At 61.9% G+C, this 57,671-nt stretch carries 55 protein-coding genes and 1 pseudogene (1 of these 56 running past the window's edge); 23 read left to right on the plus strand and 33 right to left on the minus strand.

Annotated features, from left to right (window positions below; genetic code table 11):
* Positions 1-389 precede the first annotated feature (389 nt).
* From ald to NZ746_00575, 8 genes are all read right to left on the minus strand, one after another.
* A complete protein-coding gene (ald, locus tag NZ746_00540; GenBank protein ID MCS6815844.1) occupies positions 390-1,502 on the minus strand; it encodes an alanine dehydrogenase in 1,113 nt (370 codons plus the stop codon).
* 91 nt (positions 1,503-1,593) lie between these two features.
* Positions 1,594-3,174, minus strand: a complete 1,581-nt coding sequence (locus tag NZ746_00545; protein MCS6815845.1) for an aldehyde dehydrogenase family protein — start codon at positions 3,172-3,174, stop codon at positions 1,594-1,596.
* A 348-nt stretch (positions 3,175-3,522) separates the two neighbouring features.
* Positions 3,523-4,398, minus strand: coding sequence for a patatin-like phospholipase family protein (locus tag NZ746_00550; GenBank protein ID MCS6815846.1), 876 nt, complete (start codon positions 4,396-4,398; stop codon positions 3,523-3,525).
* Between the two features lie 24 nt (positions 4,399-4,422).
* Positions 4,423-5,127 carry a phosphoribosylformylglycinamidine synthase subunit PurQ gene (gene purQ / locus NZ746_00555; GenBank protein ID MCS6815847.1) on the minus strand — a complete coding sequence of 235 codons (705 nt, stop codon included), beginning with the start codon at positions 5,125-5,127 and terminating at the stop codon, positions 4,423-4,425.
* Positions 5,124-5,378 (minus strand): phosphoribosylformylglycinamidine synthase subunit PurS, encoded by a 255-nt coding sequence (gene purS, locus NZ746_00560; protein ID MCS6815848.1) that lies wholly within the window; start codon positions 5,376-5,378, stop codon positions 5,124-5,126. The genes purQ and purS overlap by 4 nt, the downstream gene beginning before the upstream one ends.
* Positions 5,375-6,709, minus strand: a complete 1,335-nt coding sequence (gene purB / locus NZ746_00565) for an adenylosuccinate lyase (protein MCS6815849.1) — start codon at positions 6,707-6,709, stop codon at positions 5,375-5,377. The genes purS and purB overlap by 4 nt, the downstream gene beginning before the upstream one ends.
* Entirely contained in the window at positions 6,706-7,500 is a 795-nt protein-coding gene (locus NZ746_00570) for an MBL fold metallo-hydrolase (GenBank protein ID MCS6815850.1), read from the minus strand. The genes purB and NZ746_00570 overlap by 4 nt, the downstream gene beginning before the upstream one ends.
* A gap of 22 nt (positions 7,501-7,522) precedes the next feature.
* Positions 7,523-8,788, minus strand: a complete 1,266-nt coding sequence (locus NZ746_00575) for an insulinase family protein (protein ID MCS6815851.1) — start codon at positions 8,786-8,788, stop codon at positions 7,523-7,525.
* A 166-nt stretch (positions 8,789-8,954) separates the two neighbouring features.
* Here NZ746_00575 and NZ746_00580 point away from each other — a divergent pair, with 166 nt between their 5' ends.
* The gene (locus NZ746_00580) at positions 8,955-10,139 is read left to right on the plus strand and encodes an acyl-CoA dehydrogenase (protein MCS6815852.1); all 1,185 of its coding nucleotides are present in this window, start codon (positions 8,955-8,957) and stop codon (positions 10,137-10,139) included.
* Here the strand turns inward: NZ746_00580 and rfaE1 are convergent, their stop codons facing one another.
* From rfaE1 to NZ746_00605, 5 genes are all read right to left on the minus strand, one after another.
* Positions 10,140-11,144, minus strand: a complete 1,005-nt coding sequence (gene rfaE1 / locus NZ746_00585; protein MCS6815853.1) for a D-glycero-beta-D-manno-heptose-7-phosphate kinase — start codon at positions 11,142-11,144, stop codon at positions 10,140-10,142.
* A 34-nt stretch (positions 11,145-11,178) separates the two neighbouring features.
* Entirely contained in the window at positions 11,179-12,294 is a 1,116-nt protein-coding gene (locus NZ746_00590) for a glycosyltransferase family 9 protein (protein MCS6815854.1), read from the minus strand.
* Positions 12,295-12,366: 72 nt separating this feature from the next.
* Entirely contained in the window at positions 12,367-12,573 is a 207-nt protein-coding gene (locus NZ746_00595; GenBank protein ID MCS6815855.1) for a Trm112 family protein, read from the minus strand.
* A gap of 71 nt (positions 12,574-12,644) precedes the next feature.
* A complete protein-coding gene (locus NZ746_00600; protein ID MCS6815856.1) occupies positions 12,645-13,652 on the minus strand; it encodes a hypothetical protein in 1,008 nt (335 codons plus the stop codon).
* On the minus strand, positions 13,649-14,137 hold the full coding sequence (locus NZ746_00605; GenBank protein ID MCS6815857.1) for a hypothetical protein: 489 nt from the start codon (positions 14,135-14,137) through the stop codon (positions 13,649-13,651). The genes NZ746_00600 and NZ746_00605 overlap by 4 nt, the downstream gene beginning before the upstream one ends.
* 159 nt (positions 14,138-14,296) lie before the next feature.
* Here NZ746_00605 and hslV point away from each other — a divergent pair, with 159 nt between their 5' ends.
* The 12 genes from hslV to NZ746_00665 all read left to right on the plus strand — a co-directional run bounded on the left by hslV (position 14,297) and on the right by NZ746_00665 (position 27,079).
* Positions 14,297-14,821 carry an ATP-dependent protease subunit HslV gene (gene hslV, locus NZ746_00610; protein ID MCS6815858.1) on the plus strand — a complete coding sequence of 175 codons (525 nt, stop codon included), beginning with the start codon at positions 14,297-14,299 and terminating at the stop codon, positions 14,819-14,821.
* 7 nt (positions 14,822-14,828) lie between these two features.
* The gene (hslU, locus tag NZ746_00615; GenBank protein ID MCS6815859.1) at positions 14,829-16,271 is read left to right on the plus strand and encodes an ATP-dependent protease ATPase subunit HslU; all 1,443 of its coding nucleotides are present in this window, start codon (positions 14,829-14,831) and stop codon (positions 16,269-16,271) included.
* Entirely contained in the window at positions 16,268-17,392 is a 1,125-nt protein-coding gene (locus tag NZ746_00620; GenBank protein ID MCS6815860.1) for a fibronectin type III domain-containing protein, read from the plus strand. The genes hslU and NZ746_00620 overlap by 4 nt, the downstream gene beginning before the upstream one ends.
* Before the next feature lies 1 nt (position 17,393).
* Positions 17,394-18,176, plus strand: coding sequence for a fumarylacetoacetate hydrolase family protein (locus NZ746_00625; GenBank protein ID MCS6815861.1), 783 nt, complete (start codon positions 17,394-17,396; stop codon positions 18,174-18,176).
* Positions 18,177-18,232: 56 nt separating this feature from the next.
* Positions 18,233-19,159: a dihydrodipicolinate synthase family protein gene (locus NZ746_00630; protein ID MCS6815862.1), complete on the plus strand. Its 927-nt coding sequence runs from the start codon at positions 18,233-18,235 to the stop codon at positions 19,157-19,159.
* Positions 19,160-19,214: 55 nt separating this feature from the next.
* Complete coding sequence (locus tag NZ746_00635) at positions 19,215-19,616, plus strand: 4Fe-4S dicluster domain-containing protein (GenBank protein ID MCS6815863.1); 402 nt, start codon at positions 19,215-19,217, stop codon at positions 19,614-19,616.
* Positions 19,617-19,619: 3 nt separating this feature from the next.
* Positions 19,620-20,381, plus strand: a complete 762-nt coding sequence (locus tag NZ746_00640) for a uracil-DNA glycosylase (protein ID MCS6815864.1) — start codon at positions 19,620-19,622, stop codon at positions 20,379-20,381.
* 87 nt (positions 20,382-20,468) lie between these two features.
* Positions 20,469-22,790: a glycosyltransferase gene (locus NZ746_00645; protein MCS6815865.1), complete on the plus strand. Its 2,322-nt coding sequence runs from the start codon at positions 20,469-20,471 to the stop codon at positions 22,788-22,790.
* A 4-nt stretch (positions 22,791-22,794) separates the two neighbouring features.
* Positions 22,795-23,757, plus strand: a complete 963-nt coding sequence (locus NZ746_00650; protein ID MCS6815866.1) for a glycosidase — start codon at positions 22,795-22,797, stop codon at positions 23,755-23,757.
* Between the two features lie 132 nt (positions 23,758-23,889).
* On the plus strand, positions 23,890-24,843 hold the full coding sequence (locus NZ746_00655) for a glycosidase (protein MCS6815867.1): 954 nt from the start codon (positions 23,890-23,892) through the stop codon (positions 24,841-24,843).
* Between the two features lie 2 nt (positions 24,844-24,845).
* Entirely contained in the window at positions 24,846-25,877 is a 1,032-nt protein-coding gene (locus NZ746_00660; protein ID MCS6815868.1) for a glycosyltransferase family 4 protein, read from the plus strand.
* Positions 25,874-27,079 carry a beta-galactosidase gene (locus NZ746_00665; GenBank protein ID MCS6815869.1) on the plus strand — a complete coding sequence of 402 codons (1,206 nt, stop codon included), beginning with the start codon at positions 25,874-25,876 and terminating at the stop codon, positions 27,077-27,079. The genes NZ746_00660 and NZ746_00665 overlap by 4 nt, the downstream gene beginning before the upstream one ends.
* A gap of 345 nt (positions 27,080-27,424) precedes the next feature.
* Here the strand turns inward: NZ746_00665 and NZ746_00670 are convergent, their stop codons facing one another.
* The 13 genes and pseudogenes from NZ746_00670 to NZ746_00730 form a co-directional block, all read right to left on the minus strand.
* Complete coding sequence (locus NZ746_00670; GenBank protein ID MCS6815870.1) at positions 27,425-28,609, minus strand: glycosyltransferase family 4 protein; 1,185 nt, start codon at positions 28,607-28,609, stop codon at positions 27,425-27,427.
* A gap of 24 nt (positions 28,610-28,633) precedes the next feature.
* A complete protein-coding gene (locus tag NZ746_00675) occupies positions 28,634-29,845 on the minus strand; it encodes an SPASM domain-containing protein (protein ID MCS6815871.1) in 1,212 nt (403 codons plus the stop codon).
* The gene (locus NZ746_00680) at positions 29,824-31,701 is read right to left on the minus strand and encodes a glycosyltransferase family 39 protein (protein ID MCS6815872.1); all 1,878 of its coding nucleotides are present in this window, start codon (positions 31,699-31,701) and stop codon (positions 29,824-29,826) included. The genes NZ746_00675 and NZ746_00680 overlap by 22 nt, the downstream gene beginning before the upstream one ends.
* Entirely contained in the window at positions 31,698-32,726 is a 1,029-nt protein-coding gene (locus tag NZ746_00685) for a radical SAM protein (GenBank protein MCS6815873.1), read from the minus strand. The genes NZ746_00680 and NZ746_00685 overlap by 4 nt, the downstream gene beginning before the upstream one ends.
* Positions 32,727-32,728: 2 nt before the next feature.
* On the minus strand, positions 32,729-33,295 hold the full coding sequence (gene thpR, locus NZ746_00690) for an RNA 2',3'-cyclic phosphodiesterase (protein MCS6815874.1): 567 nt from the start codon (positions 33,293-33,295) through the stop codon (positions 32,729-32,731).
* 14 nt (positions 33,296-33,309) lie between these two features.
* Entirely contained in the window at positions 33,310-34,629 is a 1,320-nt protein-coding gene (locus tag NZ746_00695; protein ID MCS6815875.1) for a replication-associated recombination protein A, read from the minus strand.
* 131 nt (positions 34,630-34,760) lie between these two features.
* Positions 34,761-35,102, minus strand: a pseudogene (gene rplS / locus NZ746_00700) (50S ribosomal protein L19).
* Positions 35,103-35,150: 48 nt separating this feature from the next.
* On the minus strand, positions 35,151-35,915 hold the full coding sequence (gene trmD, locus NZ746_00705; GenBank protein MCS6815876.1) for a tRNA (guanosine(37)-N1)-methyltransferase TrmD: 765 nt from the start codon (positions 35,913-35,915) through the stop codon (positions 35,151-35,153).
* Between the two features lie 31 nt (positions 35,916-35,946).
* Positions 35,947-36,519 (minus strand): ribosome maturation factor RimM, encoded by a 573-nt coding sequence (rimM, locus tag NZ746_00710; protein MCS6815877.1) that lies wholly within the window; start codon positions 36,517-36,519, stop codon positions 35,947-35,949.
* Between the two features lies 1 nt (position 36,520).
* On the minus strand, positions 36,521-36,757 hold the full coding sequence (locus NZ746_00715) for a KH domain-containing protein (protein MCS6815878.1): 237 nt from the start codon (positions 36,755-36,757) through the stop codon (positions 36,521-36,523).
* 104 nt (positions 36,758-36,861) lie between these two features.
* On the minus strand, positions 36,862-37,119 hold the full coding sequence (gene rpsP / locus NZ746_00720) for a 30S ribosomal protein S16 (GenBank protein MCS6815879.1): 258 nt from the start codon (positions 37,117-37,119) through the stop codon (positions 36,862-36,864).
* A gap of 92 nt (positions 37,120-37,211) precedes the next feature.
* Positions 37,212-38,585 (minus strand): signal recognition particle protein, encoded by a 1,374-nt coding sequence (gene ffh / locus NZ746_00725; GenBank protein ID MCS6815880.1) that lies wholly within the window; start codon positions 38,583-38,585, stop codon positions 37,212-37,214.
* 140 nt (positions 38,586-38,725) lie between these two features.
* Positions 38,726-39,106 carry a hypothetical protein gene (locus NZ746_00730; GenBank protein ID MCS6815881.1) on the minus strand — a complete coding sequence of 127 codons (381 nt, stop codon included), beginning with the start codon at positions 39,104-39,106 and terminating at the stop codon, positions 38,726-38,728.
* A gap of 176 nt (positions 39,107-39,282) precedes the next feature.
* Between NZ746_00730 and NZ746_00735 the strand changes: the two genes are divergently transcribed.
* Positions 39,283-39,966, plus strand: coding sequence for a phosphoribosyltransferase family protein (locus tag NZ746_00735; protein ID MCS6815882.1), 684 nt, complete (start codon positions 39,283-39,285; stop codon positions 39,964-39,966).
* Here NZ746_00735 and NZ746_00740 read toward each other — a convergent pair.
* From NZ746_00740 to NZ746_00770, 7 genes are all read right to left on the minus strand, one after another.
* Positions 39,876-41,093: a glycosyltransferase family 4 protein gene (locus tag NZ746_00740; protein MCS6815883.1), complete on the minus strand. Its 1,218-nt coding sequence runs from the start codon at positions 41,091-41,093 to the stop codon at positions 39,876-39,878. The genes NZ746_00735 and NZ746_00740 overlap by 91 nt on opposite strands.
* A complete protein-coding gene (locus NZ746_00745; protein MCS6815884.1) occupies positions 41,090-42,214 on the minus strand; it encodes a glycosyltransferase family 4 protein in 1,125 nt (374 codons plus the stop codon). The genes NZ746_00740 and NZ746_00745 overlap by 4 nt, the downstream gene beginning before the upstream one ends.
* Positions 42,214-43,296 carry a glycosyltransferase gene (locus NZ746_00750; protein MCS6815885.1) on the minus strand — a complete coding sequence of 361 codons (1,083 nt, stop codon included), beginning with the start codon at positions 43,294-43,296 and terminating at the stop codon, positions 42,214-42,216. The genes NZ746_00745 and NZ746_00750 overlap by 1 nt, the downstream gene beginning before the upstream one ends.
* Before the next feature lie 68 nt (positions 43,297-43,364).
* A complete protein-coding gene (locus NZ746_00755; protein ID MCS6815886.1) occupies positions 43,365-44,474 on the minus strand; it encodes a glycosyltransferase family 4 protein in 1,110 nt (369 codons plus the stop codon).
* Positions 44,471-45,880, minus strand: a complete 1,410-nt coding sequence (locus tag NZ746_00760) for an O-antigen ligase family protein (GenBank protein ID MCS6815887.1) — start codon at positions 45,878-45,880, stop codon at positions 44,471-44,473. Before NZ746_00760 ends, NZ746_00755 begins: the two co-directional genes overlap by 4 nt.
* A 174-nt stretch (positions 45,881-46,054) precedes the next feature.
* Positions 46,055-47,191: a glycosyltransferase family 4 protein gene (locus NZ746_00765; protein MCS6815888.1), complete on the minus strand. Its 1,137-nt coding sequence runs from the start codon at positions 47,189-47,191 to the stop codon at positions 46,055-46,057.
* A 6-nt stretch (positions 47,192-47,197) separates the two neighbouring features.
* On the minus strand, positions 47,198-47,884 hold the full coding sequence (locus NZ746_00770; GenBank protein ID MCS6815889.1) for a M50 family metallopeptidase: 687 nt from the start codon (positions 47,882-47,884) through the stop codon (positions 47,198-47,200).
* Between the two features lie 122 nt (positions 47,885-48,006).
* On the opposite strand from NZ746_00770, the gene NZ746_00775 reads away from it, so the two are divergent.
* The 9 genes from NZ746_00775 to NZ746_00815 form a co-directional block, all read left to right on the plus strand.
* Positions 48,007-48,423, plus strand: coding sequence for a DoxX family protein (locus NZ746_00775; protein MCS6815890.1), 417 nt, complete (start codon positions 48,007-48,009; stop codon positions 48,421-48,423).
* A gap of 15 nt (positions 48,424-48,438) precedes the next feature.
* Positions 48,439-49,203, plus strand: coding sequence for an enoyl-CoA hydratase-related protein (locus tag NZ746_00780; GenBank protein ID MCS6815891.1), 765 nt, complete (start codon positions 48,439-48,441; stop codon positions 49,201-49,203).
* A 49-nt stretch (positions 49,204-49,252) separates the two neighbouring features.
* Positions 49,253-51,031 carry a carbon starvation protein A gene (locus tag NZ746_00785; GenBank protein MCS6815892.1) on the plus strand — a complete coding sequence of 593 codons (1,779 nt, stop codon included), beginning with the start codon at positions 49,253-49,255 and terminating at the stop codon, positions 51,029-51,031.
* A 26-nt stretch (positions 51,032-51,057) separates the two neighbouring features.
* Entirely contained in the window at positions 51,058-52,182 is a 1,125-nt protein-coding gene (locus NZ746_00790) for an acetoin utilization protein AcuC (GenBank protein ID MCS6815893.1), read from the plus strand.
* A 5-nt stretch (positions 52,183-52,187) separates the two neighbouring features.
* Positions 52,188-54,722 carry a TonB-dependent receptor gene (locus NZ746_00795; protein MCS6815894.1) on the plus strand — a complete coding sequence of 845 codons (2,535 nt, stop codon included), beginning with the start codon at positions 52,188-52,190 and terminating at the stop codon, positions 54,720-54,722.
* Positions 54,723-54,800: 78 nt separating this feature from the next.
* Positions 54,801-55,946, plus strand: a complete 1,146-nt coding sequence (locus NZ746_00800; GenBank protein ID MCS6815895.1) for a J domain-containing protein — start codon at positions 54,801-54,803, stop codon at positions 55,944-55,946.
* A 68-nt stretch (positions 55,947-56,014) separates the two neighbouring features.
* Positions 56,015-56,971: a PhoH family protein gene (locus NZ746_00805; protein ID MCS6815896.1), complete on the plus strand. Its 957-nt coding sequence runs from the start codon at positions 56,015-56,017 to the stop codon at positions 56,969-56,971.
* Positions 56,972-57,006: 35 nt separating this feature from the next.
* Positions 57,007-57,426 (plus strand): rRNA maturation RNase YbeY, encoded by a 420-nt coding sequence (gene ybeY, locus NZ746_00810; protein MCS6815897.1) that lies wholly within the window; start codon positions 57,007-57,009, stop codon positions 57,424-57,426.
* Positions 57,427-57,444: 18 nt separating this feature from the next.
* On the plus strand, positions 57,445-57,671 hold the 5' portion of the coding sequence (locus NZ746_00815) for a hemolysin family protein (protein MCS6815898.1). Its footprint extends 1,066 nt past the window's final position; the window shows 227 of its 1,293 coding nt (coding positions 1-227); its start codon is at positions 57,445-57,447; its stop codon lies beyond the right edge, outside the window.

The following is a 57,671-nucleotide window of genomic DNA, read 5'->3' on the forward strand; positions in this document are numbered from 1 at the left end:
CCGTCCGACAGCTTTCAAAAGGCCCAGATCGCGCGCGGAGATTGAGCGTCTGTGCGCCCCATCTCGCGAGAAGAGATGGAGGACGTAACTGAAAGGCCGATGCACCACTCACGCCGTATTATTCAACGATTGCTCCCGTGCCGAGGGCTTCAGTCCGTATCGGTACGGTCTCACACCGACTCAGGCGATCGTCTTCCCGCCACGACTAACGCGACTACCAACGTAAGGGTCGTCTAGGTGAGAAATGCCGCCCATGATTCGACCTCCTCGTCCGAGGCCTCTCCAAACTTCCGGTAGCCTCAAGTATTCTGCCGGCTTGCCTATCGAGCCCTTTTTTGGCGGCGAGGCGAAAAGGCCTCTCCCGAAGAGAGGCCGGCGCTCCGCGCGCTTCACTCAATCTCTTCAACGGGCGTATACGCCAATCCCTGGGATTCGGCGACGGCGGGATGGGTAACGTATCCCCGATATGTATTGACGCCCATCCGCAGGCCCGGATCGGAACGAATAGCGGCCTGAAATCCCAGCGAGGCGAGCTTCAGGGCATAAGGGAGCGTCACGTTCGTCAGCGCAAATGTGGATGTGCGCGGGACGGCGCCCGGCATGTTCGCAACGCAATAATGCAGGACGTCATCCACGAAGAAGACGGGATCGCTGTGTGTCGTCGGGCGCGAAGTCTCGGCGCATCCCCCTTGATCCACGGAGACGTCCACGATGACGGCTCCTTTATGCATGCAGGAGAGCATCTCACGGGTGATGAGCTTGGGCGCCGCAGCTCCCGGGATCAAAACGCCGCAGATGACCAGATCCGCATTCTCGATGGCGTTCCAGATGTTGTAGGTGTTCGAAACGAGCGTGCGAATCTGACTTCCGAAGATGTCATCGAGGTATCGCAGCCGATCGAGATTTCGATCAATGACGGTCACCTGCGCGCCCATGCCGACGGCGATGCGCGTGGCATTAGTGCCAACGACGCCCGCACCGAGGATGACGACTTTCGCCGGCAGGACGCCGGGGACGCCACCGAGTAAGACGCCGCGTCCACCATGGATCTTCTGCAAATACGTTGCGCCGACCTGCACGGCCATGCGACCGGCCACTTCGCTCATGGGCGTGAGAAGCGGTAACCGTCCCTCACTATCGGTGATCGTCTCGTATGCAATAGCCGTGACCTTGCGACGGAGCAGCTCGCGCGTCAACTCGGGAGCCGGCGCCAGGTGCAGATAGGTGAAGAGGATCTGCCCCTCGCGCAAGCGGTCGTACTCGACCGGCAGGGGTTCCTTCACCTTGATGATGAGATCGGCGCGTGCCCAGACTTCGGCCGGATCTTCCAGAATTTGCGCCCCGGCATCCTTGTACTCTTGATCGGAGATGCCACTGCCTTCTCCAGCTCTCGCCTCGATGTAGACGGTATGCCCTTCTTCGCAGAGCGCCTTCACGCCTGCTGGAACGAGGCCGACGCGATATTCATCTGGCTTGATCTCCCTCGGAACGCCGATGATCATGAGCACCTCCTTCGGATATGCCCGCGAGAGGAAGCTCGCCCCGAGCGCGCGCGGATCGAGCTTCCTCTCCACGGGATCACGCGCGATCGCATCAAGACGGGATCACGCTCAATTCGGCCGTGTCAATTTGCGCCCGCTGCAATCGGCCACTGTAGTCAATATAGACGGCCTTCCACTCCGTGAACAATTCGAGCGCTTGCACGCCTGCTTCGCGATGCCCGTTGCCGGTCTCCTTCGTCCCCCCGAATGGGAGATGCGTCTCGGCGCCGATCGTCGGCGCATTCACGTAGAAAATCCCCGTGTACATCTCGCGCATAGCGATGAACGCCTTATTGATGTCCTGCGTGTAGATGGCCGAGGAGAGCCCATAGCGCACGTTGTTCCCGATCTGAATAGCCTCTTCCAAAGAGCTGCACGGGATCACGGAGACGACCGGTCCGAAGATCTCCTCTTGGCAGATGACCATGTCCGGATGGCAATCGGCGAAGATCGTGGGCTCGATGAAGTATCCGTGGGCGTATTCGCCGTGCGTCAACCGATTCCCGCCGCACATGAGCTTGGCGCGATCTTGATTCTTCCCGATCTCGATGTAGTGGAGGATGGACTGCACTTGGGCTTCGTTGATGATCGGCCCCATCTCCGTGCGCTCGTCGAGCCCATTGCCGACCCGAAGCGCGCGCGCCCGCTCGACGAATTGCGCGAGGAATTTCTTGTAGACCTTCTTGTGCACGACGATGCGGCTGGAGGCTGTGCATCGCTGTCCGCTCGTGCCGAACCCACCCCAGATGGCGCCGTCCACGGCCAGATCCAAATTGGCGTCATCCATGACGATGATGACGTTCTTCCCTCCCATCTCCAGGTTGCATTTCTTGAACGACGGGGCGCACGCCTCGGAGACCTTGCGACCGATCTCCGTTGAACCGGTGAAGGAGACCAAGCGCACATCGGGGTGAGTCATGAGCGGCGTGCCCACGTTCGATCCCGAACCGGTCACGAGATTGACGACGCCTGGTGGGACACCGGCTTCCTCGCAGGCTTTCACGAGATTGTAGACCGACAGGGGCGTATCCGTCGCCGGCTTCATCACCACGGTATTGCCGCAGAGGATCGCGGGCATGAGCTTCCACGCGGGGATCGCCATGGGGAAGTTCCAGGGAGTGATGATCGCGCACACCCCGACGGGCATACGAACGGACATCGCGAATTTGTTCGGGAGCTCGGAGGGCGTCGTCTGCCCATAGAGGCGACGCCCTTCGCCTGCCGTGAAGTAGCAGATGTCAATGGCCTCTTGCACGTCGCCGCGCGACTCTTTGAGGATCTTCCCCATCTCGCGCGTCATGTCGCGCGCGAAGGCCTCCTTGCGCCGGATCAGGATCTCTCCCAGGCGGAACATGATCTCCGCGCGCTTGGGAGCGGGAACCAAGCGCCACTTGTCATATGCTTCGCGCGCGGCGGCGACAGCGCGCGCGACGTCCTCGGCGTTGGACTTCGGGAAGAGGCCAATGAGATCGCGTGTATCGGCTGGGTTCCGATTCTCGAAATACTCCCCCGTGACCGAAGGGACCCATTCTCCGTTGATGTAGTTGAAGAAGCGCGGAGCTGCCGCCGTCCGAATCGCCGGCGCCCCCTTCGCCGTTTTCGTTCGAGCGATCACTGTTTTCGCTTTCGCCATAGCTCTCCCTCCTTTGGAATTGGGACTTCACTCGCGTGGATGACAATTCGTACACGCGAATGCTGCATCTCGCCATTTCTGCGGATGGGACGGGCGAAGCGGATACGACGCGGTTGGATTCTCCGGATCATGACAGGTCAGGCAATCGGAGCGAGTCCGCGCCGCGCGATGCGATTCATCATGCGGCAACGGAGAGGGCGAGACGCGAGGTCTTGTGGAGAGGAACACGAGGAAAAGGATGACGCTCAACACGAATCCGGCAAAGATGACATCCGCCCGCTTGATCCGCATCGTCCGCCCCGGTCAATATATTACAGCCGACGCGACAGAAGCAAGCGGACGCCCCCCTCATCGCCGCAGGGGGACGGCGCGATGACGGGCAATGAACAAGGCGCGGCGCAATCGGCTGAAGAACCCTTCCCGTCCCCGTCGAAGGAGCCTTTGACAATCGGGCAGGCGCTTTCGCGCCGCTTCCTCTCCCGCTCGAATCAGCTCATCGGCGTGTTCCAACTCATCCCAAGAGAAGGTCGCCACATCGGGCGAGATGAGCACATCGGCATGTTCGGCCATGTAGGATTGCGCGGTGAAAGAGAGGATGGCGAGCGCCTGCGTATAAATCTGGAAGGCGTTTCGCGGCGGCGCCTCCATGATGGGATAGGCGTTCACGTCCACGGCGATCACGCGTTCGGCCCCAAGCGTCATGGCCACGAGCGTGGGGAGGTTGGCGACGACGGCGCCATCCACGAGCATCCGGCCATCGTCATCGAAGACAGGAGTGAAATAGCCTGGGATGGCGCAACTGGCGCGGATGGCGAAGGCGAGATCGCCCGCGGTGAAGACGCGCATCTGTCCGGTCGCGATCTCCGTGGCGACGACGGCGAGCGGAATCCGCAGCTCCTCAAAACGTGTGACGGGGAAATGGGCGCGGATGAACGCCTCCATGCGACGCCCGTCGCGCAGGCCGAGCCGCGAGGGACGGAACCGCCCGAGGTCGCTCCACCGAATGTGGCGCGCCATTTCGATCATGCGCTCGATGGAGATGCCGCTCGCGTAAGCGCCTCCAATGAATGCGCCGACGCTCGTCCCAACGATCAGATCAATAGGGATCTCGGCCTCCGCGAGGACCTTCAAGACGCCGATATGCGCTAATCCCTTGGCCCCTCCCCCACCGAGGACGAGCCCGATCTTCGGGCGACTCTTGGATCGGCGTCGTGTCCCGCTCATGGAGCGCGAGGCGATGACGCGACCTCATTCGCGCGCCATCGCGGCCAAGACAAGGGCGAGCGATTGGAAGAGCGCGCGGCCATCGGAGCTGCCGAGGATCTCCTCCGAAGCGCGCTCCGGATGCGGCATCATTCCCAAGACGTTCCGCTCCCGATTGCAAATGCCCGCGATGTTGTCGAGCGATCCGTTGGGATTGGCGGCGTCGGTCACTTGTCCATGCGCATCGCAATAACGAAAGACGATACGATTCTCGCGCCGCAGCTCGGCGAGCGTCTCCGGATCGCAGTAATAGTTCCCTTCCCCGTGAGCGATCGGGAGCTGCAACACCTGGCCCCTCCGATAAAGGTGCGTGAAGGGGGTATCGGTCGCTTCGACGCGCACGTGCACGAACTGACAGAGGAATCGGCGACCGCGATTCCGCATGAGGGCGCCCGGCAGCAGGCCGCTCTCGCAAAGGATTTGGAAGCCATTGCAGATGCCGAGCACGAAGCCCCCGCGCGCGGCGAACTCCCGCACGGCGCCCATGATGGGGCTGAAGCGAGCCAGCGCTCCCGCCCGCAGATAGTCGCCGTAAGAGAACCCGCCAGGCAAAATCACGGCATTGTACTCGCCGAGCGACGTTTGCTCGTGCCAGATGAAATCGACCGGTTGACCAAGGACCTTGCTGATGACGTGATAGGCATCATGATCGCAATTGGATCCGGGAAAGACGACGACGCCGAATTTCATGCCGATCCCCCCTCGATCTCGACCCAATATTCTTCGAGCACGGGATTGGCGAGCACATCGCGCGCGAGCTGTTCCAAGAGAGCGCGCGCTTGTTCCTGCGAGATATGGTCCTCCAGCTCGATCTCGAAATATTTCCCCTGTCGAATCTCGCGGATGCTCTCGTATCCTAAGGTCCGAATGGCGTGGTGAATCGCTTGACCTTGAGGATCGAGGACGCTCTTCTTTAAGCGGACGTGGACGGTCGCTCTCATGATGGCTGTCCTCCCTCTCGCTCCGGTCGAGCGGCCGTTTCGCCGAAGACGCGGCGGAAAACGGCATCCACGTGTCGCAGCGCGCGATCCCAGCGAAAGAGGGCGTCCAGATCTTCGGAAGTCAATCGCGCGCGGATCTCGGGATCCGCACGCACCAGCTCTCGAAAATCGACGCCTTCGTCCCAGGCGCGCAAGGCGTGGCGCTGTACGATCTCGTAGGCCTGTTCCCGCGAGAGACCACGCTCGGTGAGGGCGAGCAGCAGCTCGCCGCTGAAGATCACGCCACGCGTCGCTTCCAAATTCGCCCGCATGCGCTCGGGGAAGACGACGAGCCGATCCAACAGCTCCGTCGTGCGATGGAGCAGATAGTCGGTGAGGATGCAACTCTCTGGAAGGATCAGGCGCTCCACCGACGAATGCGAGATGTCGCGCTCGTGCCAGAGGGCGATGTTCTCCAACGCCGCCTGCAGATTGGCGCGCACCACGCGCGCCAAGCCGCAGATTTGCTCAGCCACGATGGGATTCCGCTTATGGGGCATGGCCGATGATCCTTTTTGTCCTTCGGCGAAAAACTCCTCGGCCTCGCGCACTTCGGTGCGGTGCAGGTGTCGGATCTCCAGGGCGATCTTCTCCAGACTGGAGGCGATGAGCGCGAGCACGGCGAGGAATTCGGCATGGCGATCGCGCGGGATGATCTGCGAGGAGATCGGTTCGGGCTGCAAGCCCAGGCGGCGGCACACGGCTTCCTCCACCCCCGGATCCAGATGCGCGAAAGTGCCGACAGCTCCTGAGATCTTCCCCACGCGAATCCGCTCGCGCACTTGAAGCAAGCGCTCCCGATTCCGCATCGTATCGGCGTACCACAGGGCGAGTTTCAGGCCGAAGGTGATGGGCTCGGCGTGCACGCCGTGCGTGCGTCCGATCATGGGCGTGTCTTTGAACTCGAACGCGCGGCGCCGAAGGACTTCCGCCAACCGCTCCAGCCGCGAAAGGAGCATATCGGCCGAATCGCGAAGCAGCAGCGCCAATGCTGTATCCACGACGTCCGACGAGGTGAGACCATAGTGGATATAGCGGGCATCGGGACCGACAGTTTCGGCTACAGCCGAGAGGAAAGCGATCACATCATGTCGGGTCGTGCGCTCGATCTCCTGAATGCGCGCCAGATCCACGCGAGCGTTCGCGCGAATGCGCTCCAGGGCTGACCGGGGAATACGTCCGCGTTCGGCGAGCACCTCGCAAACGGCCAGCTCGACCTCGAGCCATTTGCGAAACTTATTCTCCTCGCTCCAAATGGCCCCCATTTCGGGCAGGGTGTAGCGCGGGATCATAGCTCGATCCACTCGCTCGGTCGGTCGTGCGCGGCAATACGGATGCGCCGCTCGGCCTCGCGGGCGAACTGAGACCCCCGCGCCGTGAGCGCCTCCACCGCCGCCAGACGCGCCAACTCCGGATGATTGTTCGTCCGACTCAAATGCACGAGCACAATGAACTCGGCGCGCCCATCGAAGTCCTCGCGCAAGAAGCGCGCCATCTCTTCATTGGAGAGATGGCCATGCCGGCTGAGGATGCGTTGCTTGACGCTCCACGGATACGGTCCGTTGCGCAACAATTCCAGATCATGATTGGCTTCGAGGATGAGGACATCCGCTCCCTTCACGCGCTCGCTGACCAACTGCGGGATATAGCCGAGATCGGTCACATATCCCACCTTCACCCCCCCCGCTTCGATCGTGAAGGCGAGCGTATCGGCAGCATCGTGCGGGACGGAGAAGGGACGGAACGTCATCGGCCCGATCTCGAACGGGCACTCAGCCTCGATGTAGGTCACAGCGGTGATGGGATCATCGGGATTCATGCGGTTCCACATCTCACAACTCGCCCGCGAGATGAAGATCGGGATGCCCAAAGTGCGCCCCAGCCGCGGGACGCTCCGAACGTGATCCGTGTGTTCGTGCGTGAGGACGATGGCGGAGATGCGAGAGAGATCTTCCCCGATCTCCCGAAGCCGCCGCGCCAACTCGCGAGCTGAGAATCCGGCATCCACAAGGACGCGCGTCGTGCCGAAGACGAAGAGCGTCGCGTTCCCCGAACTGGAACTTCCCAAGATGTTGATCCGCATCCCTCCCTCCGAATCGCCTCGCTCAACACGCCAGCCGCTCGCGATCCACGCGCACACTGTCCAATCGTCCCAAAAGGACGAGAGCCAACGCCTCGGTTTGAAAGATCTCCTGCGCGAGCCGTTGGACGTCGCTCGTGGAGACGGCTTCGATGCTCTTGAGGATCTGGTCGTAAGTCGTTTGATGGCCGAAGTAAATCTCCTGCTGCGCGATATGAGCCATGCGCGCGCTGGAGGATTCGAGACTGAGCATGGTCGCCGCTTTCGCCTGCTCCTTCGCCCGCTGCAACTCCTCAGCAGGCACCGGCTCGCGCTTCAAGCGACGAAGTTCCGCGACAATGAGATCGAGGACACGCAGCACGTTCTTCGGCGACGTCGCCGCATGAATGAGGAGCAGCCCCGTATCGGAGAAGAGCATAGTCCCGGCGCTCGTCGCATACGCCAGACCATGATCCTCGCGAATGGTCTGGAAGAGGCGGGAACTGGTCCCTCCGCCCAAAATGGAACTCAGCAAGAGGACAGCGTGCCGATCCCGCGACCGCAGGCCGGGACATTGCGCGCCCAACAGAATTTGCGTCTCCGAGAGCTGTTCCTTCTCGTGCAAGACGATCTGAGGAGAAGGCCAGGGGGTCGTGTCGCGAGGACGCATTCCGCTATCGGGGATATGATCGAAATAGCGCGCCGCCAATTCGACCAAATGCTCGTGTTCGACCTGCCCCGCCGCGGAGACGATGAGATTCGGCGGCGTGTAGAGCTGCTGGAAATACTGCAGGATCACTTCGCGCGTGAGCTGGAAGAGCGTTTCCTCAGTCCCCAGGATCGGCCGTCCCAAACGATGCTGGGGCCAGAAATTTCGCAGGAAAAGCTCAGTGGCCAGATCATCGGGCGTATCCTCGACGAGCCGCATCTCTTCCAAGATCACCTGTCGCTCCTTCTCGATCTCCTGCGCGTCAAAGCGGGGTGCGGTCACCAGATCGGCCAGCAGATCGAAGGCACGCGGCAGATGCTCGTCGAGGATCTTCGCCGAATAGGCGGCGCATTCGTGGCTGGTGAAGGCATCGAGTGTCCCTCCCAGCCAATCCGACTCTTCCGCGATCTGGCGCGTGCTCCTCCGCTCCGTCCCTTTGAAGACGAGATGTTCGATGAAGTGCGTGATCCCCGACTGTTCCATCGGTTCATGCCGGGATCCGGCGCGCACCCAAATACCGAGGCTCACTGAGCGAAGGTGATCCATGCGCTCGCTCACGACCGTGAGCCCGCTCGCGGTCACCGTCTTGCGAATCCGCCGCATACGACTCGCCTGCTATTCGAGAGGCTTGAATGCTAGCATGAGGCGGAGTCGAGTCGCAACGGGCTCAGCACGATGCCTTCTCTCGCTCGAGATGCTCGTTGCTCTTCGCTCCGAGAGTGTGAGATACTATGCCCTCTCACGCGATGCCAAGACAAAGGAGGAGAGGATGAATCGAGAGCATACCGTGTCAGGACGTCTTCCCGTCCCTCCCTTGACCCAACTCTCCGAGGAAGAGGAGCTGTTCCGACAGAGCGTCCGGCAGTTCGCCGAGGAACGCGTTCGTCCCCTAGTCAAGACGATGGACGAAGAGGGGAAGTTCGACTCGGGACTCCTTCGAGACTTCTTCAAACTCGGCCTCATGGGCATCAATGTCCCGGAGGAGTACGGCGGCGCCGGCAGCAGCTTTTTCATGGCCGTGCTCGCCGTCGAAGAACTCTCGCGCGTAGATGCCTCTGCCGGCGTCGTCGTGGATGTGCAGAACACGCTCGTCAACAATGCCATCACGCGATGGGGATCGCCGGAATTGAAGGCGAAGTACCTGCCGCGATTGGCGACGGACACCGTCGGCGCGTACGCGCTCTCGGAAGCCGGAGCGGGCAGCGATGCCTTCGCCTTGCAATGTCGCGCCATCGAGCGAGGGGACCACTACGTGTTGACGGGGCGCAAGCTCTGGACAACCAACGCTATGGAGGCCAACCTCTTCATCGTCTTCGCCACGGTCAATCCCGATCTCGGCTATCGCGGCATCACGGCGTTTCTGGTCGAGCGCGACTTCCCCGGATTCGCCGTGGGGAAGAAGGAGGACAAGCTCGGCATTCGAGCCTCCTCGACGTGCGAACTCATCCTGGATGAGGTCCCAGTGCCCAAGGAGAACATCCTCGGCGAGGTGGGTAAGGGATACAAGGTGGCCATTGAGACGCTGAACGAAGGACGCATCGGCATCGGCGCGCAGATGATCGGCTTAGCTCAAGGCGCGCTGCAATGCGGGATTCAATATGCCAAGGAGCGAAAGCAATTCGGTCGCCCGATCGCGGAATTCCAAGCCATTCAATTCCTGATCGCGGAGCTGGCGACGGAGCTGGAGGCCGCGCGCTTGCTCGTCTACAACGCGGCCCGCTTGAAAGATGCCGGCCTGCCCTTTGTGAAAGAAGCGGCGATGGCCAAGTATTACGCGTCGGTGGTGGCCGAGAAGGTCACGTCCAACGTCATTGAAATTTACGGGGGCTACGGCTTCACCAAGGACTATCCGGCCGAGAAGTACTTCCGCGACTCGAAGATCGGCAAGATCTACGAAGGGACGTCGAACATGCAGTTGCAGACGATCGCGAAGATCTTGCTTGGAGAGCGATGATCAAAAGCCTTCGTCTCGACGCAGGAGCCAATCGGCGCGAATCGCCGCCAGCAGCTCCTGACGCGTGACGACGGCCGTCCCGAGTTTCGCGATGACGACGCTGGCGGCGTAGTTGGCCAGTTGCGCGGCTTCGACAGGATCAGCGCCGGCGACGACCGAGAGACTGAGCGCGGCCATGACCGTATCGCCGGCTCCAGTGACATCATAGACTTCGCGCGCGACTGTTGGAATGTGCTGCACGAATCCCTCGCGGGAGAAGAGGCTCATCCCGTGCTCGCCACGGGTGAGGAGGACGTACTCGCTATCCACCAAGCGTTGCAGCTCGCGTCCGGCCTCCAGGAGCGAGACTTCATCGGTGATCTCCCGCCGGGTCACGGCCTCGGCTTCCCGTTGATTGGGCTTGATCCACGTCACCGGCCGATAGTAGGGGAAGTTCCGAACCTTCGGATCGAGGAAGACGGGAAGCTGTCGCTCGCGCAACTCCGGCAGAAGCGCCTCCAACAGCGAAGGCGTGATCGTCCCCTTCTCATAATCGGAGATGATGACGCCTTCGACCGACTCTAACCGATCGCGCACGATGGCGAGAAGACGGCGCGTGAGGGCTTCCGAGAGCGGCGTTCGACTCTCGCGATCGGCGCGCACGACCTGCTGATGCTGGGCGAGGATGCGCGTCTTGACGGTCGTCGGGCGCGTCACGTCGGTCAGGAGATCCGCCTCGAGCGATCCATCCGCGAGCAACGCCCGCACGCGTTCGGCCGCTGCATCTGCGCCCGTCACGGCGACAAGAAGCGGTCGGGCGCCGAGCGCGACGAGATTGCTCGCCACGTTGCCCGCTCCTCCCAAGCGAAACGATTCGTGCTCAATCTCCACGACGGGAACCGGCGCTTCCGGGGAGATGCGCCGCGCCTTTCCCCAGAGGTATTCGTCGAGCATGAGATCGCCGAGCACAAGCAGGCGTCGGGCGGCGAATCGGTGCACGAGAGCTTCCGCCCGCTCAGGCGTCACACGCTCTGAAAGCCTTTCGTCTGACATCGCGAACCTATGGCGACCGATCCCATTCGGCGACCGAGGCGCGCACACTGGGTTCCCCCGCGATCGAAGCGAGCACGCGTTCGATGGCTTCGATCACCTGTTCGACGCGGACATGCCGGATGCGTTCCTCCGGCGGGAGAGGGACGCCGAGATGATCGCGCGTTGCATGCACGATGGCGGAAGGTGCCGCCCCCCAGGGCCGCCAGACCGTCGGGTCCGACGCGCCGAAGATCACGACGGTCGGGCAACCGACAGCGGCCGCGATGTGCGCTGGCCCGCTATCGTTGCCCACAAAGAGCGCGGCTTGACGAAGCAGCGCGATCACTTCCTTCAACGTCAGGTCGGTGACGGGATGAGCAGCCATGCCGGCGAATCCTTTGACGGCATCGGTGATATGCCCCTCATGCCGTGCAGCGATGATGATGGAGGGCAACTCGTGCTTAGACGCCAAGTATTGCACGACCCGAGCGAACTTGGCGGCGGACCATCGCTTGGCCTCATGCGTGGCTGCCGGATGGATCACGGCGAAGGGACCGCGCAAGCCCATCTGCCGCAATCGCCGATGCACGCTCATAACGGCTTGCTCATTCGCCCGCAACGAGGACGGCGGAGCGGAGGAGATAGGAACGCCGCACCATTTCAAGAGCCCCAACTGCTGCTCGGCCGAATGGATCGCTGACTTCTGCCAGATTTGCGATGGATCGGGCGCCCGCCGAGTGTGCAACCAACTGTAGCGATAACCGCGATAGCCGATCCGCTCCGGCGCCCGACTCAGGAACGCCAGCAGGGTCGCCGTCGTCCCCCCGTGCAGATTGAAGACGACATCGAAGGCGCGTTCGCGCAACCGCTGCGCCAGTTGCCATCGGCGTACCCCATCGCTCCACCATCGCCCTTCCCGTTCCAAGACGATCACGTCGTCCACCTGCGGGTGATCCTCCAACAGTGGGGCCGCGAGGACTTCACTGAGGACGCTGATTTGTAGCTCGGGTCTCCACGCCTTGAGCGCGGCCAGGCATGGGGTCATCAGCACCGTGTCCCCGATCGAACGCAGCCGGATCAGCAGGACGCGCCGAATTCGATCCCACGGCAGTTCCGCATGAGTCGCGCGATTTGATCGTGCCATGATCCCCCCTCGATGCTCGTTCTCGCCTGAGCTGTCACCGCGATCGCTCTCATCGAAGACCGGCCCTCGCGTTCACTCCTGCCACAGCGCTCGCTCTTCCGCGCGCGCCTCCTCGATGAGCATCACGGGGATGCCTTCTCGAATGGGATAGACGCGAAGGCAGATGGGGCATTGAAGGCCTTGCCCATCCGCCGTCAGACGAACCTTCGCCTGCTCATTCATCTCTCGCACGCAGGCAGGACACGCCAAGATCTCCAAAAGCTCCGGCTTGATGCTCATCGCTCGTTCCTCTTCCGAAGACCTCTCGGAGCTACTCTATCACGCCCCCCTCGGCTTGTCAAAAAAAGGGCTCAGGAGCGGAAGAGCGCCGCCGTCCGGCTCCGGCCGAGCATCTCGCTGGCGATCTCGAAGACGCGCTCGGTGGAGCACGCCGCCAAGGCCTCCCGTTCCACGAAGCGATGTTCCTCCCCCAGCGGTCGCCGCGTGCGCGCGCATCCGAGCATGAGCGTTGGGACACCAAGTGCCGCCGCGAGATGTCCCGGCCCCCCATCTCCGGAAACCACGAGCGTACAGCGCGCCAGCGCCGATGCCAATTCGCGCAACGATCGCGCGCGCCACGAGAGTATCCCTCGGGGAGCGCGCGCTCGTCCCCACGCGCTCCGACCCACATCAATTGGGCGAATGCGAAAATGCTGCACCAACCGATGGGTCAGATCGAGGAATCTCTCCAACGGCCACATAGCCGCGCCCGGATCGGCCTCCGGCGCAATGCCGACCAAAAGCTCTCCCGTTTCGACGCCACGAGCGCGCAACCAGCGTTCGAAGCGCTCATCCGTAGCGGGATCGGTTCGCAGTGCGGGCACGCGAGCCGTGGGCGTGATGTCGAGCGCACGCAAAGCGTCCAGGTACCGATCCGCGCGATGCCGCTGTGGATCATCCGGCCGGCGCCAGACGTTGAAGAAAGCTCCCGCGAGCCCTTCCGGCGACAGCGCGGCCAATCGGACGGGCACGCGAGCCGCCAACGCGAGCAGGATCGTCTCCCTCGATGGACGAAAATCAACGGCCAATTCGTACCGCCGCCTTCGGAATTCCCGGACCGCGTGGAGGACCTCCCACATATTCCATGGCAGAAGCCACTCGGCCGGTCGCTCGCTCCTGATCAACCAGATGTCCGAGACCGCGCCACTCAATGCGAGCAACTCGCCTCCCCACGATGTCGCAAATGCCGTGATCCGCGCCTCGGGGAAGCGCTCGCGCAGCGCCGCACAGGCCGGGAGAGCGAAGACGACATCGCTCATCCTCCCCCAGTGCAGTAGGAGGATGCGCGAGAACGTGCGCGCTCGCGAGACCGGTCTCATCGTCGTCGTGTCGTCAACTCGAAAGATGGATAGGGCGCGCCCGCTCCCAGTGCTTTCAACTCCTCGCGCATCCACCGTCGCAAACAGGAGCGCACGCGCGCCCGAAAGTACGAGCCGCGCTCGCTCGCGTGATGGTCCACTAGCAGCAGCAATCGCTGCCACGATTGCTCCAAGCAATCGGCCACGCGCGAGATCCGCGTGATGTCGTAGGGAATGGCGATAGCCTCTGCACCGATGCGAGCGAAGATCGCTAAGTAGCGGGCAATGGCCAAATCCGGAACCAACACGCGGCGTCCATCCAACTTCACTTCGATGCCGAGCAGCGTATGAATGATCTCCACGTGTCGCGCTCCGGCGGGACAATTCAAGGCATAACGACGCGTGCGATCCGCGAGGACCTGTTGATGATAGATCGTGGGGATCCAGGCTTCGCCAAGAGCTGCCTTCACGCGCGCTGCGACGCTGTGAACTGTCTCTGTCGCCATGACGAACGACCTTCGTAATCGTAGGCCGCGCCGAGCGATGACGTCAATCGAGGGCGATCGTTCCTCACGCGCCTTGCACTCCGGTTGCTCAGCCCGCACTTTCTTGACAATTCCAGACACGGCTCTTATAGTGCTTATCGAATGGCAAACGACGCGCGGATGAAAGGTACAACCGTCCTCTGCGTTCGCCGCCATGATCGCGTTGTCATGGCCTGCGATGGGCAGGTCACATTCCAGGACACGATCCTCAAGCATCACGCGCGCAAGGTCCGTCGGCTCTACAACGATCGTATCCTCGCGGGATTCGCGGGCTCGACGGGAGATGCTTTCGCGCTCTTCCAACGCTTCGAGAGCAAGCTCGAGGAATTTCGCGGGAACTTGGGTCGAGCGGCGGTGGAATTGGCGCGAGATTGGCGCACGGATCGATACCTCCGCCATCTGGAGGCATTGCTGATCGTCGCCGATCGGGAACGCTCGCTCATCCTCTCCGGCAGCGGGGAGGTCATCGAGCCCGATGATGATGTGGCGGCGATCGGCTCGGGCGGACCGTACGCGCTGGCGGCGGCTCGCGCCCTGCTGCGGCATACGACGCTCTCGGCGCGGGAGATCGCCGAGGAAGCGTTGCGCATCGCGAGCCAAATCTGCATCTACACGAACGAGAATTTCACCATCGAGGAGTTGTGAGCGAGGTATGGTGATTTATCTCTCCAGCGAGGTCGAGACGCTCCCCAAACTCGATGAGCTGACGCCGCGTCAGATCGTCGAGGAGCTGGACAAATACGTCGTCGGCCAAATGGCCGCCAAACGGGCTGTCGCCATCGCCCTGCGCAATCGGATTCGCCGGCAGAAGCTGCCGCCCGATCTCGCCCAAGACGTCATTCCCAAGAACATCCTCATGATCGGGCCGACGGGCGTCGGCAAGACGGAGATCGCACGTCGCTTGGCCCGCCTCTCGAATTCGCCCTTCCTGAAGGTCGAGGCCTCGAAGTTCACCGAGGTTGGATACGTCGGACGAGATGTCGAGTCCATGATCCGCGATCTCGTGGACGTGGCTGTGGACATGGTGCGCGCCGAGAAGATGCAGGAGGTCGCCGATAAGGCGGAGCAAAATGCGGAGGAGCGACTGTTGGACCTCCTGCTCCCCTCGGGACGCAAGCGGAAGACGCGACGACAGGCGCTCGGTGATTTCCTGGAGGAGGAAGAGAACGAGCCCGCGCTCCTGGAAGAGGGGACGGACTTCGAGCAATTGCAGCGCACGCGCGAGAAGTTGCGCCAACTCCTGCGCGACGGCAAGCTCAATCATCGCATCGTCGAGATCGAGGTTCGCGAGCGCTTCTTCCCCGGGCGCTTCGAGATCATCACGAGCCAGGGCGTCGAGGAGATGGACATCGCCATCCAGGAGTTGATCCCCGGCCTGTTCGGCCCTGGTCGCACGAAGAAGCGGAAGATGCGCGTGGACGAAGCCATGGAGTACCTCATCCAAGAGGAGGAGCAGAAGCTCATTGACATGGAGCAAGTCGCGCGCATCGCCTTGGAGCGCGTCGAGCAATCGGGCATCATCTTCCTGGACGAGATTGATAAGATCGCCGGCCGAGAATCCGGACACGGCCCGGATGTCTCGCGCGAGGGCGTGCAGCGTGATCTTCTCCCCATCATTGAAGGAACCACCGTCAGTACCCGCTACGGCACGGTGCGCACCGATCACATCCTCTTCATCGCCGCTGGCGCTTTCCATGTCACCAAGCCCTCTGACCTCATTCCCGAGTTGCAGGGCCGATTCCCAATCCGCGTCGAGTTGGATCCGCTGACGGTGGAGGATTTCAAGCGCATTCTCACTGAGCCGAAGAACTCCCTCATCAAGCAGTACACGGCGCTTCTGGCGACTGAGGGGATCACGCTCGAATTCACGCCGGATGCTATTGATGCCATCGCCCAATTCGCCTACGCCGTGAACGAACAGACGGAGAACATCGGCGCGCGGCGCCTGCACACGATTATGGAGAAAGTGCTCGAAGACATCTCCTTCGAGGCGCCGGATTTGAAGGAGAAGCATCAGCGGATTGACGCCGAGTACGTGCGCCGCAAACTCACGGGCATCGTGCAGAATCAAGACCTCAGCCGCTACATCCTGTGACGATAGACCGGTGCATCGTCGGGCGACGCCGATTGGCTTCGTTGTTTCGCTCTCCCCTTCTCCTCCTCATGGGAGTGCTCGTCTCCGCCTGTGGAAAAGTCGGCGCGCCGCTTCCTCCGCTTCGCTCGCTTCCGGCTCGCCTCGAAGGCATGCGCGCCGAGCAGCAGGGCGATGTGATCCGGCTCATTCTGCCGCGCCCGAATCCGGAGGCGTTATCTGCTCGTGGGTTCGTCGTAGACCGCCTCGAGATCTATCGCGCTCTCGAGCCCCGAGGAGCCGTCGAAATCCCTTCGGAAGAATCGTTCTTCGAACGCGCGCGCCTCTTCGCCCTCCTCGATCGCCGGGAACTGGCGCGCTCGCCTGCCGAAGAGGTGCTCATCCTCGAGGACGGGCCGATCGAGGCGTTCGACCGCCGACGGCTCTATGCCGCGCGGTTGGTAGATACACGGGGACGATTCGGTCCGCTCTCGGACATCGTCGAGATCGAGCCCCAAGGCGATGTGCCCGTTCCCCCACACGCACTGAGTGCGACCGACGAAGCGCAAGGCCTCATTCGCATCACCTGGGCTCCCCCGACGCGCAACGTGGATGGTTCCACTCCGCCGAACGTCCTCGGATACAATGTCTACCGTCGCCGCGCGACCGATCCTCATTTCGGCTCGCCGCTCAACGGCACGACGCTCGTCACAGAGACGACGCTGCGGGATCGAGATTTCCAGTATGAGACGGAGTACATCTACATGGTGAGGGCCGTCGCTCCAGCTCGCGATGGGACGCTCATCGAGAGCCGCGATTCGACGCCGATTCGGTTCACGCCGCGCGACGTGTTCCCTCCGGCGCCTCCTGAGGGAGTGATCGCAGCTTCCGCGCAAGGGATCATCAGCTTGTTCTGGACGGCGAATCCCGAGCCGGATGTGGTGGGGTACTACGTCTATCGCGCGCCGTCGGCCGAAGCTCCGGAGTCGGCGTGGGTGCGACTGAACGCGCGTCCGCATCCGCTCACGACCTATCGCGACCAAACGGTCCGACCGGGCGAACGCTATGCGTACCGGATCACCGCGGTGGATCGTGCGGGGAACGAAAGCCGGCCCTCGACGATCGTCGTTCAGGAGGTGCTCTGAAATGCAGATCTGCCGATTCCTCGACCGTTCGTCGCCGAATCCGCATGAGGCGCGCTATGGCCTTGTGGAAGGAGAGCGCGTCGTCCCGATCAAAGAAGATCATCCCTTCGGGCCGATCACGCCCGATGCCTCGGCGGCGCTTCCCCTGGAACGCGTCCGCTTGCTCGCACCTTGCACGCCGAGCAAGATCGTAGCCCTTGGGCGAAATTATCGCGATCATGCCGCCGAGCTGGGACATGATGTGCCCACTGAGCCGCTCATCTTCTTCAAACCGCCGAGCGCAGTGATCGGCCCAGAGGAGACGATCCGCCTTCCGGCGATGTCCGCGCGGGTGGATTACGAAGGCGAATTGGTCGTCGTCATGGGCCGACGCGCGTATCGCCTCCGCGAGGACGAAGACCCCCTCGCGTATGTCCTCGGCTATACGTGCGGTAACGATGTGACTGCTCGCGATCTGCAGCGGCGCGATGGACAATTCGCGCGCGCGAAAGGCTTCGATACCTTCGCTCCCATCGGACCGGTGATCGCCACGACGCTGGATCCGGCAAATCTCCGGATCGAGACGCGCGTCAATGGCCAGGTGCGCCAGCGCGCCCGAACGAGCGATCTCGTCTTCCCCGTGCCCATGCTCATCCGCTTCATCTCGCAAGTGATGACCCTGCTGCCGGGCGATCTCATCTTCACCGGGACGCCCGCGGGTGTCGGCCCGCTCGCCGACGGAGATATCGTCGAGGTGGAGATCGAGGGCATCGGAACCTTGCGTAATTCGGTGCGCGCCGAGTAAAACGATCGGCTCACCGCATGCTGAAGCGTGGAGAGCAGCGCACAAGGAGGTGAACGATGAAACGACCGATCTCTGGGCTTCTGCCCCCAATCCCTACGCCGTTCGATGAAAGGGAGCAGGTCGCCTATGATCGTTTTCGCTCCAACATCGAGCGCTGGAACCGATGCGGCTACTCCGGATACGTCGTCATCGGTTCCAACGGCGAGTTCGTGCATCTCACCGAGAGCGAGCGATGGAAGGTGATCGAGACGGCGCGCGAGGCGATTCCCGGAGACATGCTCCTCATCGCCGGAGCGAGCTACAACGCCACGCGGGAGGCGGTGGAGTTCGCGCGGCGCGCAGCCAGCCTGCGCGCCGATGCGTTGTTGGTCGGGACCCCGCATTACTATCGCGACCAGATCACCTCGGTTGTCCTTTTGGATCACTACCGAAGGATTGCTGACGCCTCGCCCATCCCGATCCTCCTCTACAACGTTCCACAGTTCACCGGCGTCGCCATCGCTCCGGAGATAGTGGCCCGCCTAGCCGAGCATCCGAACATCATCGGGATCAAAGACAGCGGAGGGAATCTGGCAGTCCTCGCGGAGATCTTGCGTTTGGTGCCCTCGGACTTCAACGTCCTCACGGGATCGGCGGCGTTGCTGCATGCGGCGATGGCGCTCGGCGCAAAGGGTGGGATTCTGGCCGTCGGCTGCATCGCGGCGAAGATGTGCTTGGAGATCATGCGCCTTGCGCGTGAGGGTGACGCCGCACGAGCGGCCGACTTACAACTTCGACTGCTGCCCGTTGCGCGCGCCGTCACCACGCAGTTCGGGATCAGCGGGTTGAAAGCGGCGCTGGATCTGCTCGGATTCTATGGCGGCCCGCCGCGTGCCCCACTTCCGGTACCGGATGAGAAAATGCGCGCCGAGATCCGCGCCATCCTGCGCGCCTCGGGGCTCTTCCCGGAGCTTGAAGACGCAGGCGCTCATGCCGTACCATAACCCCTTCGGCGCATCAGGCGAGGCGGACGCCGACTTGGCATCGGAGGAGGTCAGCATGAGTACGGTCCTCATCGAGAAGCGCGCCCCGATCTCTCACGGGCGAACCGATCTGCGCAAACGCAAGCCGAAACTCCTGGCTGTCATCAACGAGAATTGCACCGGATGCGCGGGCACGCCCGTGTGCGTCGAATATTGCCCGGTCGAGGCCTGTATGTTCTGGGTGCCCGATGAAGAACATCCGCCCTTCGGGCGCATCGAGGTGGATAAAACACTGTGCATCGGCTGCGCCAAATGCACGAGCAAAGGTCCCGATGGCACCTTCCTGGATGGTTGCCCCTGGGACGCCATTGATATGGTCCCGACCGAAGAGTGGGAGCGTCGTCGCGGGGTGAAATTGCCGGACACTCCGGATCGTCCGCCGACGGAGTGGGGCGTCGTCCCGAGCGAATACGTCTAGGCGATGACCGATCTCGCTCTCTCGGCGTCGAAACTGGCCGAGCTGCACGCGGAGATCATCGCGTGCCGGCGTTGTCCCCGCTTGGTGTGGTGGCGCGAAGAAGTCGCGCGCCGCAAACCCAAACGCTACCGGGAATGGGAGTATTGGGCCCGACCCGTACCCGGCTTCGGCGATCCCGCTGCTCGACTCCTCATCGTCGGACTCGCCCCGGCTGCTCATGGCGCGAACCGCACCGGGCGCATGTTCACGGGCGATCGGAGTGGAGATTGGCTCTACCGCGCTCTTCACCGCTTCGGCTTCGCCGATCGCCCGGAGTCCCGATGGCGGGATGATGGCCTCCAACTGCGCGACTGTTACATCACGGCCGCGCTCCGATGCGCCCCTCCACAGAATACACCCAGGCCGGAGGAATTGCAGAATTGCCGCCCCTTCCTCGAACGCGAATGGGTGCTGCTCAGAAACATACGCGTGATCATCGCCCTAGGACAGATCGCCTATGCGACCCTCCTCAAGGTCTTCCGCACCACCCATGCTCCGGAAGCGAAAGCGCCTCGCTCGTTCCCACGCTTTCGACACGGATTGGAGCTGGTCTTGACCCCAACGATGACGCTTTTGGCCTCATTTCACCCGAGCCAGCAAAATACCTTCACGGGGAAACTCACCGAGCCGATGTTCGAGGCGATCTTCCGTCGAGCCCGCGAGCTGGTGGAGGCGCGAGGAATCCACTTTCCTCCCGGCTGGCACGAAGAGGGGTACACGCCTTGACCCATTCCCGCGCTCTCCTTAAAATGTTTTCGTAGCATCTCGCTCGATGGGAGGAACACTCTTACGGCTTCTACTCGTGGCACCAAAATGCGCAGAAGGGGGCGGAGACGTCTGAAGATTTGCTTCATCAGCACGTATCCGCCGCGTGAGTGCGGGATCGCGACGTTCACCTATGATCTCTGCCACGCGATCATCGAGAACCACGCGAACGTTCACGCATCGGTCATCGCCATGACCGATACGCCGGAGGGTTACGATTATCCCCCTGAAGTGGTCTTCGAGATTCGGCACAATCGCCTGAGCGATTATCGGCTGGCCGCCGAATACACGAACCTCTCCGGCGCCGACGTCCTCTGCCTGCAACACGAATTCGGGATCTTCGGCGGACAACAGGGCCGATACATCCTCGACTTCCTGGAGTCGCTTCGAAAGCCGATCGTGACGACATTGCACACGATCCTTTTCAATCCTCCACCGGGATATCGAGAGGTTCTCACCGAGATCGCTTGCGCTTCGGATCATCTCGTCGTGATGAACAGCAAAGCCATTCCTGTCCTTCGGGATGTTTACGGCGTCAGCGAGGAGAAAGTCAGCCTCATTCATCATGGCGTTCCGAACGTCCCCTTCGTGGATCCCAACTACTACAAGGATAAGTTCGGCGTCGAAGGGCGACTGGTCCTGCTCACCTTCGGCCTCTTGAACCGGAACAAGGGGATCGAGATGGTGTTGGAGGCCTTGCCGGAGGTCATCGCTCGACATCCCGAAGTCGTCTACATCGTACTTGGAGCTACGCATCCGGTCGTGAGGCGGAAAGAGGGCGAAGAGTATCGCCTCTGGCTCCAGCGACGCGTGCAACAGCTCGGGCTGGAGGAACACGTCCTCTTCTTCAATCGGTACGTGGAACTGAGCGAGCTCTGCGAGTTCATCGGGGCGTGCGACATCTACATCACGCCATACCAATCCAAAGAGCAGATCGTCAGCGGAACGCTCGCATATGCCGTCGGCATGGGGAAGGCCGTTATCTCGACACCGTACTACTATGCTGAGGAATTGCTCGCTGAGAATCGCGGGCGACTCGTGGAGTTCGGCGACGTCGCGGGTTTGCGCGAAGCCCTTCTGGAATTGATCGAGAACGAAGCCCTGCGGCACCAGATGCGCAAGCGCGCGTATGAGTTCGGCCGGCAGATGATCTGGTCCGAGGTCGGCGCTCAGTATCTGACGCTCTTTGAGCGCATCTCCGCATATGCGCCATCCAAAGCCGTCACGCTCTCTTTGCATAAAGCCTTCAGCGCTGGTTACGAGCTGCCGGAGATCAAGCTCGATCACCTGATCCGTTTGACCGATGACACGGGACTGATCCAACACGCCACCTATGGCATTCCAGATCGGCGCTACGGGTATTCGACCGACGATGTCGGCCGCGCGTTAGTCGTGACGTTGCGGCACTATCATCAGTTCGGAGATGAGGCAGCGCTCTCTTTGGCTGTGCGTTACCTGAGCTTCCTTCACTACGCGCAACTCCCGAACGGGCACTTTCACAACTTCATGGATTATTCGCGCCGTTTCAGCGATAACGTGGGAACGGAGGATACGCTCGGGCGCGCTCTTTGGGGGCTGGGCGTCGCTATCGCCTACAGCCCGAATGAAGGGATGCGTGCGCTGGCCCGCGAGATGTTCGAACGAGCCTTCCCACAGATCACCCTGAGGCATCCGCGGGCGATTGCTTACACGATCTGCGGTCTCTATAACTTCCTCCGGCGCTATGACGGAGCGGCACAAGTGCGTCGCCGAGTAGCGGAACTGGCGACGCAACTTCTGGAGTTGTACGCCCAAAATCGGGCGGAGGACTGGCTGTGGTTCCACGAGGCGTTGACCTATGGGAACGCGAAGATCCCCCATGCCCTGCTTTTGGCCTATCGGGCGACGGGAGAAGAGGAGTTCAAGAAGGTCGGTCTCGAATCCCTTGATTTCCTGATCGCGCAAACCTATCGCAACGACTACTTCGACTTCATCGGAAACCAGGGATGGTATCGGCGCGGCGGCGAACGGGCGATCTTCAGCCAACAGCCCATTGAGGCCGGATATACGGCCGAAGCCTGCCTGACGGCCTTTGAGCTCACGCAAGAGCAGCGGTACCTACAATTGGCGCGGGCAGCGGCCGAATGGCTACTGGGGCGAAATCGGCTCGGGGCACGCCTCTATGACTTGAGCACGGGCGCCTGCGCCGATGGGTTGGAACCACAAGGTCCGAGTCTGAATCAGGGGGCGGAGTCGACGATCTGCTGCATGCTGGCCTTCTTGACCGTCGCGCAGCAAGAAGCCCAGCAGACCGAACGTCGGGGAACGCTCAGTAGAGCGCAGCTCTCGGCGGCCGTGAGCGCGGAGGAGCGAACACCAACCTTCGAGTGAAAGCATGGAATGGCGGGCCCCATCGTTGCTCTTTCGCCGGTATGAAGGGAACCCGATCCTCACCCCGGCGGATTGGCCCTATCCGGTCAATGCCGTCTTCAATCCGGGAGCCATCGAGCACGAAGGGGAGACGCTGCTGCTCGTGCGCGTTGAAGATCTCCGCGGCTTCTCCCACTTGACCCTTGCTCGAAGCCGAGATGGACGGACTAACTGGCGGATTGAGCCCCGACCGACACTCGAACCCGATCCGCGCTACAAGGAGGAATGCTGGGGGATCGAGGACCCACGCATCATCTGGCTCGCCGATCAGGAACAATACGCCATCACCTACGTCTCGTTCTCGCGCGGCGGGCCGCTCATCTCTCTCGCGCTGACCCGGGACTTCCGCCAATTCGAGCGCATCGGGCCGCTCCTGCCGCCGGAGGACAAAGACGCTTCGCTCTTCCCCCGCCGAATTCGCGACCGATATGTCTTGTTGCACCGGCCGATCATTCGGGGAGAAGCGCACATTTGGATCTCCACCTCACCTGATCTGCGCTATTGGGGCGAGCATCAAATCGTGATCCCTGCTCGCCCCGGATGGTGGGACTCGCACCGGGTAGGGCTTGGCCCTCCGCCGATCGAGACGTCGGAGGGCTGGCTCATCATTTACCACGGCGTGCGGGTGACAGCCTCCGGCAGCCTCTACCGTGTCGGTCTCGCGCTGCTGGATCTGGACTATCCGTGGCGCCTCGTTCGTCGCACCGAGAATTGGGTCTTCGCGCCGCAAGAGAGCTACGAACGGCATGGCGACGTCCCGGGCGTCGTCTTTCCGACGGGAGCCATCGTCGAACGCGAGACAGGCCAATTGCGCCTTTACTACGGCGCAGCGGACACAACGGTGTGCCTGGCTTTGGCGCCCCTCGACGAAGTCCTGGACTACTTGAAGCGCTGCCCTGCAGAAGCTTCTTCGGAAGCTCCATGCTGAGGATGCTCTCTCTGAGTGACCATCGCGAACTCCTCCGACAGCATCTAAATCGGTCGCGTAAGGAGCGATCACGCGATCGTTCGAGCTCACAGAGCGAGCGACCATTCAATCCACGTGCTGGAGGGATGGCGCATGAAGAAGAACAAGTTTCGAGAGCTCTTGCGACGCTACGAAGGCAATCCGATTCTGACGACGGCCGACTGGCCTTATCCGGCCAACAGTGTCTTCAACGCCGGAGCGACGCTTCTACCGAACGGCGAGACGCTCCTTTTGGTCCGCGTCGAAGATCGGCGGGGCATCTCGCACCTGACCGTTGCCCGCAGCCAAGACGGGATCACGAACTGGCAGATTGATCCGCAGCCCACGTTTCCCCCTGATCCGGAGCGATATCCCGAAGAGATATGGGGGATTGAGGATCCCCGCATCACTTGGATCGAGGAGTTGGAGCGGTACGCGATCACTTACACCGCCTTCTCGACGAGCGGACCGCTCGTCTCCCTGGCCTTGACGCGGGACTTCCGGGTCTTTGAGCGCCGAGGGGTGATCATGCCTCCAGAAGACAAAGACGCTGCGCTCTTCCCCCGGCGGTTCCGCGGCCGATGGGCGCTCATCCATCGCCCCATCTCCACCTATCCGACCAGTCGGGCGAATATTTGGATTTCCTTCTCGCCGGACCTCAAGCATTGGGGGGACCACACGGTCTTGCTCGAAGCCCGACAAGGAGCCTGGTGGGATGCGAACAAGATCGGTCTCTCCCCTCCCCCGATCGAGACGCCCGAGGGCTGGCTCATCATTTATCACGGCGTGCGTATGACCCCGGCCGGATGTCTCTATCGGCTCGGCCTCGCCCTGCTCGACCTCGAGGATCCCCGCCGTGTCATCCGTCGGAGCGACGAATGGATCTTCGGTCCCGATGCCCCGTATGAGCGCGTGGGCGATGTGGCCGATGTCGTCTTCCCCTGCGGGGCGATCCTCGATCCCAAGACGGGGGAGTTACGCCTCTACTACGGTGCCGCGGACACCTCGATTGCCTTGGCTATTGGCCAGGTGCGAGAGATGCTCGCCTGGCTTCTCCGAGGAGGATGAGGATGCGTATCGCGATGTTGGCTCCAATCTCTTGGCGCGTTCCCCCGCGGCACTACGGCCCGTGGGAACGCGTCGTCTCGCTTCTGACCGAAGGTTTAGTCCAACGCGGCGTGGATGTCACGCTGTTTGCGACGGCTGATTCGATCACGCGAGCGCGCCTTGTGGCCGTCTGTCCCCGCCCCTATTCGGAGGATCCGACGCTCGATCCCAAGGTCTGGGAGTGCCTGCACATCTCGGCCGTCTTCGAGCGCGCCGATGAATTCGATCTCATCCACAACCACTTCGATTTCCTCCCACTGACTTATAGCGGACTGGTGCGCACCCCTGTTCTGACGACGATCCACGGCTTCTCCTCCGAACGCATATTGCCCGTGTACGAGAAATACAACGGGCGCACATACTACGTGGCCATCAGCGAGGCGGACCGTCGTCCCCAACTCACCTATGTCGCGACGATCCATCATGGCATCCCGCTTGAAGAGTTCACCCTGCGACGCGAGCCTGGCGAATATCTGCTCTTTTTTGGCCGCATCCATCATGAGAAAGGCACGGCCGAAGCCATCGAGGTCGCTCGACGAGTCGGCCTGCCGCTCATCATCGCCGGGATCATTCAAGATCACTCCTATTTCGAGCGCGCGGTCGCTCCTCACCTGAACGATCGAATCCGCTATATTGGTTCGGTCGGACCCGACCGTCGAGATGAGGTTCTCGGTCGCGCGCTGGCCTTACTCCATCTCATCAACTTCGAGGAACCTTTCGGCCTGAGCATGATCGAAGCCATGGCCTGTGGGACACCGGTCATCGCTCGGGGACGCGGCGCCGTTCCGGAGATTGTCCGGCACGGCGAGACCGGGTTCATCGTAGATACGCTCGAAGAGGCTATCGAAGCCGTTCGGCGCGCGCCCGAACTCAACCGCGAGCGCATTCGGCAGCACGTCGCCGAGCACTTCAGTCAGGATCGCATGGTGGAGGAATACCTGCGCGTCTACGAAACGATCCTCGGGCAATCCGGTTCGCACGGAGCGAGGCGATGAACGATGAGATCTTCCGACTCGGCATCAACTATTGGCCCGCGCATCGGGCCATGTTCTGGTGGCGGGAGTTCGAGGTCGAAGAGGTCGAACGCGATTTCGAGCGCCTTCGAGAAGCGGGCTTCGATCTGGTGCGCGTATTCCTGCTCTGGGAAGAGTTTCAGCCGGAACCGGATCGGATCGCCTCGGAAACGATCGAACGGTTGCGCGCGGTTGCGGATCTGGCCGCGCGCGCTCGACTACAACTGCTGCCCACGTTCTTCACCGGCCACATGAGTGGCGCCAATTGGCTGCCCGCGTGGGCATGCGAACCGAGCGAGGCACCGACGCGCTTTCGCACCATCGTGAGCGGTCGCGTCCTCCACGCGCGCCCGAGGAATTGGTATGCGGATCCCGAGCTGATCGAGGCTCAAGCTCGTCTCGTCCGCGAAGTGGTGCGCGCGCTTGGCACGCATCCAGCCCTCTGGGGATGGGACTTGGGGAATGAGCCCTCCAATTGCGTGATCCCCCCTTCGCACGAACACGGGCTCGCTTGGCTCGAACGCATGGTCGCGGAAATTCGCGCCGCCGGTTCGATGCATCCGATTACTCTTGGCCTTCACATGGAGGATCTCGAAGAGGACCGACGTCTGGGTCCCGCCGAAGTCGCGCGCGCTTGCGATTTGCTCGCGATGCATGGTTATCCGGTCTATGCCGAATGGGCGGAGGGGCCAACGGACGCTCAGCTTCTCCCCTTCCTCGGCTTGCTGACACGTTGGTTGGGCGGTGGCCGAGACCTCTTATTCGAGGAATTCGGCGCGCCCACGCGTCCCCTTCAGACGGAGATTCCGTCGCGCATCCCTTTTCTCAGCGAGGATGACGCGGCCCGATTCACGCAAGAGGCTCTGGCTCTGCTGCATCATTTCGGATTCGCGGGCGCACTGCTGTGGTGTTACAGCGATTACGCGCCCGCGCTGTGGGACCATCCGCCGTTTGACGAGGCTCCTCATGAACGTTTCTTCGGCCTCTGGCGCGCCGATGGGACTCCGAAGCCCGTCGTTGACGTGGTCCGAACATGGAGCGGCCTCCCTCGCCATGCTCCTCATCGGGACTTCACATGGATAGATATCGCTCCAGAAGAATTTTTCAAGAGCCCTCGCCTCCACCTCCCTCGCCTGTACGACCGCTTTCGCCGGGAAGGTACGTCGGCTACTCTCCCAACATGAGCTGAAGAGAGGACTGGATGCCGCGCCTTCCAAGAGCGCGCGTCGCCGGTTCCTCCTCAACATCGCCACATCAGGTCTTGCGCCCGAATCGGCGGTCCTCTCCGGAGCTCATCGCCTGGAAACGCGAGTCGGCGAAATCGCGGTATGGAGGTGGCTCGCAAAGGGTGAAACCGGCGCGGGATCGCCTCAACGGATTTGATCTCGGCGCGTCATGCGCGGAGCCACTCCGAGCGAATGCCCGAACCAAATCGGCACTGAGCGCTTGGGGACTATGCGCGCTGGGCGACATCGTGATTTGAGAGATTCGAGGTGATCTCGTCCTCGCCCGAATACGCATGCGCGCGCTCAGAGAACCCGAGCGAGGACCTCCAAAAATCGCTCTCGAAATGCCGCGCGGCCGAACGTCCGCGCGCGTTCGGCTGCGCGAACGCTGATGCGAGCGGCGTCTGGATCAGCAATGACCATAGCCGTTCGTTCGACCAATTCCGAGAGCGTCTCCCAGAAGAACCCATTGCCCCCCGGCTCGATGATCTCCCGCGGTCCACCGCGTCCGACGGCGAAGGGAATGCAACCATATCCCATGGCTTCCACGAGCGCGATCCCGAAGTGCTCGACGCGCTCAGGCTCTCGATCTTCGTCCACGTCGAATCCCGTCGCGTGCCAGAAGACTTTGCTGAGGCGATAGAGTCGGCGCACCTCAGCGCGTTCGGCATTCACGTGAAAGACTACGGGCACGCCGCGAGCATGTTGCTCCAACTCGGTCACGACGGCTTCGCCCGAAGCATCAGCCCCTCCCACAAGATGCAACTCCCAACCCGGATGGCGCGCGACGAACATTCGGAAAGCTTCGATCAAGGTTCGCTGATTTTTCTCATGCCCTCCCCGAAAGAAGCGAGCGACGCTCAGGATGATGTCCCTCTTCTCGTCCCACGAAACAGGCGTGGTCGGCAGCTCTACCGGAGGCGGCAGCACGAACATCGGGACCGCGGGGCGCCAATTCTCTTCGACGATGCGCGCCGTGAAGTGCGAGTTGCAGAGGATGAGGTCATATCGGCGGAGTGCGCGAGGGAAGTATAGCGCGCGAGCGATCTCCCGCCTGATGTCAGCGAGACGGCGCGCGCGAAGCGCGTGGAAGAGATCCCGAGCCGTCCACCGACGATGAGGCACCTGGATCTGTAGGATATTGCGCCGCGCTGCGAGTGGCGGTGGGAGATCGGATTCCAGGGCGATCGCCACATCATAAGTCCGCGTCACGCGCTCCAACGCGCGATATGTCCGAGCGAGCGCGCGCCGATTCCATAGCCATTCGCGCACCCCTCGGGGAGAGGACACGGCCTCGCTCGGCATTTCGATGAGGCCGATACCGTTCAGACACAACCCGAGTCGCTCCCGGAGCAATCGCAGATCGAAAGGACGTACGGCGATGAGATCTACGTGATGCTGCTCAGCGAGAATCTCAGCGATCACCCCAAGATAGACCTCACCTCCACCCATGACGTGCCAGCCGGGATTATAGAGCGCCACTCGCATCCGTATCGCTTCTGCGAAAGCTCTTCAGCCCGGAAGTCGTTTGCGACTCGCCCGGAACGCCATCAGGTTCTCCCATACGGGACGAAGGCTCCGTCCCAGACTCGGCATCGCCTCGCACGCCGTCCAACACGCGCACTCGCGCGCCGCGATCGAACGGCGCACTCGCTCGGCCTCCGGACTCAACCAGATCTCTTCGAAGCTCCGCTCCCGCACATTTCCGAGTCTCTTGTTCAAGACCACGCAGGGATACACGTCGCCGTACGGATTGAGGTAGAACGAGTGAGTCCCCGAATAGCACGTGAAGAGGCGACGCGGACGCGCCTCGTACACCGTCATGCGTCGCAGATAATAGGCTTGCACATCGAGCGCGCGCCGAGGCCACGAGAGATGCGCGAGATGTTCCATTGCCACGCGCTCGAGGACGCGCGCGATCGCGCGCAGATCCTCCAGGGGCCATGTCGTCTCCACGTCTGTGCGCGCGTAGTAGGTCTCGCTATTTTGAGCGAATTGCGCGTTGAACCCGAGGCCGCGCGCGCGGGCCAGCTCGTACACCCGCTCCAGATCGCGCCAATTCTCGCGCGTGATCGTGAAGCTCACCCCCACGCGAATCCCTCCGAGCGCGAGCGCTTCTTCGATCACGCGCCACGCCTTTTCATAGACTCGAATTCCCCGCTGCCGATCGTGCGTCTCCCCAACCCCATCGAGTGAGACCGAGAGATAGAGCCGTCCGGGCTCGGGTCGGTATTCGGTCAGGATTCGACGCAACGCTCTGGCGTTCAGCTCGGGATTGATCGCTCCCGTTGGAATCGTGATCGTCGCGCGCGGGAATTCGGTGAGGAAGAACCCACAGATCTCCACGAAATCGCGTCGCAGAAAGACCTCTCCCCCCGTCAGAGCGATCGCGCGCAAGCCGCGCAAAAGTGGAGATCGAAAGACACCGCGGATCTCCGCGAGCGTCAGCTCTCCGCGCGCTCGCATGGGATCCTGCCGATAGAGCGTCCAAATGTCGCACATCTGACAACGCGAGTTGCAGAGGAACGTGACGGCGAAATTCGCGTATCGAATCTCGTCAACGCGCGGCGGCAGGATGCGCTCGCGCAATCGCGCGCTCACGCGCTCTAGTTTTGCCCTGAGCCCACGATCTTCCGCGCGCTCGTTCATCGCCGATCCTCGCTCCCCAACGCCCGCACGGGCATTGTACCACAGGTTCCCCTTTAACGATCTCGCACCCGCCACACGCGCACTCGTTCCCATCGCCATCGCAGGAAGTCCCAATAGGGGACTTCCAGGACTACCTCGGCAGGTTCGTCGGGCGGCCACCCCCAATACCGAAACTCGCGACGCGCGGCGTACGCCCAATAACTCGGCTGCCCTGTTCGTTCGATCTCGCGCTTTCCCCGTTGATAGAGCGTCCAGGCGTTGAACGTGTAGTTCAAATTGATCTCCTCGATCGGGACTCCGCGCGCGAGCAATTCGTTCCCCGCTCTCCATAACGCTCCATAGCCGGCGATCATCGTCTTCGCCGTCGCGATGGCCACCCCACCGAGTCCAATGAGGAGAAGAACGGCGAGAGATGGTCGAAGTCTCGGCGCTAACCTCCTCGCACCCAACAGGAGCCCGATGGGGAAGAAGACCAATAGATAGCGATCGAATCGGCACGAGATGGCCACGAACAACCCGAGAAAGAGCGCAGCGAGGAGCAGGAGGAATCGCGTCATCCACGCTTGCCAAGATCTCCCGCCCTCTCCGCGAACTCCAGCGAATCGCCATCTCTCCCCCGCGAACGTGGCGATGAGCCCGAGGAGAGCGAGCCCGTAGACGATGTGTTCGAGTCCGACATAGAAGTCCTCCACGCGACCGCGCCAGTAATCGAGACCACGCTGCGAAGGCGTGGTTGCTGTGTACACCTGGTAATAGGCGACGAGCGCCCGATCGATCCCCTCGATGAAAAAGCTCCTTCCGAGATCCGTTGCGAACAAGAGGGCGAGGAGTCCGAGAACACCCGTCCCGAAGCGAAAGATGCGGGCATGCGCACGATAGAAAGCTCCCCACGAGGCCCGGCCCTCTTCCACAACGGCCGCGAGCACAAGCGCCCCGGCCCATGCCGAGATCGCCGTGAACACGACCCCTCCTCCCTTCCCGAATGCCGGCAGAATGGCCGAATCGGTGAGATAGGGCATGTGGCGACCGTCGGCCCACAATGAGTAGGCGGCATACCCACTGAGCAACAACAGAACCACCAGGACGAGCTTCCCCCTCTCGCCGAGGAGCGCACGCCAGCGGGCGGCCCCCACGAGGGGAAGAGCGAATGCTCCAAGATAGAACACCACGATGAACGGGAGATGCCGAAGGTCATGAGCGATCCGGTAGGTCTTCAACATCTCCAATTGCGCGAATCGGAATTGCGTCGGCATCCCATGGACAGCAGCGATCCAGATATAGAAGCCCAGGAGCACGGCCATCGGCATTCCGATTGCGACCCATCGCGGCCACGAGCGCTCGTCTGCTCTTCGCTCTCCGAGCAACGAGAGGAAGAATCCGACGGGAAGGAGGATCGCATATTGCCGCACTAAGACGGCGAAACTGGAGAAGAGGGCACCCAGGATGAGCGCCCGCGTGCGCTCGCGTTCCTCAGACGCGACGCGGCTTTTCGCGAAGAAATAGAGCGCTAGAAGGAAGAGCCCCAGAAAGGGCACGTCGGTGAAGAACGTGAAGCTCAACGTGAAAACGATCGGATTGAACCAGAGCGCGAGCGCGGCCAAAAGTGGGAACCGAGCGCGTTCTGCGTTCATGTCCTCGAGCCGGAGAACGCACAGCCGATAGAACGCCCAAAGGCCCGCGAGACTGAGCGCGAGCGTCGAGAGATGCAGGGCTGAGAAGGAGAAGCCGAAAGGCCAACAAAAGAGCGCGCCCCAAATCGTTTGAAAGACGAGGCTCGCGGCCGATTCATCCGGCAAGCGAAGGCGTCCCGTCTGCAGGAAATGCTGGACCGAGAGGGCATAGGTCCAATCATCCCCCACGGGGTATTCGTAGAGGGGATTCACGAGCACTATGGGAACGATGATCGCGAGAAGTCCCCAGGCGCTCTTCAAAAGGCCGGTCTCCCCTCCTGAGCGGCAGCATCTGCGGGACGCCCCAAGCGAGCGCGAAGGAAGTTCCACACGCGCTCGCCATTCAATCGCGCGTGCGTGTGCTGACAAGCTGCGCAGAGCGGCACGCGCTGAAAATCGAGCCGACAATGGCGACGGCGCAATTCGGCGAGTGCGGGCCCCTGCCAGATCTGCGCCAATGTCTGTTCCCCGAAGCGCCCGATCACCAACTCGCCGTCCACGTCGAAGCAACAAGGCACGACGTCCCCATTCCATAGGATCGTGAGAGCGTCCCAGAGGAACGCCGTGCACGGAACGCGAAAATCTATGCCGCGCTCGGGGAGTCCGCGATCCTCGGTCTTCCCCGCCCACGTGTTGAACGATTTCACATGGATGAAGTCTCCGGGCTGAAGGAACGGCTGCCAATACGCTCGAAAGGCTTCGATCTCGTGAGCGGTCTCCCGCATGGCGATGATCTGGAAGACAGCTCGCGGTCCCTTCCCTCCTCCCGCTTGACGGGCCTCGAGGAACCGACGCACGTTCTCGAGAACCGCGGAGAAACGAGCGCCGCGACGAATCGCCTCATACGTCTCGGCCGTCACCCCGTCCAGACTGAAGACGACCGTGTCCAGCGCAGACTCAGCGAGCTGCCGCGCTCGCTCTCCCCGCAGGAGCGTGGCATTGGTGCTGATGACGACGTTTCGGATCGAGGGATATTGCTTGATGTACGCAATGCGCTCGAAGAGATGCGCGTCTACGAGCGGTTCGCCCCAAGCGTGCAGCCACACGATCTCCGCGCCATATTCGGCGATCTCATCGGCCGCGCGTCGAAACAGCTCCATCGGCATCGTGCCGTCGGCTCGCATCTTGGAGCGAGTCGGACACATCAGGCAATCGAGATTGCAAATGCTCGTCGTCTCGATGTTGATACGCCGTGGGAAGGGCGGCGGCTCGGCCAGCTCCCGCCGATGCCACCAGAGGAAGAAGCGGGAAGCGCCTCGGGAGATGATTCGCTCCAGCCGCGTCACGACTACCCTCTCAAAGGCGCGATGTGCAACGGGGTATAGAGCGCGCCCTCCGGACGAAGATCGCTCCGCATGAGGATCAGATGAGTGACCAGAAACCGATAGCTCGGGAACTCCTCGGCCAGAAAGAGGCGCGCCAACTCGCGCGCCGATCGCTCCGAACGGACGCGCCCAATGGTGAGATGGGCTGTGAACGGGCGCGTCTCTCGAGCGAACCCCTGCTGTGCGAGCGCGTCTTCCACTTGAGCGACGAGCGCGCGCAAGATTCCCTGTTCGTCACGCACGCCGATCCATAGCACGCGCGGACGATCGGCCGTTGGGAAAATCCCCCCGCGACCCGTCACCAACTCGAACGGTGCCGCGCTGCGCGCAATCTCATCCAATGCTTCTCCGATGCGCCCCAGGCGCGCCTCTTCGACTTCTCCGAGGAATTTCAAGGTCAGATGCACGCCCGCCGGTCGCGTCCAACTCACTTCGACCGGAAGGCGACGGAGCTTCGCTTGCACCCGTTCGATCGCCGCTTTGACCTCTTGCGGAACGTCAATGCACACGAAGGAGCGAATCGCCGCCATCGTTCGCCCCCTCCTCATTCGGAGGCCACGCGCTCTCCCTCCGAAGGCGGATCCTCGTCAAAATATTTTCGCCCTCGAAGCGACTCCGGCAGACAGGGCATCTCCGCGTCGGGAGCCCCCGGCTCGTAATCGTGAATGTACTTGTACCCCACGCCATATCCCATCTCGCGCATCAGCGTCGTGACCGGATTGCGGAGATGGAGCGGCACGGGTTCTCGGGGATATTCGCAAGCATCGCGCTCGGCAGCTCGATAGGCCCGAAGGACGGCGTTCGATTTCGGCGCGCGCGCCAAATAGAGCGTGGCTTGCGTCAACGCCAGTTTCGCCTCGGGGAGTCCGACGAAATGGACGGCTTGCATCGCGGCGACGGCCTGAACGAGCGCTTGCGGATCGGCGAGCCCGACGTCTTCGCTAGCGAGGATGACCAATCGCCGAGCGATGAAGAGCGGGTCTTCCCCCGCTTCGAGCATTCGCGCGAGCCAGTAAAGCGCCGCATCGGCGTCCGAATGTCGAACCGATTTGATGAACGCCGAGGTCAGGTTGTAATGCTCCTCGCCCCCTCTGTCAGAGAATAACATCGGGCGCCGGATGATCTCTCGCACGATGTCCTCGGTCACCCGCAGGGTTCCATCCGGATATCGCTCGGCGCTGTTCACGGCCAGCTCCAGGACGTTGAGCGCGACGCGGGCATCTCCTGAAGCGTGGGTGGCGATGACTCGCAGAAGCGGCTCCGCGATCTCCACGCGGAGATGTCCCAACCCGCGCTCCTCATCAGCGAGCGCGCGCCGAAGGATGAGGAGCACATCGTCATCGGACAACGGCTTCAGGACGAAGACGTGACACCGTGAGAGCAACGGCGCGATCATCTGGAACGAGGGATTCTCCGTCGTCGCTCCGATGAAAACCACGTCGCCGCGCTCGATGAACGGGAGGAACGCATCTTGCTGCGCGCGGTTCAAGTGGTGCACTTCATCCACGAAGAGAATCGTGCGCCGCCCTTGTACGCGACGCACTCTCTCGGCCCTGAGCATCGCTTGGCGGATCTCCTTGATCGTGCCGAGCACGGCGGAGAAGCTCAGGAAGTGCGCCTTCGTGTGCTGTGCGATCACGCGAGCGAGCGTGGTCTTGCCGCTGCCCGGAGGTCCCCACAGGATCATCGAAGCGAGTTGATCGCGTTCGATCAAGCGCCGCAGGGGTTTGCCCGGGCCAATCAGCTCCGCCTGCCCCACGACCTCGTCGAGCGTTCGGGGACGCAGACGATCCGCCAGCGGCGCTGAATGCGACGCTTCCGCATCATCGCTCGAGATGGGGAAAAGCGTCCGTTCCTCCTCCATGCTCGCTCTCCGCGCGGCGCTCGCTCGAAGGATATCGCTCGTCGGACGAATCATTCGGCTGCTTCAGATGTCGCTGTCGGGGCCTCTTCGGCTTCCTGAGTCTGAATTCCCCTGGCCCCCACACCAACGGCTTCCTTCTCGCGGATGCGCGCGGCCTTCCCCTTCAGCTTGCGGAGATAGTAGAGCTTGGCTCGCCGCACATCCCCACGACGCACCACCTCGATCCGCTCGATGACGGGGGAATGCAGGGGGAAGATGCGTTCGACGCCGACGCCAAAGCTGATCTTTCGCACCGTGAAGGTCTCGCGCAAGCCTCCATGTTTGCGCGCGATCACGATGCCCTCGAAAACCTGGATGCGCTCTTTATCCCCCTCCTTGATCCGCACGTGAACTCGCACCGTATCCCCCGGAGCGAAATCCGGGAGATCGGTTCGCATCTGCGTCTTCTCGAAGTCCCTGAGGATCGGATTCATACGCCTTCTCCTACCACAGGTCTCGCCTGTGTTCAAAAGCTACCAATTTTATCGGCTTTCCCCCACTTTGGGAAGCGTTCTCCGAAGCTCCTCGAGCAGTTGCCGATCCTCCTCGCTCAAAGGGACTTTTTCGAGAAGGTCGGGGCGATTGCGGAGAGTTTTGGCCAAGGCCATGCGCCGCCGCCATCGGGCAATCTGCGCATGATGCCCGGAGAGCAAGACTTCGGGGACGCGAAGGCCACGAAATTCCGCCGGGCGCGTATACTGCGGATAGTCGAGGATCCCCCCTTCAGCGAACGATTCTCGACGTGCCGACTCCGCACGATGCAACGCCCCGGGCAAGAGTCGAACGACCGCTTCCACGATCACCATCGCTGGGACCTCCCCGCCCGTCAAGATGTAATCGCCAATGGAGAGTTCGTGTGTCGCCAGGTGTTCGGCCACGCGCTCATCCACACCTTCGTACCGACCGCAAATGAGGATGAGCCGCTCGCGGGTGGCCAGATGTTCGGCCGTCGCTTGAGTGAAAACTCGCCCCTGAGGAGTCAGCAGGATGACAGCGACGCGCTCGCGATCGAACTGTTCGCCGAGCAAGCTCTCGACGGCACGAAAGATCGGTTCGGGCTTGAAGACCATCCCCTCCCCTCCGCCGAAAGGACGATCATCCACCGTGCGATGTTTGTCCGTGGCGAAATCCCGCAGGTCGTGCACGAGGATCTCCACCAATCCTCGCTCGCGCGCTCGTCGCACAATCCCAGAATCGAAGGGCCCGCGAAACATCTCTGGGAAGATCGTCAGGATATCGATGCGCATGCTGGTCAGCGAATGGGAAATACTCCGGGGATCACTGTGGCGTGGCTCGGCGCGAGACGGCCGATGATGAGCGCTCTCGATTCAAATCGAGCAATCCTTCCGGAGGATTCACAATGATGAGCTTCGCGGCCGAATCCACAACGGGACAAATGGCGCGAGCGAAGGGAATTAAGATCTCCTCGGCCTCTTCCCCTTCCACGACGAGCACGGGGACCTCCGCCGTCTCCATGATGTCGCGCACGATCCCCACCCGATGGTTGGATTCCGTGCGCACTTCGCACCCGAGAAGCTCGAAGAGGAAATATTCATCCTCCTCCAACGGGACGGCCTCCGTCCGTGCGATCTTCACCCACCATCCTCGCAACCGATTCGCGGCCTCGATCGTCTCACACCCTTCGAATTTCAGGACGACCTGGCCACGGTGGAACCAATAGCGCTCCAAGCGCGATTCCACAACCATCCCCTCCGGAGCCTCCAGACGCACGCGGGTGACAGCGGCGAAGCGCTCCGGATGGTCCGTCACGATCTCGGCCACGACTTCCCCTTTTACTCCTCGTGGCCTCAAAATCTGCGCGATGGTAAGGAATTCTGGTTCCGACCCCATCTCATTCGAGGATTTCTAGGACGAAGCGCTTTTTCATCTTCATCCCTGCCGCCCCCAGAATGGTGCGGATGGCGCGAGCGGTTCGACCCTCTCGGCCGATGACCTTTCCGAGATCGGAAGGGGCAACCCGCAGTTCTAGGACGGTGGTCGCCTCGCCCTCAACCTCTCGGACTTCTACCTGATCCGGATAATCCACCAGCGCTTTCGCGATCATCTCAACGAGATCCCTGATCTTCATACCCCACCTCTCCTCTGTGGCGTTGCCCGGAGCCGACGCCCCTACATGCCGAACTCAGGCGCACCCTCCGTGAACGCGCATGCTGTCACAGGCCGAAATGCTCTTCACGACCCGTGCTCCGATACTGGCGGCGCGACCTTCCGGATCAATCGTCGGACGACCTCCGTCGGTTGGGCCCCACATCGAAGCCAATACTGGAGTCGCTCCCAATTCACGCGAATCTCCGCCGGATGGGTCAAGGGGTTGTAGTAACCGAGGGCCTCGACGAAGGCCCCATCGCGCTTGGAGCGCTTCTCGGCGACGACGATCCGGTAAAACGGCCGCTTTTTCGATCCCATTCGCGTCAAGCGTATGGCTAACAAGGCCCCACCTCCTCAGCAGGCGTAAATTATACCCACTTCGCGTAAAAAGTCCATCCCCCACGGCGGGGGCGGTGAGATAAGGCAGACGGATGTCAACTCCTCTTTTTTTTACGCTTCTTCCCCCCTTTGCCCAGGAGCTTCCCGAAGGGGAATGCCCCCTCCCTGAGGTGCTTCATCATCCGCCGCATCTCGACGTATTGTTTCAGCAGGGTGTTCACCTCCTCGACGGTCGTCCCGCTCCCGCGCGCGATGCGGCGGCGGCGGCTGCCGTCAATGAGCCGATAATTTCGCCGCTCCTCGGGCGTCATCGAGTTGATGATCGCCTCGGCGCGCTTCAGTTGCCGTTCAAATTGTGCCATTTGCTCTGGCGTGATCCGACTCACGCCGACGAACTTCAACATCTCGGCCGGCAACAGTTCGAAGATCTTCCCCAAGGAGCCGAAGCGCTTGGCCAATCGCAGCTGCTCGAGGAAATCCTCCAGCGTGAACTCCTCGCGGCGCAGCTTCTCCTGCAACCGCGCGGCCTCGCGCTCATCCACTTCAGCCTGAACGCGCTCGATCAAGCTGAGGACATCCCCCATGCCAAGGATGCGCGACGCCATGCGATCGGGATAGAACGGCTCCAGGGCATCATACTTCTCACCCACGCCGATGAACTTAATGGGTTGGCCCGTCACCGCCTTAATGGAGAGAGCGGCCCCTCCTCGCGTATCGCCATCCATCTTGGTCAGAATCACCCCCGAGAGACCAATCCGCTGATGGAATACCTCGGCGCTGCGCACAGCATCTTGTCCGGTCATGGCATCGGCGACCAACAGGATTTCGACCGGTTTCGTCTCTCGCTTGATCGCCTCCAGCTCCACCATTAACTCCTCATCCACATGCAATCGTCCCGCCGTATCCACGATCACAGGATCGAATCCCGTCAGCTCCGCGTGACGGCGCGCGCGTCGACATATCTCCACCGGATCGGTCACCGAAGGATCATCGAAAAAAGGACGGCGAATCTCTCGAGCGATCACGGCCAATTGCTCGCGCGCCGCTGGCCGATACACATCCGCGGACACGAGCAACGGATTTCGCCCCTGTGCGGCCAAATACCGCGCCAGCTTCCCGGCCGTCGTCGTTTTCCCCGATCCCTGCAATCCGACGAGCAAGATGATATTGGGAAGGCGTGAGGTCAGGAGCAGCCGCGTGGACGTTCCCCCGAGCATCTCCGTCAATTCATCGTAGACGATCTTGATGACCTGCTGTGCCGGAGAGAGAGAGGCGAACACTTCCTGCCCGAGCGCCTTCTCCCGCACGCGCTCGATGAATTGCTTTACGACGCGGAAATGCACGTCCGCCTCAAGCAGCGCCAGCCGAATCTCCCGCAACGCTGCCTCGACATCGGCTTCAGTCAATTTCCCATGACCCCGCAGGTCACGAAGGACCTTCCGCAGCTTCTCCGAAAGCGCGTCGAACATTCCCCCGCTTCACCTCATGATCTCCATGCAAAAGGAGTTAGGCTATAGAAAGCTCCTGCCTCTGTCAAGAGGCCACACCTCACCTTTTCGACACCCCTGTTGGGGGATGCCGCTTTGAAGCTACATCGGAGAAGAGAAAGTCACTTCGCCTTTTCGACGGAGAGGATCGTGAGGACCTTCACGCCCTCTTTCTTCTCGACCTTCCCCTTGATGGTCACCCGCTCGGCGACGAAGGGGATCAGCTTCTCATTCTTATTCGCCGTCCATGCTTCGCCCGCTAGTTTGTATAGCTCCCCTGTCTTCTCATCCACGACGCCCAGTGGGGCGCCAGCCTTGGCGCAGTTGATCGCGCAGGCTCGATGCGCCGCGCCTTTATTCTTGGCATCCTTCGTGTAGCAATTCCAATCTACGATCTCGCCCACGACCGTGACTTCCTGAGCGAGGAGCCAGCTCGTTGGTCCCATCATCGCCAGGCTCATGGCCAGGCTCACGACGAGCGCCATCCAAATGTTTCGCTTCATACGACCTCCTCCTCAAAAGAGATTTGAGCCGCTTCGTCAATGACGCGGTATCATGCCCGATCCCCTCATCCTCGCCATACGCGAGGAAAAGATTATACACGAACGAGAAGGAAATCGCGGCCTGACTCTTGGCCCTTTTCGCTCGCGTGGTAGAATTTCCCTCGCCGAGGGGACGCATGGACCACGGGACCGAGCGCAGGCGCTTTCGCGATCGCACAGAGGCTGGGCATCAGCTCGCCGCTCGACTGCTCGCGTATCGCGACAGCGAGACTCTCGTTTTAGGGATCGCCCGCGGAGGCGTCGTCGTAGGCGCGCCCATTGCCGATGCCCTTCAGGCCGAGTTAGACGTCATCGCTCCACGCAAGTTGCCCATCCCGTTCAATCCGGAGGCTGGCTTTGGCGCCATCGCCGAGGATGGGACGATGTATCTCAATTCGGTGCTCGTCCGCGCCCTCGATTTGAGAGAGGAAGAGATCCGCGAGATCGCTGCGGACGTTCTCGCTGAAGTCCGGCGTCGCGTGGCGCGCTATCGCGGTGATCGTCCGCCTCCGAGAGTGAAGGGGCGTCCCGTGATCCTCGTGGATGATGGTCTGGCCACCGGATACACGATGCTCGCCGCCATCGAGAGCGTGAAGAAAGATGCTCCGGCACGACTCGTGGTCGCCGTTCCCGTCAGCCCCCTCTCGACACTGCGCTCGATCGAGCCGCATGTGGATGAGCTGATTTGCCTCATCGCTCGAGAGACAGAGGTCTTCGCCGTCGCAGACTTCTACGAGGACTTTCGCGATCTGCGAGACGAAGAGGTGATCGCTCTGCTCGAACGAGCGCGTTCTCGCCCTCGAGAGAGGAGCGCGTCATAGAGGGCTTCGACGCGCCGCGTCTGCTCGCGCAGATCGAAGGTGCGCTCCACCCACATCCGCGCGGCGCGTCCCAAGCGCGCGCGCCACGCCGCATCTTGAAGAAGCGCGAGCATGGCGTCGGCTAAAGGCAAGACCTCTCCCCGCGGGACGAGAAGGCCCGTCTCCCCTTCTCGCACGATCTCCTCGGTTGCCCCCCCGCGCGACGCGATGACCGGGAGGCCACAGGCCATGGCTTCGATGAGGACGCGCCCGAAAGGCTCCGGCTCTAGTGAGCAATGGACCACAAGATCTAGTTCCCGCAGGATCGTTGCGACATCCGCGCGAAATCCGAGGAACCGAACGCGTGAGGAGAGCTGCCGCCTGACGACTTCGCGTTCCAATTCTCTCCGGAACCCTTCGTGCCCCGTCGTGTCGTAAATCTCGTCCCCAACAATGAGGAATTCCACTTCGGACAGCACTCGACTCACCCGCTCGGCGGCCTGGAGGAACACGTGCTGTCCCTTCCACGGCGCAAGCGCTCCGATCATCCCTACGCGGAGTCGTCCCTCCGCCCGCTTCGACGAGGCAGGAGAAAACTCTCGCAGATCAACGCCGTTAGGGATGACCAAGATGTTCGGTTGAGCGGAGAACTCGTTGGCGACAGCGTGGGAAGGGACGAGAACGACATCCGGGACGATCCGGCTGAGGATGCGAAAGAAAGGCCAGATCCGGCGACGCCGAAGGAAATCGTGCACGTGCCAGACCAAGCGCGCGCGAACAAGCGGAGCGAGCGCAACGCTGAATATCTGTGCCTTGAGGCCATGCGCGTGGATCAATGCGACTGGCGCCTCATTCACGAAGCGCGCTAGTTCGATCACTGCCCTTCTGATGTGCGGGAGCGACCGCAGAGCGCTGACATATTCGCGCCATGAACTGTATCGTCCGAGACGATGCCCCCTCCCCCAATAACTCACAAGGAGCGGGGAGATGCCAACTTCTTCTAATGCCTCCGCGAGTCGGCCGCGGCGCGGCACCACGACATGGACGCGAAATCGCTCCCGATCGAGCGAGCGCGCGAGGTCCAATAAGACGCGTTCCGCTCCGCCCAACTCCGCTCCCGTGCTCACGTGGAGAATCTGATCCTTCACGTCTCCAATGATTCCGCGAGCGCGCGATAGGCATCGAGCACCCGACGCGCCGTCTGCTCCCAAGTGAACGCACGGGCTCGGTCTCGAGCTTTTTTCACCAGCTCCTCGCGCATCTGCGCATCTTCGAGCACCCGCGCAGCCGCCTCGGCCAATGCCTCCGCGTCGTCGTCGCGCACTAGTATGCCGGCGTCTCCGAGCACCTCCGGTACCGCACCGGCGGCGAGCGCCACGACGGGCACTCCGAGGCGCATCGCTTCAAGGACTGGCAGGCCGAAGCCCTCGTACGTCGAAGGGAAGAGCAAGAGCGCTGCCGATTGATAGACCATCGCAAGAGTCTCCCACGGGAGATTGGAGAATTGCCGAACGCATCGAGCGATCCTCCACCGCCGAATCATCTCCCAATGAGCGGACGCGAATCGCCCTCCCACTTGGACGAGATGAAGCTCTTCGCCCACCAACGCTCGAAGACGAACGAACGCCCGCAGCAAGGTCGGGATGTTCTTCCGCTCCTCACAGCTCCCCACATGCAGGACGATGCGCGCGCCGCGTGGAATACCGAGATGATCGCGAAGCTCCGCCGCCTCGCTCTCGCTCATCGGACGAGCGCTCACATGATCCCCTCCCAGGGGGATGACCGTGATTCGATCCTCGGGATAGTTGAGCCACTGCATCAGCTCGCTCTTCGTGAATTCGGAATCGGCGATCACATACGCGCTCTCCCGAAGAGCGGCCAGAACCCATCGCAACACGACGTTTCGAGCACGAGCGCGCGGGCTTCGCTCTCCTGCGCTCAGGAGATGCCACGGATAGAGATCGTGCACCGTGATGATCGTGCGTCGTCGGTCGAGCCATCGGCCCACATGGGCGTACGAATGATCGAGGATGTGATGCAGGTCCGCCTCCCTCTGCCGTGAGGCTTGCGCGACGCTCCAGGGGAAGGCCAAATACCGCGCAGGAAATCGAAAGAAAGGCATGCGTCCCCAGGCCGGCACGGGCAAGCGCGCGACCACGAAATCCCAGTCCGGTGCAACCCGCGGCAACCACCGTCGCAGTTGATCCGCATATAGCGCCATACTGCGCCAGCCCTCCACGTTCAGATCGGGGATCAAAAGGACACGCATCACTCTTCGCTGAGCACTCGCTCGAGGATTGAGCGCAAGCGGGGGACCAACACAGCATACTCGAAATGCTGACGCGCGAGCGCGACATTGGCCTGCCCCAGTTCCAGCACTTGCGGATGGTGAGCGAGCCATCGCAGGCGCTCGGCCAGCGCCTCCACGTACTGGTCACGCCCCTCATACGGGAGCAACATCTCGTCGGGGAGAAGTCGCGCTGCCTCGCCCACGCGACTGGCCACGACGAATCGGCCACAGGCGAGATAGAGCGGGAGTTTCCCCGTCGTGCGGGTCTCGCCGACGAGATCGTTCGTCTGCGTCGAGAGGCATACGTCCATGAGATTGATGTACGCCGGCAACTGCTCGAGCGGCACGCGTCCTATGAAGTGCACGCGATCAGCGACGCCGGCGGCGCGCGCCCGTTCCTTCAATATGGGCAATCCCGATCCATCGCCCACGATCACGCCAACAAGTGGTACGTCCCTCGCGCGCGCGAGTGCTTCGATGAGTTCCCATCCATAGCAGAACCCCATGCGCGGACTCCAATGCAATGAGCCGACGACGCCGACGACGAGCTTCCCTTCCATGTTCAAGCGTCGCCGCAAGGATTCGACCGACAGCGGGCGGAACACGCGTGTATCCACGCCATCGGGGATCACCTCAACGCGCGTGATGCCGTGTCGAGCAAGCCATTCTCGATGGCCATGACCGCGCACGACGAGAAGATCGGCCACGCGCACCGAGAGACATTCCAAAAGCTCCGTCAGCCGCTGCCCCACCCATCCACGTCCCAGTGTGCGCGCAAGGGCGGAGATGACATCGCCCGTGTCAATGATCACGCGCGCACGAGTCGCCGTCTTATACACGATCGCGGCCATGACCCCCGAGGCCGCCATGTCCATGACATACACGACCCGTGGGCGCCACCGAAAGAGCGCCCACAGGAAGCGAAAGACGGCGCGCACTTTCTGCCGACCGCGATAGAGCACCATTCGGCGACAGGGCAAGTCGAGCCGAGAGGCAAATTGATGCGCGCGTTCAGCAACAGCTCCCTCCGGCTCCCCATTCACGAGAAAGATGATCTCCACCTTGGCGCGCTCCGAGGAGGAAGGGAGGCGCGACTGTCCTTCAGAGGATGCTGACGCGACGATTTCCCTCACGCCCCTTTCCTCGCTTGTTCGTACACGCGGAGCGTCTCATGCGCCGCGCGATCCCACGAGAACGCCCGGACGCGCTCGCGCGCTCGACAACCCATCGCTTCACGTAGCGCGGCATCTTCTCGAAGCCAGCGCACGTAATGAGCAATAGCGCGAACGTTCCGCGCGTCCTCGACGAGGACTCCATCCTCGAGGTGCGTGATGATCTCGGCTGCACCGGCCGCTCGCGTGGTGATCACCGGAAGTTCGGAAGCCATGGCTTCCCAAATGACCATTCCGTGCGCATCGTAGGCCGTTGGGAACAGGAGCGCATCGCTCGCAGCGTAATAGTCTTCGATGCGATCGGTATAGGCGAGAAACCGCGCGCGTTCGCCGACGCCAAGACGCCGAGCCAACGCTCGATACCGATGGATGGGCGAGCGGGAGATCAGGAGAAGCTGCGCATCCGGCACGAGAGCCAGCGCGCGCAACGCCTCCGCGGCTCCCTTCCGCAAGTCCCCTACGTAGAGAAGCAGGAAATCCCGCTCCGCGTATCCCAAGGCTCGGCGCACCTGCGCGCGCGCTCGACGACGTCGCCCCGGATGGAAGCGCTCAAGGTCAACGCCGGGACGAATCACCACGACGCGCTCGCGCCGAGCATAATGGTGCTCCAACTCGAGGCGCACCTTCTCGGAGACGGCGATCACCCATCCCGTGCGCGAAGGGTGATAGAGCGCGCGCTCCCAACGACCGACTACTTCGCGGAAGAGCCAATGCCGCGCGCTCAGCCGTCCGTCTCGCTCTCGAAGGGCCCCCAACCACGCCCACTGACAGATGTGAGCCGTCGCGACATCGAGCGCGAACGCGCAGAGCCCTTGTCCATGAACGACGTCGAATGCCCCGCGCACGTGCCACCAGCTTCCGAAAGGGAACGTGAGGATCGTCGTCATCGCCGTCGCTCGCAGCGCCGGGACATGATGGCATCGAACGCGCGCGTTCGGCACGCTCGCGAAACGATTGGCGAAGACGTGCACCTCGTGCTCGCGACTGAAGCGCTCGGCCAGCTCGATGACGTATCGGCCATGGCCCACGCGATGATCGTAGTCATGAACGAGCAGCGCGATCCTCATCGCCTCCGCGCGTTCCAAGGATGTCGTGCTGGCGTTCGAGAAACCGCATGGTCGGCTGCCTCAATGGGAACGAGGACCTCGCTCCAGGCGTGCCACCACGCTCGCTGCCGTCGGCGTTCGAGATCGGCGAGCTTCAGGACAGCTCCGAGGAAGAACCACCAGAGCATCCCATGCGGGATACTCAGCAACGGGGATCCAACGAGTGTCCCCGCACCGACCATGAACGCACCGCACACGATGGCGAGCGCGATCTCCTCATCGGGAGTCCCCTTCAATCGTTGCAGGGCGCGCCAGGCGCTTCGCAGCGCCGTTCCCAAAAGCAGGGCGAGCATCACCAGTCCGATGACGCCCATCTCGACCAAAATACGCCCGAAATCCCCATCGGCGAAGATGGGATGAAATGTCGGATACCACCGCCCCATGAAGAAAGGCACACCATGACCAGTCCGCCCAAGCCCATGCCCCCACGGCGCGTCAAGCAGCGCCTGAAATCCCGCGTGCAGAGGGTTCGATACCCTTCCCAGGATCAAACCGACGTCGGCCAAACTGGCGAAGCGCTCCGCAGCCCGCCCCTCGGTCAAATCTATCCCCACTCGCATCCCGAGCGAGAGGAGCACCATCGCGACCAAATAAACGCGCACCGATCGCCGATGCCACCACAGGAGGACCAAGCCGATGAGGACCATCACCAGGGCCGCCCGCGTCCCCGTCAGGACTAAGCTCGTCATCATCGGCACGATCCCTAATCGCAGGAAGAAGCGCACAGAGGGAGTGATCTCCCGATCCAACGAGAGGATGAGAGCGAGCGCCGAAGCATACGCCATCATCGAACCGAACGCTCCGGCCGAGACGAAGGTCGAGAAGATGCGAAACTCCACTTCGCCCGTCGGCGTGACATACGTCGCGAAACGATGTCGTTCGGCGGCGAGTTCATCATCGGGAATCGCGCTCTCAATGCCGGCCACATACTGGTAGATGCCATATAGGCCGGCGAGCACAGATAGCAAGATCACAATCAGCAGATAGGCGCGCACGTGCCGCCCCGAGCGCGTGATGTCATAGCCGAGCAGATAAGCGAGACTGAAGAAACACCAGCCGCGGAACGCCGCCAGCCCGATTGGGAGAGGAATTCCCGGAAAGAGCGCATACATCGCGCACAGCGCGAAGAAGATGAGTAAGATCTTCGTCACGGGAGTCGCCGGCAAGAGTCCGCGCCCACGGCGAACGCGCGTCGTCGCCCAGAAGAAAAGCGCGAGCGCGAAGAGAATGTCGAAGAGGAAGTAGCTCGCGGGCGAAGGATAACGATCCTTGATCGGCGCCAAGACGAATCCGATGAGGATCGCTCCAACGAGCGAGAGGTGGATGAGCTTCTCGTGCCGCCACAGAATAGCCCACTCGCGCCACATATGTCGTCCTTCACCGCGGAGAGACCACTGTCTCTCCGCTCATGACGGCGAGAAGGATACACGCTTTCGATCCACTCCGACAATAGACATTCCGAAGCTTCCTTCGGGGGAGGACCTTGGGAGATGGTCGCTTCCCGCGCCGAGATTCGCGCCCGCCTTCGTGAAACGTTTTCGTCAGCCGCTCTCAAGCAATTCGCCAAGCAGATGCTCGAATTGCTCGACCATCCGACGCGCTTCGAAATATGCGCGCACGCGGCGCTCGGCCGCTCGCCCCATGGCGCGTCGTCGCTCGGCATCTCCGAGGAGCGCGCAGATGGCCTCGGCCAGTGCGCTCGGATCGGCGGGTGGGACGAGCCACCCCGTTTCTCCCGAGACGACGATCTCTCGCGCACCGCCGAGGTTCGTGGCGATCACCGGCCGCCCCGCGGCCATCGCTTCGCATAAGATGAGACCGAACGATTCCGGTCGCGTCGCCGCATGCACGAGGAGATCGCTCGCTGCGAGCACCTCCGGGATCTCACGCCGGAAGCCGGCGAACACGACCCGCGCACCGAGGCCTAAAGTCACGGTCAAGGCACGCAAAGCCGTGCCATAGCCGGAGGACGCTCCTTTCATCTCCTCTCCCACAATCAGGAATCCCACATCCGGCATACGCTCGCTGACCAATTGCGCGGCGCGGAGGAAGAAGTCGTATCCTTTTCCCGGCTCCAATCGGCCAACGGCGCTGACCAGATGACGAAATCGTCCCAAGTTCAGCTCTTCTCTCAGTCGCGCGAGCCGCTGCGGATCGGGGGACCGAAACCGCTCAACATCTACCCCGGGATGGATCACCCGCAACGGCGTTCGCTGCGCTCCGAACGCTCGACGATGCGCGTCAGCGGCGAAATGCGAACTCGTCACGACGACGCGAGCCGGAACGCGCACGGCGATGCGATCCACGAGATGACGCGATGAGGCGATCCCGTGCTGCCACCAGAGAGCGGGAACGCGTGCGAGCCAGGCCGCGACACCGCCATAGAGATGGCCATATCCGTGCGAGCTGACGACAAGCCGCGCGCGCCATTTCTGTAGCCGTTCCCGAAGCGCGCGGATCGTGCCTCCATAATTGAGAGGATCGCGCAACCGGGTGATCGGTTGCCGATGCACGAAGACTCCTTGCTCTTCGACCTCTCGCACGAACGGCCCATCTCTCAGGAAAACGACGCGAGGGGTGAAACATCGCCGATCGAGTCCGCGGAAGATCTCGAAGAACACCGACTCAGCTCCCCCCCACTCACCGATGGGCAACACGAAGACGACGCTCGGCGACATCTTCCCTCAGCGCCCCGCCCGACCATATCGTCGGAGGACGACGACGAGAATGCCGATCGAGAGGCCGCTCCAAAGCAGCGCCCACACGAGGGCCGGAATTCGAGTCAACTCTTGCATGGCGAGGGCGTCGGTCGGCACTTCCGTCGCCGAGAGGAGGAAAAGGTGCTTCAGATCGAAGAGCGCGTTCAAACAACTCTGCACGGCCAGAAATCCGACGAGGAATTGCGCGATACGGAGCGACGCGATCCCAGCAGCGAAGCTCAGCAGTATGCTCCATGCCGCGCCGACGAGGAATCCGAAGCTCAGGATTGGACGAATGAAAGCGAGCGTCATCACCGCCATCAGAAGAGCCGTCGCCCAAAGAGCGATCTGGGCGCGACGGGGTCGCCGGCACCACGCCAAGAGCGCGCTGCCATAGAGCATCGCCCCGACATATCCGGCGCTGGAGATGAGCGGCGCTAGACCTCCGCGCGTGGCCGTCACTCCGCTGCCATCCGGACGGATGTGCATGTACACCACGCTGCCTCCGGTCGCCAAAGCGGCCAGCGCGTGCGCCGCCTCGTGCACGATCGTCACAAAGAGTCGGATGGGATACACGATGACTTCCGCAAAGGGCACGAACCACAAGGCTACGGTCGCGCCCGACGCCAGCATGAGCACGCGCACACCATCGCTCGCCACTCGTCGCGCCACGACGCGACGAATTATAGCATTGGCGCTTGCGTGCGAGAGCGAGGGGAAGATTGCTTCTCCACGGCCGCCTGAAGTAAAATGGGGCCGCATCGGTTGGAAAAAACCGGGGGTGAGGAGGAGTTATGCTGGCTCAAGGCCTCTCGCGATATAGCGAATGGTCGGCGCTTTTCCTCCGCATCGCTGTGGGAGTAATCTTCATCGCTCACGGCCGGCAGAAGCTCTTTGGTGGGCTCACGGGGTTCGGGCAATATTTGGAATCGCTCGGCGTCCCGCTTCCCAATATCTCCGCCCTCGTCGTCGCCCTCGTCGAATTCCTAGGAGGAATCGCTCTGCTCATTGGTCTCTTCACGCGCTGGGCAGCTCTTCTGCTCGCGATCAACATGCTCATGGCCATCTTGCTCGTCCATCTGCAGCACGGGTTGACGGGGCCAGGTGGTTTCGAGTTCCCATTGGCGCTCTTGGCCGCGACGATTTCACTACTGCTCACCGGTCCGCAGCGGCTCTCCGTCGAGCGCGGCCTGTTCAAACGCGAATTTTGAAGGGGGAAGAGCACGATGTTTGAACCGACGGTCCTCGTCGAACGCGCGGGCTCCGTACTGAAGCTCACTTTGAATCGGCCGCCGCTCAATATCCTCAATATCCCCATGCTGCAGGAACTCAATCGAGCGCTCGAACAGGTGAACGCGGGCGTCCGCCTCGTACTTCTGCAGAGCGGGATCGAGCGGGCGTTCTCCGCTGGCGCAGACGTGAGCGATCACGTGCCGGAGCGTGTCGAGCAGATGCTCGCGGAGCTGCATCGCGCGATCGTTCGACTCCTGGAGCTGGAGGCCCTTTCGATCGCCGTCGTTCGTGGGCATTGCCTGGGGGGAGGGATGGAACTCGCCATCAGTTGCGACTTCGTGCTCGCGGGCGAGGGCGCGCGCTTCGGGCAGCCGGAGATTCAACTCGGCTGTTTCCCGCCGGTCGCCGCCGTGCTGCTCCCGCAACTCATAGGGCCACGCCGCGCGGCGGAGGTGATCCTAACGGGCAGAACGTTTTCGGCGCGCGATGCGGAAGCGATGGGCTTGATCACGCGCGCTGTCCCAGATGAAGAGCTGGCGACGGCAGTCGAAGCACTCCTCGATGATCTCTTGCGGAAGAGTCCAATCGCGCTCACCTTCGCGAAACGAGCGCTCCGCTATGGACGATCGCTCGATCCGCGGACAGCGCTGCGCGCCGTTGAACGCCTGTATTTGGACGAGCTGATGGCGACCGAAGATGCGCGCGAAGGCATTCGCGCCTTTCTGGAGAAACGAGAGCCGGTGTGGACTGGACGATGAGTCTCGGAGGAGCGCGGATGACGAGATCTCTTCGCGGAGGGGACAAGGCATGAACATCGGCGCGTTGATGGGACTGTCGCTCTTGGCCTTGCTCGGAGGGTACTTCCTCTACGGGCGGTTCGTGGCGCGATGGGCAGGGATAGATCCGCGGCGTCCGACACCAGCGATGAGCATCAATGATGGCGTGGATTTCGTCCCCACGCGGGCGCCAGTTCTCTTCGGTCATCACTTTGCCTCCATCGCGGCGGCCGGACCGATCGTGGGACCGACGCTCGCTGTCATGTATGGGTTCCTCCCCGCTTGGCTCTGGATCATCATCGGGGTGATCTTCATCGGCGCCGTCCATGATTTCATCGCGCTTTTTGTGAGCGTGCGCGAAGGTGGGCGTTCGGTCGCCGAAGTCGCTCGACGAACTCTTGGAAAGGAGGGATTCGTTTTCTTCGCCGCCTTCGCTATCTTGCTCTGCATTCTCGTCGCGGCGGCGTTCCTGCAATTGACGGCGGTGGCGCTGACCTCTCTATATCCCGCGCGCGAACTGGGACTGGGATCCGAACAAACGCTCATCAAGACGACGGTGAAGGACGGCATCGTTTATGCGAAGATCGGCGGCATCGCTTCGACCTCTGTCGTCATTATCACGGCTCTCGCACCGGTGGTGGGATGGTTGCTCTACAAGCGGCGCGTGCGCACCCGCTGGATGAGCGTATTGGCGCTGCTGATCTGCGCCCTCTCGGTCTGGGTCGGACTTCAGGCTCCGATCACCCTTTCGCCGACGACGTGGATGCTCATCATCTGCGGCTATGTCTTCGTGGCCGCGTGGATCCCCGTCTGGCTCGTGTTGCAGCCCCGCGATTTCGTGAACGTGCATTTGCTGTACATCGGATTGGCGGCGATGGTCATCGGCGTGATCGGCGGCGGGTGGCACGGAGTGACGATGAACGCGCCGGTCGTGCATCTGACGAGCGAGAGCACGGCGGCTTTAGGCTGGGCGTGGCCTTTCCTCTTCGTGACCATCGCCTGCGGCGCGTGCTCGGGAGCACACGCCCTGATCGCTGGAGGAACGACCTGTAAGCAATTGGCTTCGGAAAAAGACGCGCCGATCATCGGCTATGGAGGGATGCTGTTAGAGGCCCTGCTAGGGATCTGCGTGACGCTCATCATCCTGGGAGCACTGAGTTTCGACGAATACAAGACGCTGGTATGGCCGATGGATGAATCCGGGCGCGTGAAAGCGGGAAATGCTCCGCTGGCCTTCGCCGTCGCCGTCGGGAAGATGCTCCACGTGGGATTGGAGATTCCGGCGATCTACGGGACGATCTTCGGGATCTTGATGCTCGAAGGCTTCCTGCTGACGACTGTGGATACGCTCGTCCGCTTGACGCGCTATCTCCTCGAAGAGCTCTGGACAGCCGTCTTCTCAGCTCCGCCGGCCTTTTTGCGCAACCGAGTGATAAACTCACTGATCGCGCTGAGCGGAATTGCCTCGTTGACGTTCACGAACGCCTATCAAGCGATTTGGCCCGTCTTCGGATCGGCGAATCAATTGCTCGCCGCGCTGACGCTCCTCACGGCGACCGCTTGGCTCTTCAAACATGCTCGGAAGGTCTGGTTCACCGCACTTCCGGCGGTCTTCATGATCGCGACGACGATGACCTCGCTCGCGTTGCTGTTGCCGCGACACGCCCGCACCGGGAACTGGACGCTCGCGGGAACGGACGCCCTGCTTCTCATCCTGGCATTCGGTATGCTCGTTGTCATCTGGCGATATTTCCGCTGGCGCGCGCCCTCGGCGCGTCTCGAAGCTCCAGCGCCGGCCTATGATCCATGAACGCCGCATCCGGCAAGGAGGGAACGATGCCCAAAGCCGTCTTTCTCTACAGCGAAGAATTCGCCCGCTACGACTACGGACTCACGCATCCACTGAAGATGCGGCGATTGCGCCTCGTCTACGAATTGCTCGCGGCCTATGGCGTCTTCGAGGATCCGGACGTGGCGCTCATTGAGCCGAAGCCAGCCACCGAAGAGGATGCGCGCTCCTTCCACACGGAGGATTACTTGGCCGTCCTTCGCGCTTTGGAACAAGGAATCTACCCGAGCAATCCCTATGCTTATGGCCTGGGGCCGGGCGACAATCCGATCTTCCCCGGCTTGTATCGCCTGGCGCTACTGATCACAGGCTCATCGCTGGAGGCCGCGCGGCTCGTGGAGGCGCGGGAGACGCCTGTTGCCTTCAGCGTCGCCGGCGGTCTGCATCATGCACTGCCCAATCGAGCGTCGGGCTTTTGTTATCTCGACGATCCTGTCATCGCGATCAAGTGGTTGCTCAAGCGCGGCCATCGCGTCGTTTACGTGGACATTGATGCGCATCACGGCGACGGCGTGCAGTTGGCCTTTTACGATACCGATCAGGTGCTCACCATCTCGCTGCACGAGGATGGTCGTTTCCTCTTCCCCGGGACCGGATTCGTCGAAGAATTGGGAAGGGACGCCGGGTACGGCTATTCGGTGAACATCCCGCTCTATCCGGGGACGGACGATGAAACCTACGTCTGGGCCTTTGAAGAGATCGTCCCGCCGCTCATCGCCCTCTATCGGCCAGACATCCTGGTCACGCAACTTGGCGTGGACAGCTTCGCGACCGATCCGCTGACGGATTTGCGGTTGACGACGCACGGATACGCCCGCGTCGTCCGACGATTGAAGAGCTTTGGTCTGCCCTGGGTCGCGCTCGGGGGTGGAGGTTATAACCTTTCCAACGTCGCGCGCGCATGGACGCTTGCGTTTGCCATTATGTGCGGGATCGAATTGCCCGATGAGATTCCGCCGACTGGTCGCGAGGCATTGCGCCGCGAAGGACTGGACGTGCATCGCCTCCACGATCCGGAGCCGACGAGGTGCACCGATTCGCGCGTGCGCGAACACGCGGAGAAGAGCGTGCGATACATTCAGCAGCATGTTCTCGCACGATTGACCGCATAGCCGTGATGAAGTGCTCGTCCCTCTTCTGGACCTCTGCGCTTCGGACGCTGCGAGGAACAGGGTTCGTTCTCCTTTCGCTCTTTTGCCTGTGGGCTTCGGCATGGGGGAGAGAACGCCCTTCCTTCTCCCAAACGCATCTGAGCGTCGCCGTCGTGGATGAGAACGGCCGACCAATCCCGGGGGCGCGCGTGGTACTTGAGCGGGGGGACGGGAGCATCATTCGTGAAGCGGAGACCGATTCGGTAGGACGATTCACCTTCTCCGATCTCGCGGCCGGAATGTACCGCCTCCGCGTTGAGAAAGAGCGCTTTTATGTCATCACGGTGCCGGATGTTCGTCTTCCCGAGAACGCCGCCGTGGAGATCGTCTTGCCGCGGCAGCAGGAGTTCGTCGAAGTCGTCGAGGTGACGCCTTCCCCCTCGACGCTCGATCCATGGCGAACGACCGCGCGCGCGGAGTTGAGCGCCCTGGAGATCACCATGCTTCCGACGCCCGTCATGCGCGATCTGCGCTATTCGCTCGCCCTGCTCCCGAACGTCGTCCAGGATGCCTTCGGAAATCTCCACATCGCGGGCTCGGCCGAAACGCAAACTCTCGCGACGCTCGATGGTTTCACGGTCACGCATCCGATGACGGGACGCTTCGACGCGCGCGTGAGCGTAGATGCCATCGGCGAGGCTCAAATCCACAGCAGCCGATACTCGGCCGAATATGGGAGAGGCTCTGGTGGCGTGCTCGCTCTCTCCACGTTGATGGGGGACGATCGGTTCCGCTTCTCGGCCACCGATTTCATCCCCTCCGTCCAAAAGCGCAAGGGGATTCACGTGGATGGCTGGACGCCGCGGGTGACTTTTTCGGGACCACTTCGAAAGAAGCGAGCGTGGTTTTATAACGCCTTCGAGGGAGAATACGATGTCGCCATCGTCGAGGAGCTGCCACATGACGCCGATCGCAACCATGTCTGGCGATGGAGTGACCTCGCAAAGGTGCAGGCGAATCTCACCTCGACGCACTTGCTGACGTTCACGGTTCTCCTCAATCGCTTCCGCTCGCCCTATGACGGACTCTCGCGCTTCATCCCGCGCGAGGCGACGCGCCGCCTCACTCACGAGGTCGATCTCCTCACGCTGAAAGGGCAGATCTATCGGCCCAACGGTCTCTCTCTCGAATACGGCGTGGGCGCGATGTACTTTCGCCACTCTGAACGTCCGTGGGGAGACGCACCGTATCTCCTCTTCCCTGAAGGCCCGCGCGGCAACTTCTTCCGAATGCGAGAGAGCCGAGCGCACCGTTGGCAGGGGATCGTGAATCTCACACTCCCCTCCTTCCACAGACGCTGGCGACACGAAGTGAAGCTCGGCGTGGAGTGGCATCACCTCGGGGCGCGGGAGCATGCGCAGCGCCGCCCCATCGTCATCTTTCGACACGATGGGACGCGGGTGCGAACGGTACAGTTCAATACGCCCATTGACGCACGAATGACGAATATCGAGGTGGGACTCTATGGGCAGGATCGGTGGTTCCTCTCTCCGCGGGGAGTGCTCGAAATCGGTCTTCGGTTCGATTGGGATTCCGCTCTCGGCGCAACGCGATGGTCGCCGCGCGCGACGGCGAGCTATCTGCTCACTGCTGATCGGCGGACCAAACTCGTCGGAGGGATCGGCCTCTTTCATGACGCCACGAATTTAGAGCTCCTGCTGCGTCCTCTGGCCGGACGACGATGGGATGTCTGGCATGAGGCCGAAGACCGCCTGGGGAAATCCACGGAGACCGTCTTTCGAGCGGATGCTCGTGCTCTCGCTCCATCGGGCGCGCTGATTTGGAGCCTCGGCATCGAGCGACAGATCTCGACGGGGCTCTTCCTCTCCTTCGAGTTCTTGCAAAAGCGGGGATTTCGCGGATGGGCTTACGTCCCGATGACCGAGAACGCCGTGATCTCACCAGGGCGTGAGATGAGATCTCCCCTCGATCTCTCGACGACGAACGTTCGCCTCATCGAGCTTCGCGATGTGAAGCGAGATCGCTACGATGCGCTTCACGGAGCGCTCCGATGGAACCTGTGGGAATCCGCCACACTCTTCGCCTCCTACGCGCGTTCGCGCGCCCGTTCCAACGCGGTGCTCGATTTCACCCCGGAGACGCTCATACTCGGCCCGCAAGCGGATGGACCGTTGTCGTGGGATACGCCGAATCGTTTCCTCCTTTGGGGATGGATGCCGCTGCCCAAGCGCTTCGCTCTCGCATGCGCGTTGGAATGGCGCGATGGCTATCCGTTCATCGTCGTCAACGAGGAGCAGCGACTCGTGGAGCCGCCGAACCGACGACGGCTTCCCACGTATTTCTCCCTCAACCTTCACGTCGAGCGGCGATTTCAGCTCTTCGGCTTGCAGTGGGCCCTACGCGCCGGCGTCAATAATGTGACGAATCATCCCAACGCTTCGACCGTGAACAACAACGTGGATTCGCCGCAATTCCTCGCTCTCGGAGGACTCCAACGCCGCGCGTTCGTCGGGCGCCTCCGGCTCCTGGGGCGGAAGTGAAGATCGCCGATCCCCCCTCTCCTTGACGCTCCCCGCCAGGCGCTCCTATACTCCATCTCGGAAACACGAACCGAGACGATGGTGAAGCGAGACTATTACGAAATCCTCGGCGTGACGCGAGAAGCAACGCGCGCGGAGATCACCCGAGCCTACAAAAAGCTCGCGCGCAAATACCATCCCGAGCTTAACCCCGGCGACGAAGAGGCACGTCGAAAGTTCGAAGAGATCACTGAAGCCTATGATGTCTTGAGCGATCCGAAGAAGCGTGCCCTCTACGACCGATATGGCTGGCGATGGGATGAGCTGTCGAAGGAGGGGGAGAGACGAGCGACCCCCGATATCATTTTCGAGGGGTTCGATTTCAGTGCCGAGGAATCCTTCGGCAACTTTCTCGAAGAGTTGTTCGCTCCCTCCACTGGCAAACGGGTGAGGGCGCCGCAGCGCGGGGAAGACCTTGAAGTCCCCGTCGCCCTGAGCTTCGAACGCGCCTTGCGCGGCACGACAGTCCTCGTGACGGTCACCCGCCGTCAGACGTGTCCGCGCTGCGAGGGCCGCGGCGAAATTCAGGGTCCTCAAGGCACTTGCTTCCGATGCGGCGGGACAGGACGACGTCCGACATCGCGCGGCCCGCTCCGACTGAGTGTGTGCTGCGAGCAATGCGAGGGGACCGGACGGAGCGCTCCCATTTGCTCACTCTGCCATGGGGAGACGCGCATCCCGATCGAAGAATCGCTGGAGGTGAAAATTCCGGCGGGCGTAGATACGGGCTCGCGCATTCGCGTCGAGGGCAAAGGCGATGCCGGCTGGTATGGAGGCCCTCCCGGCGATCTCTACGTCGTCACCAACGTCCAGGCACATCCGTTCTTCGTCCGCAAAGGCGACAATATCTATTGCACGATCCCGATCACGATCACCGAAGCCGTCCTTGGCGCGAAGATCGAAGTCCCGACGCTGTGGGGGAAGGCCACGCTCCGCATTCCGCCCGGCACGCAGTCGGGCCAGATCTTCCGATTGCGCGAGCAAGGAGCTCCGAGCCTCCGTGGCGACGTGCGCGGCGATCAGTACGTCGAGGTCAGGGTCGTCATCCCGCGGCTCATTGATCAACGCTCGCGAGAGCTGATGCGCGAATTCGAGCGCTTGAATCCGGGGAATCCCCGCGCCGAGTTGATGCAGGTGGCCGGATTGCTCGTCGACGCATCATCGGAGGCGGAGGCCTCACATTGACACGGATGCCGAGGTTCTGTACTCTTACTCTCTCGACCATCTCAGCGTGAGGAGGTGACACGAAGGCATTGAAGAAGGTCGTTGTGGCGCCCAAAGGCATAGAATTGCTCTTTGGCCCGAATGACCAAAATATCAAGCTCCTGGAATCGATCCTGAATGTCCGTGTGGATGCCCGCGGCGGTGACCTCATCATTCATGGCGAGGATGCCGACATCGAGACTTTCCAGCGACTCTTGGATGACTTCGCCACGCTCGTCGAGGAAGGACGCCCGCCCTCAGAGCGAGATTTGAAGCTCGTCCTCCGACAGATCGCCGAAGATCGGTCTTACAGCTTGCGGGAACATTTTCGCATCGGCACGTTGAACCCGGCGGGCAAGAAGGTCGTCATGGCCCGCTCGGCGAACCAACTCCGATACATCCAGGCGATGGAACGCAGCGATTTCGTTTTCGCCATTGGGCCAGCGGGAACGGGAAAGACGTACCTCGCCGTCGCCATGGCCGTCCAAATGCTCATGAACAAGCGGGTGAATCGGATCATCCTGACGCGCCCGGCCGTGGAGGCCGGCGAGAAACTCGGATTTCTCCCCGGCGATCTCCAGGAGAAGGTGGATCCTTACCTCCGTCCCCTATACGATGCGCTCTACGACATCATGGATTATGAGCGCGTCGAACGGTTCTTGGAACGACGCGTCATCGAGATCGCGCCCCTCGCGTTCATGCGCGGGCGGACGCTCGGCGATTCGTTCATCATCCTCGACGAAGGGCAAAACACGACCTCGGAACAGATGAAGATGTTCCTGACGCGCATCGGCCTCGACTCGAAGGTCGTCGTCACGGGTGACGTCACCCAAATCGATCTCCCTCCGGGAAAACGATCGGGATTGGTCGAAGCTCGTGAGATCCTCTCTGGCATCGAAGGCATCGAATTCGTCTATTTCACGGAGAAGGACGTGGTGCGTCATCCGCTGGTGAAAGCCATCATCAAGGCCTACGAGGAGAGGAACAAGAAGACGCTGATGGAGTGATCCTCGACGGAGGTGCTGCCTGAGCCGTGGTCCTCATGATGAATCGTCAACGGAGATATCGTCTGAACGTGCGAGCGTTGGCGCGCTTCACCGAGCGCGTCTTGGCCGCCGTCGGCAAGAGTGGGCATGGGGTCGCGATCGTATTCGTCGGCGATCGAACGATCCGCCATCTCAATCGGGAATTCCGGGGCATTGACCGACCCACGGATGTCCTCTCCTTCCCCTTTGGCGAGACGGAGCCTGACGTTCCGGGATCACCGCCGTATCTCGGTGACGTCATCATCTCGGTGGAGACGGCGCGACGATACGCTGCGCGGTGGCGCATCTCGCTTGATCGAGAGCTGCGGAATTTGATCATTCACGGCGTGCTGCATCTGTGCGGTTACGATCACGAGACCGATCAAGGAGAGATGCGCCGACTGGAACGCCGCCTTCGACGTACGCTTCCTCGATAAGGAATTCCCGATGCGCCTATGTTGACTCTCGCGAGCATCACCTGTCTGTTGATCCTCGTGCTCTTGGCGACGTTCGAGAGCGCGCTGGCGCAGCTCAGCGATGTGCAATTGCGCGTCCTGCTTGTCGAGCAGGAACGTCGCTTTCGCTCTCGCCTGCTTCGAGAACTCGTCGAGAACCGCCAGCGCCTGCTCCTGACGCTCAGCATGGGGATGCACCTGATGACCGTTTTACTGGCCATCACCAC

This window comes from Blastocatellia bacterium, from assembly GCA_025055075.1.
In the GTDB taxonomy this organism is placed as follows: Bacteria; Acidobacteriota; Blastocatellia; order HR10; family HR10; genus HR10.

Bases quoted from the DNA above. Each gene is read 5' to 3' on its own strand.
- ald (MCS6815844.1), bottom strand. From the start codon at position 1,502: ATGATCATCGGCGTTCCGAGGGAGATCAAGCCAGATGAATATCGCGTC.
- NZ746_00545 (MCS6815845.1), bottom strand. From the start codon at position 3,174: ATGGCGAAAGCGAAAACAGTGATCGCTCGAACGAAAACGGCGAAGGGG.
- NZ746_00550 (MCS6815846.1), bottom strand. From the start codon at position 4,398: ATGAGCGGGACACGACGCCGATCCAAGAGTCGCCCGAAGATCGGGCTC.
- purQ (MCS6815847.1), bottom strand. From the start codon at position 5,127: ATGAAATTCGGCGTCGTCGTCTTTCCCGGATCCAATTGCGATCATGAT.
- purS (MCS6815848.1), bottom strand. From the start codon at position 5,378: ATGAGAGCGACCGTCCACGTCCGCTTAAAGAAGAGCGTCCTCGATCCT.
- purB (MCS6815849.1), bottom strand. From the start codon at position 6,709: ATGATCCCGCGCTACACCCTGCCCGAAATGGGGGCCATTTGGAGCGAG.
- NZ746_00570 (MCS6815850.1), bottom strand. From the start codon at position 7,500: ATGCGGATCAACATCTTGGGAAGTTCCAGTTCGGGGAACGCGACGCTC.
- NZ746_00575 (MCS6815851.1), bottom strand. From the start codon at position 8,788: ATGCGGCGGATTCGCAAGACGGTGACCGCGAGCGGGCTCACGGTCGTG.
- NZ746_00580 (MCS6815852.1), top strand. From the start codon at position 8,955: ATGAATCGAGAGCATACCGTGTCAGGACGTCTTCCCGTCCCTCCCTTG.
- NZ746_00590 (MCS6815854.1), bottom strand. From the start codon at position 12,294: ATGGCACGATCAAATCGCGCGACTCATGCGGAACTGCCGTGGGATCGA.
- NZ746_00595 (MCS6815855.1), bottom strand. From the start codon at position 12,573: ATGAGCATCAAGCCGGAGCTTTTGGAGATCTTGGCGTGTCCTGCCTGC.
- NZ746_00600 (MCS6815856.1), bottom strand. From the start codon at position 13,652: ATGAGACCGGTCTCGCGAGCGCGCACGTTCTCGCGCATCCTCCTACTG.
- NZ746_00605 (MCS6815857.1), bottom strand. From the start codon at position 14,137: ATGGCGACAGAGACAGTTCACAGCGTCGCAGCGCGCGTGAAGGCAGCT.
- hslV (MCS6815858.1), top strand. From the start codon at position 14,297: ATGAAAGGTACAACCGTCCTCTGCGTTCGCCGCCATGATCGCGTTGTC.
- hslU (MCS6815859.1), top strand. From the start codon at position 14,829: ATGGTGATTTATCTCTCCAGCGAGGTCGAGACGCTCCCCAAACTCGAT.
- NZ746_00625 (MCS6815861.1), top strand. From the start codon at position 17,394: ATGCAGATCTGCCGATTCCTCGACCGTTCGTCGCCGAATCCGCATGAG.
- NZ746_00630 (MCS6815862.1), top strand. From the start codon at position 18,233: ATGAAACGACCGATCTCTGGGCTTCTGCCCCCAATCCCTACGCCGTTC.
- NZ746_00635 (MCS6815863.1), top strand. From the start codon at position 19,215: ATGAGTACGGTCCTCATCGAGAAGCGCGCCCCGATCTCTCACGGGCGA.
- NZ746_00640 (MCS6815864.1), top strand. From the start codon at position 19,620: ATGACCGATCTCGCTCTCTCGGCGTCGAAACTGGCCGAGCTGCACGCG.
- NZ746_00645 (MCS6815865.1), top strand. From the start codon at position 20,469: ATGCGCAGAAGGGGGCGGAGACGTCTGAAGATTTGCTTCATCAGCACG.
- NZ746_00650 (MCS6815866.1), top strand. From the start codon at position 22,795: ATGGAATGGCGGGCCCCATCGTTGCTCTTTCGCCGGTATGAAGGGAAC.
- NZ746_00655 (MCS6815867.1), top strand. From the start codon at position 23,890: ATGAAGAAGAACAAGTTTCGAGAGCTCTTGCGACGCTACGAAGGCAAT.
- NZ746_00660 (MCS6815868.1), top strand. From the start codon at position 24,846: ATGCGTATCGCGATGTTGGCTCCAATCTCTTGGCGCGTTCCCCCGCGG.
- NZ746_00665 (MCS6815869.1), top strand. From the start codon at position 25,874: ATGAACGATGAGATCTTCCGACTCGGCATCAACTATTGGCCCGCGCAT.
- NZ746_00670 (MCS6815870.1), bottom strand. From the start codon at position 28,609: ATGCGAGTGGCGCTCTATAATCCCGGCTGGCACGTCATGGGTGGAGGT.
- thpR (MCS6815874.1), bottom strand. From the start codon at position 33,295: ATGGCGGCGATTCGCTCCTTCGTGTGCATTGACGTTCCGCAAGAGGTC.
- NZ746_00695 (MCS6815875.1), bottom strand. From the start codon at position 34,629: ATGGAGGAGGAACGGACGCTTTTCCCCATCTCGAGCGATGATGCGGAA.
- trmD (MCS6815876.1), bottom strand. From the start codon at position 35,915: ATGCGCATCGATATCCTGACGATCTTCCCAGAGATGTTTCGCGGGCCC.
- rimM (MCS6815877.1), bottom strand. From the start codon at position 36,519: ATGGGGTCGGAACCAGAATTCCTTACCATCGCGCAGATTTTGAGGCCA.
- NZ746_00715 (MCS6815878.1), bottom strand. From the start codon at position 36,757: ATGAAGATCAGGGATCTCGTTGAGATGATCGCGAAAGCGCTGGTGGAT.
- ffh (MCS6815880.1), bottom strand. From the start codon at position 38,585: ATGTTCGACGCGCTTTCGGAGAAGCTGCGGAAGGTCCTTCGTGACCTG.
- NZ746_00730 (MCS6815881.1), bottom strand. From the start codon at position 39,106: ATGAAGCGAAACATTTGGATGGCGCTCGTCGTGAGCCTGGCCATGAGC.
- NZ746_00735 (MCS6815882.1), top strand. From the start codon at position 39,283: ATGGACCACGGGACCGAGCGCAGGCGCTTTCGCGATCGCACAGAGGCT.
- NZ746_00745 (MCS6815884.1), bottom strand. From the start codon at position 42,214: ATGCGTGTCCTTTTGATCCCCGATCTGAACGTGGAGGGCTGGCGCAGT.
- NZ746_00755 (MCS6815886.1), bottom strand. From the start codon at position 44,474: ATGAGGATCGCGCTGCTCGTTCATGACTACGATCATCGCGTGGGCCAT.
- NZ746_00760 (MCS6815887.1), bottom strand. From the start codon at position 45,880: ATGTGGCGCGAGTGGGCTATTCTGTGGCGGCACGAGAAGCTCATCCAC.
- NZ746_00765 (MCS6815888.1), bottom strand. From the start codon at position 47,191: ATGTCGCCGAGCGTCGTCTTCGTGTTGCCCATCGGTGAGTGGGGGGGA.
- NZ746_00775 (MCS6815890.1), top strand. From the start codon at position 48,007: ATGCTGGCTCAAGGCCTCTCGCGATATAGCGAATGGTCGGCGCTTTTC.
- NZ746_00780 (MCS6815891.1), top strand. From the start codon at position 48,439: ATGTTTGAACCGACGGTCCTCGTCGAACGCGCGGGCTCCGTACTGAAG.
- NZ746_00785 (MCS6815892.1), top strand. From the start codon at position 49,253: ATGAACATCGGCGCGTTGATGGGACTGTCGCTCTTGGCCTTGCTCGGA.
- NZ746_00790 (MCS6815893.1), top strand. From the start codon at position 51,058: ATGCCCAAAGCCGTCTTTCTCTACAGCGAAGAATTCGCCCGCTACGAC.
- NZ746_00795 (MCS6815894.1), top strand. From the start codon at position 52,188: ATGAAGTGCTCGTCCCTCTTCTGGACCTCTGCGCTTCGGACGCTGCGA.
- NZ746_00800 (MCS6815895.1), top strand. From the start codon at position 54,801: ATGGTGAAGCGAGACTATTACGAAATCCTCGGCGTGACGCGAGAAGCA.
- ybeY (MCS6815897.1), top strand. From the start codon at position 57,007: ATGATGAATCGTCAACGGAGATATCGTCTGAACGTGCGAGCGTTGGCG.